Raw genomic sequence first — 55,194 nt, 5'->3', positions numbered from 1 at the left:
GCTCGCGCCCCGCGTGGCCGCGGCCCTTGGCGCCGGCCACATCGCCGACGTCACCGCCATCGAGGCTTCCTTCGATGGCGGCGACGTCGGCTTCATCCGCCCGCTCTACGCCGGCAAGGCGTTCGAGCGGCGCAGCTTCGTGCCGGGCAGACCGTGGGTCATCACGGTCCGCCCGAACAACCTGCCTGCGGCCGAGCCGCTGGAATCGGCCGCTGGCCATACGGCTGCCGTGAAGGAACTCCCCTTCACGGTGCCGCCGCTTTATACCGCCGTGCGCGGACTCGTCCGCCGCACGAGCGGCCAGCTCGATCTCGCCGAAGCCGACGTCGTCGTTTCCGGCGGGCGAGGCGTGCGCAGCACGGCGGGCTTCGAGCCGCTGCATGCGCTCGCGTCCGTGCTCGGCGGCGCGGTCGGTGCCTCCCGCGGCGCCTGCGACGCAGGCTATTGCGACTATGCCCAGCAAATTGGGCAGACCGGCAAAGTCGTCACGCCGCAGCTCTATATCGCCTGCGGCATCAGCGGCGCCATCCAGCACCTGGCCGGCATGAGCCAGTCGCGCGTCATCGTCGCCATCAACAAAGACCCCGACGCGCCCATCTTCGGCGTCGCCGACTACGGCATCGTAGGCGACCTCTTCGAGGTCGTCCCGCTGCTAACCGCCGAGCTCCAACGCGCTCGCGCATAAACATCAACACCTTTTAATCCCTTTAGCACACTCTCCCCTCTACTCAGGAAATATCAATTTTCTTGAGCTGGAAGGGAGAGTGTCCCCTCTTTCTCTCGTACTTCCCTCTTAACCTCACCTTTCACACGACTCCCCCCTGCTCCCTATGCTTGGCCAACTATATGTTTTCATCCGTTTATCACACTCTCCCCTTTACTCAGAAACCATCCGCCAGCCTGCTCCGCATCTCATCTTCATCTCCCCTTCTAATGTTCGTCCTGATCTAAAGGGAGAGTGTGCTAATGCCGATTTATAGCTTTACCTTCTTCCTGACCTGACGGGAGAATGCGATAAAGCCGATTTTTAAAGCTTCCTTCAATTTCGCTCTACAGAACAAAAAAACGGCAAAGCTAGGTATTCCCTTGAGATGCCGGCTCGGATTGAGCTCTGGCTTTCATACAAGGAACAGCTAGATTGCCGTTTCATATTTCTTATCGTTCGCTCGTTTGTTTATGCGTAATCGATTCGGATTTCCCGGATGCAGTCGGGTGACTCGAACCATTCGTCGTGGACCGCGTTAGTGACGGGGTAGGCGCGCATCAGATAGGTATCCATTGCTTCCAAATGCTTGCGTAAGCCGGCGAATTCCGTCAGCTTCGGATCGAGCCAATCTTCGATCCCTTCTTCATCTAAAATAACGGGAACGCGGGGCTGCCATACCGACATTGCGCCCGAAGAAGCCGCGGTAATGATGGTGAAGGCGCGAACCTCTTGTCCTCTCGCATCCTTCCACGAATCATATATAGCAGCGACGCCGAATACCGGTTGATTCGGGAGGACAACATGCATCGCCCGGGGGTCTCGCTCCTGCCCGATTTGCTTGCGGCCGAAGAAGCCGCTGCATGGCAGGACGCAGCGCTGCTTGCGAAGCATCCGGTCCAAAAACGGCTTTTGAGACAACGTCGTATGATCGGCATTCACCGAATCCTTCGCCCAGAACGGAAATAGCCCCCATCTCGACTCCTGCATCGTACGTTTCCCAAAGCGATCATTCATCACAATCGACACATTCTGTGTCGGCGACACGTTGAACCGATTCGTATACCCCCGAACTACTTTACTTACTTGAAACATCTCCACCATATCGCCAATTTCTCCCGTTAACGAAAACCGTTCAATCATCGCGCACTCTCCTTCAGCGTTGTTGAAACCAGTTTTTGTTAGCTGAAGGAAAATTATTCATGAACGTCGTTAACTTCTACATCGTGAATCGCTTGCGGAACTTGAGCGGCGGCATGCCTGTATTGGAAGCGAAGAGCCGCGAGAAATGCGGCGTCTGTCGGAAGCCCGTTTCCTCCGCTACGCGAGCGATCGTCCAGTCCGTCTTAATGAGCAGCAGCTTAGCCTGATCCAATCGGTAATAGAGCAAATATTGCTGCGGGGTACAGCCGAACACCTCAGTCATCGAGCGTGTAATGTAATTCGTATGAAGCTGCAGCACCTCGCTCAGCATCGTATTGCTGATCGGATTGCGATAATTAAGTTTCAAATATGCGGCAGCCCTCTCCGCGACGGATACAGCAGCCTTCGCCGCATCCGAGCGCCAGCCCTCGTCAAGCATTTGCAGCAAATGCAGAAACCGTTGCTGACGATCCCAGAATGCGCCATGCGACGAACTCTTGGCCGCCTCATGCAACTGAGAGAATATAACCTTGGCCTCATCCGGATACGTAAGCTTCATATGCTTCGGCAGCCTAATCGCATATGTATAATAGTCGCCTCGGAGCGAGCCCGACTGACTGCCCTCCGTCTCTTCCCATGCGCCGACTGTCTGAAAATGAACCCAGTCAAACACCGTATTTTCCGAGCAAGGCTTCGTTGAATAATGCCAACGATCGGGACGCAAAATGAGCACGTCTCCCGGACCTAGCGTCCATCTGCGATTTTCTTCGGCTACATGAAGCGACCCCTCATTTACAAATAACAAATCAAATACGCCTAAGTTGGAACGATTCGGATGCTCCTCGCCAACTCGATAGGTTAATCGATTCGATTCTATAAAAAATGGCAGCGGCGGCGAACGAAATGTTAGCAATAATTCCTCTGTCAACCTGATCTCTCCCATTAGCTTCTTATATGACCCTAGCAACTACTGCCATGTTACTTGAAATCGGATTCAATTGTCTATAACAAACAACAAATAAGCAGGTTAAGAGTTTTCCCGTCGGGATTGTTCTCAACCTGCTCTTCTTCTCGTATCCTCAATTGACTTGTGCCGTATCTATCAGAGGCAACAAACTTTTGGCCAGGCTCATATAGTCTAGCGATTGCAAGAGAGTTGCCTCATCGGGATGATACGCGTGTCTTTTGCCATTATGCAAGGACAAGATCTCAATTGAAGCTGGAAGCGACTCGAACGCATGCGCACATAACACCGTTGTCATGTGGAAGAACGTGGAGACCGTTGCTTCATTTGCTTCGAAAACGAATTTTTGAACCTTGTAGCCGTTCGCGGCCGAATCACGACTGTTGTCCTCGATAATAAGCTGAATAATTTGCGAGAGCTCCATGTCTATAGACGGTACATAGACGCTAAACTGCTCGAAGCAAACGATCGGTTCGCATGCTTGGTTCTCTCCTGTGAGAAACGCTGCTAGTTGCGAAATCACTTGCTGCTTCGTTTGCAAAAAATGCTCATTGGAATGAAATTTATAATTTCGATTACTCCACCGCCGCTCAATAATAGCCGCTATTGACTGCTCTGTTCGAGCTTCTATTGGCAGTGTGTAGAACTCGTTCACGCAATGGCTAGCCGCATATTGGGCCAACTGCTGCCAGTTCACATCCCGCTCCCGCTCGCTGTTGCGGCGAGGATTGCGAAGCAGCTCTTCCAGCTTGTAATCCTCTAACCGTAATACCTCATGTGTCTGACTCATCGGAACGGCCGCCCTTCTGCCCTAGTTAACCAGCAACTGCAACGAGGCCTGCGATCTGGCGTCCGACGCTCTTGCCCGCTTCTAATTCTTCGTTCGAAGGGTTATATTCGAACTTGATGCTTTCAGCGACGATGACCGCTCCTAGCTCCTTAAGCTTCTCTTCGATCGTATCGACTGCTCCGCAGTAGATCGGATATGACGTGTCGCCTGAGCCGAATACGGCAGCCTTCTTGCCTGACAGATCAAGTCCCTCCATTCCATCATAGAAATCGATGAACTCGTCGGGCAGTTCTCCGTCTCCCCACGTATATGCGCCGATAATAATACCGTCATACTCAAGCAGCTCTGCAGCGGAAGCATCGAATGCCTCCTTCGACACGACCTCTGCTCCTGCCTCGGCAGCCCCGGCGGCTATCGCTTCCGCCATTTCTTCCGTGTTGCCTGTCATGCTTGCATATACTACTAATACTTTTGGCACCTTATCAGCCTCCGTCTTTTACTATCCTCTATTCAACGTTTGAATCCCTTGGAACAACGTCGCCATATAAATACTGTCACCCTGCAGATCAATATCCGTAACCGGGCAACCCAGCTTCACCGAGAGCAGCGTCACCTGCTGTCTCATATAAGCAAGTCGGAATAATCCCTTATCGGTACATACAAAAATGTCATTTCCTTTGGCTTGCACAGAGAATATAAACGGCTTACCGAAGCGAATCCGATTGAAACGCCCCTTTTTATCTCCGATTAACAACTCGCCTTTATCGCTCGTTCCGATTAGATGACCTCTATATACGGCCAAGCTTGTAACGCTCGCCTCCAGCTCGAAATGCGTCCAATCGTCCATAAAGCGATCATATAGCGAAATACCGCTCTCATGGGCAATAACAAGATATTGAGGTAAGTTGATGAAATCATACACTCGCTTATCCGAACAAGCTGCTTTCTCCCAGCCCCCGGCGCCTTTCGCCCACAACCCGTACTCCGTTGCCGCATAGGAAGTTCCGCCGATCAGACGGTATTGATAGCAGGGGATTGTCAGACCATCGTTCACCCACTCGCTGCCATCCCATTCATACAAGCCGTCGCTTGTGCAAGCATGAAGCAGGTCGAGCTGCAATTGCAGTCGATTAACCGATGTCCCTTCCGGCATTCCGTTCCCTAACTTCACCCATTTCTCTGAAGCATCAATCGCATAGATCCCATGACCAACCGAAGCCGCGTACAAGAAGTCAGGACCTGCCTTGATCGATGAAAAGGGGAACAGCAGCCAATTCCATGGCCTGCTCGTTTCCGTTTGCATAAGTTTCTCTCCTTTATTCTCAGTTGCTCGCTTGTTGTGCTGTTGCTGCTTCACATTATTTATTCAACCGCGAATACGCTCCGCGTCAATGGATTATTGTTATCTGCACGTTTATGCTCTAGGGATACTTCTCCCTTTGGCGTCCGTGCAATTGTTGCTTCGTCTCCGGCAATTCGGTTCTCCTCATGCAGCAAAACGCTTATTTCCCGTTTATTCGTTACCATCTCGTAAAGCAAGCCCACTCATGAAACCTCCTGCCTGGTTAACGCAACAAACTTTCGTTGTGTTGATAATGATTATCACTTTCGTATTTATGATAACTATTCTCAGTTCCGATGTCAATACATCCACCGCATCTTCTCCCTGAAACTACCATGTATTTTAAACCAAATAGAAACCGCCCACAGATGTGGGCGGTTTCTATTTATTCCTTTGAATCATTATTATAAATTCAACTTCAACTGCAGCTTAAATAGAATACTTATATGGTCGTCCGTGAACTGGACATCCTGTAAGGTCACAACGTCTTGCTGCGGCAAATCTAGCGGAATGACTTGCGTCTCTAGCATCCGCAGCGGCAAATGGATATCCTTGACGGTCAACGCCCTAGGCCGAAGCACGATGTTCGGCGATTGCCACTCCAGTTTGTATTCGGCCTGCAATTGCACGGGCACACGATCCTTGTAAGTAACGTTAAGCTTCGCAACCAGACGATCGCCTTCCAAATCGAAAGCGGCGCCGTCCAGCGTTGTATCCGGAGCAAGCGGCTCGGCGGATGCGGACATATGCATTTTGACCAAGTTATTGATATCCGCTTCGGTCAGTACAAGCTCAGGCTTCAGCTTCTTGATCATGTCGAGCGCCTTGTCCTTCACACTGATTGGCTCATACGACATCGTGAGCGCCTCATCCGGCTCGACGTAGGATACGAGCCACCAGCCTCCGCAGGCGAGCAGCAGGATAAGGATACCGATTAGGATAGCTAATCTTTTGAGTGCTTTGCGCATGGTTTGCCTCCTATTCGTCAATTTCTTAGGGCAGAGAATGCGGTCATTCGGTAATGAAGGTGCTATAATAGACCGATAATTATGGATATTCATACAGATCGAGAGGATGGACGCCATGAGTCAACACGTTGAACCTTCACCCCGCATCGGACTTGAAGAAATTGTACATGCCCAGATGCATTTGAAAGATGTCATTACACGCACGCCGCTGCAATACAATCGTGTGCTCTCCGAGCGTTACGGCTGCAACCTACTGCTTAAACGCGAGGATTTGCAGATCGTCCGATCGTTCAAAATACGCGGTGCTTACCATCTTATCCGCTCCCTGTCTCCTGAGACACTGGAGAAAGGCGTTATCTGTGCAAGCGCAGGCAATCACGCTCAGGGTGTGGCTTATTCCTGTCAGGCACTCGGTATTCCCGGCAAAATCTATATGCCAAGCACTACGCCGCGCCAGAAAGTGAGCCAAGTGTCCTTCTTCGGCGGTTCACAGGTCGAGGTCATATTGACCGGCGATACGTTCGATGACGCTTACGCAGAAGCGGTCGCCGAAAGCGAGCGCAGCGGTATGTCCTTCGTTCATCCGTTCGACGATGCCAAGATAATCGCAGGCAACGGTACGATCGGCCAAGAGATTATGGAAGCTGCCGATTCGGTTCCCGATTACGTCTTCTTAACGGTCGGCGGCGGCGGCTTGGCGGCGGGTGTCGCTTCTTATATTAAGATAGTATCGCCTACGACGAAGATCATCGGCATCGAGCCCGAAGGCGCCCCTTCTCTTCGCGTCTCGCTTGACCATGGCGAAGTTACGCCGCTCGATCAAATCGACAAGTTCGTAGACGGCGCTGCCGTCAAACGGGTAGGCGATCTCACATTTGCGATATGCAAGGAACTTCTTGATGACGTCGTTGCTGTTCCCGAAGGCAAAGTATGTACGACGATGCTCGACCTCTACAACGAGAATGCAATCGTTGCCGAGCCTGCCGGCGCACTGCCGATTGCCGCGCTTGAAGCGTTCCGCGATCAGATCGCGGGTAAGACGGTTGTATGCATTGTAAGCGGCGGCAATAACGATATCGATAGGATGCAAGAAATTAAGGAGCGTTCGCTCATCTATGAAGGCTTGAAGCATTATTTCATGTTGAGCTTCCCTCAGCGCGCCGGCGCGTTGCGCGAGTTTCTCGACCAAGTGCTTGGGCCAAATGACGATATTACTAGGTTCGAGTACACGAAGAAGCATAATAAGGACAATGGTCCCGCTCTCGTCGGTATTGAACTGAAGCATCGCGACGACTATATCCCGCTCGTGGAGCGTATGTCGCGCAAAGGCTTCCAGTTCGTCGAGTTGAACAAGGACCCTGTCTTGTTTAATCTGTTGATTTGATTGGTAGTTTAGCGCCCCTGCCGGCTTGCGGCGGGGGCGCTTTGTTAATAGCGCAAAGTTGTTGCGCTATTCGACGTTTCGGGGCTGCTTGAAGAGGAATAGCGTAATATTTTTATGCTATTCCTTCACTATGCAGCACCGCCAGTCCGCTCTCCTACCAGGCGTAGGCGCGAGGCGCGTCGCCGCCCGGGCCAGGGAAGATCTCGTCGATGCGCTTCAGCGCCGACTCGTCGAGCTTAATCTCAACCGCGCGCAACGAGCGCTTGAACTGGTCGAGCGTGCGTACCCCGATGATCGGAGCCGTCACGGCTGGGTTCGCGAGCAGCCACGCCAGCGACACAAGATCCTCCGGCTCGCCGAGCTCGTCGCAGAACTTGGCATACGCGTCAAGCTTCTCGCGATGTTGGTCCAGGCGCTTCGAGTCGCCGCTGCGGCGCCCTCCGTCCTTGCGGCGATGGTTGCCGGCGAGCAAGCCGCCGTCAAGCGGACTCCACGGGATTACGCCGAGGCCAAGCGCCTGCGATGCCGGGAGCACTTCAAGCTCAGGCAATCTGCATAGCAGATTGTACTTGTGCTGCTCGGATACAAGACCGATATGACCTCTCGCTTTCGCTTCTCCTTGGGCTACTGCAATATCCCAGCCTGCGAAGTTACTTGAGCCTACGTAGCCAATCTTTCCTTGCGCTTCCGCGTTCTCGAACGCTCTCCACAGCTCGTTCCAATCCACGCTGCGATCAACGTGATGCATTTGATAAAGCTCAATATGATCGGTCTGGAGACGCTTCAGAGAGCTCTCCAAATGTCTGCGAATCTTGTATGCGGACAATCCCGCCTCGCGGTTAGGTCCGTCATGGGCGTCATGCATATCGCCATATACTTTCGTTGCAAGCACGGTGCGCTCGCGTCTGCCGTCGCCTTGTTTGAACCAGCGTCCGATGATTTCTTCCGTACGCCCGGAGTTTTCGCCCCAGCCATAAATGTTAGCGGTGTCAAAAAAGTTAATGCCCGCCTCCAAAGCGGCATCCATAATCCGGAATGATTCCTTCTCGTCCGTATCTACTCCAAAGTTCATCGTACCGAGACATAAGCGGCTTACGTTTAGACCTGAACGACCTAGCTTCGTATACTCCATCTTCGTTATCGCTCCTTCAAATTTTAGATAGGCGGATATTAAATCCATTATACAAAAATAATATAAAGGAAACCAACCGTAGTTCACGCTGAGATGACAAATGCCCGCTACACTATCGGCAGGAGGTGTGCCTATGCTTCGTTTCGACTATAATCGGCATCCTAAATTGTTGATTCTATACGCTTCTTACGGTGATGGACATTTGCAGGTGTCCCGCGCCATCCAAGGCGCGCTCGAGGAAAGGGGCAATTATCGCTCCTCTATGATTGACCTGATGGCCGAATCACACCCTTGGCTCAACGAGGTAACACGGCGCTTCTATCAACAAAGCTATACCCGCATGCCTTCTCTTTATGGCTGGATGTACGACGTTACGAAGCCGATTAAGCACGACTCTCTGCTTGGCGGACTGCTCCATTCTTTCGGCAGTGAGAAAATAAGACGGATCATCGCCGCCGAGCGGCCCGACGCGGTTATCCATACGTTCCCGCTGCTGGCCGTTCCGCCCATTACGCGCAGGCGTCGGGCGGTGTTTCACCCGCCCTCTTACGCCGTCATAACCGACTTCGATCTGCATCGCCGCTGGGTGCATCCTAGCATTGACCGCTATTATGTCGCGACGGATGACTTGAAGCGCGAGCTTGGTCATATCGGCATTCCAGGCAGCCGTGTGCAAGTGAGCGGCATTCCGCTGCGACGCAGCTTCCGCATGCTGGACGCATCGGATATGCTGTATGCCCGTTACGGCCTCTCCCCTGATCGCCCGGTCATCCTAATGATGCCCGGTGCGCAAGGCACGCTTGCCGATACCGGGGACATCTGCAGCCTGCTGCTGCGGCATCCAAGGTTGCAGATCGCGCTCGTCTGCGGACGCAACGAGCAGCTCAGGGCCGCTGCGCTGGAACAGTTCGCCTTCCACCCCGAGGCGGACCGGCTGCAGGTGTTCGGCTTCATCGATACGATTCACGAGCTGATGTCCCTTGCTTCCTGCATCGTCACGAAACCCGGCGGCGTCACGCTGTCCGAGGCGATTGCCGCCAGGCTGCCTATATTCGTTTATCGTCCGGTTCCCGGACAAGAGAAACAGAATGCGAAGTACCTATCGTCGAAGGGCGCTGCCACTATAACACGCAACCCAGCCGAGCTTTGCGCGCAAATTATGAAACTGATTGACGATCCGATACGTTTAACTAACAGCAGGATATTAATCGAACAGCTTCAGACGGCGCAAACGGCAGCGGACAGCATTGTTTCGGACATTTTGGCGAGACATACTATGGTGGGCAGAGCTTCTATCTTGTAATATAAGGAGCTTATCCGTGCCTACAAAACAAAGCCGCTGGTTTGGAGCGGAGATGACTCTCATCTCCATCATTATGTTCTTCGTCGAATTCGTCCGCGGCGCTGTGCTTGTCAGCCTGCTGCCGATCTACGGAGCGAAGACGCTTGGGCTCTCCCCTGACGTGATCGGCGTCGCCATATCCGCTCACTACATTACCGACACGCTGCTCAAGATTGCAATCGGCTATTTGCTGGACCGATTCTCCATGCGTCTCATCGTTCAGGTCGGACTCTTCATATCGCTTATTGGCGTCTACCTGCTGCAATTCGCCGATCTGCCTTGGATGTTCATTGGCGCGGCCGCCATCTACGGTATCGGCATGTCGCCGATCTGGATCGTCTGCCTCACCAAAGTGACCGAAGGAAATCGCGGCACGCAGATGGGCTTCCTGTATACGATTTGGTTCGTCGGCCTTGGAAGCGGACCGATTGTTTGTAATATTTTGCTCGATTACAGCTCTTCGTTCACGTACACGCTGCTTGTCAGTCTCTCGGTGCTCGCCTGCCTGCTTTCCTTGTTCATGAGCAAGCAGCGCGCGCAGAAACGCGAATTTCTGCCGATGCGCGAGCAGCTTGGCGTGCTTAAGGGCAGAATGAGCCAAATGAAACTGCTGCTGCCGGGCATGATCCTGCAGACGATGGGGGCAAGCATGCTCGTTCCGATATTGCCGGCTTTCGCGGAAAGCCGGCTCGGCATATCGGGTGCGCAATATTCCGTCCTGCTGACAGTCGGCGGCGCTTGCGCCGCCATCGGCCTTATTCCAATGGGCAAGCTGTCGGACAAGCTGGGCGGAAGGAAATGGTTTCTCGTGTGCGGCTTCGGTTTCTTCGCATTCGCATTGTACATGCTGGCATGGGGACTATCCTTTTGGTATTGTTTACTTATAGCAATGGCGCTCGGATTGTCCTATGCCACCGTGCTCCCTTCCTGGAATGCGCTGCTTGCGGCTTATGTGCCGCCGAAGCAAGAGGGGCTTGGTTGGGGAATACTGTCCACCGTTGAAGGAATCGGCGTCATGATTGGCCCAGTAGCCGGAGGACTGATTGCCACTTGGAATGGCGAGACGTCAGTCGTTTGGTTCAGCGCCGTTCTGTTCGGCCTTATCGGCCTCTTTTACCTATGGTTTCCGTTCCATGGTCTTCGGGCGGGCGGGACTGCTACAAACAAGTAGATCGGAGTTAACTTATGAATGAATGGCAGGAATGGCTGCATTATTTGAAACATATGGATTTGGATCAAATTCAACGAACGCTGGAGAGCTACTCTCAGCTGGGGCCCTTACCCGGATTGCTCTTGCCGTTGCTCGAGTCCTTCCTGCCCTTCTTGCCGCTGATCGTCATCGTAGCCGCCAATGCCAATATTTACGGTCTTGGCTTCGGCTTCTTATTCTCCTGGATCGGCGCGGCGGCAGGTGCTTTATGCGTATTCTGGATTAGCCGCAAGCTCGGAAGACGATTCAAAGGCTGGGTCATGCGCCGCTTCCCGAAGTCGGAGCGCTTCTTCACTTGGGTCGAACATCGCGGTTTCACACCGCTGTTCCTGCTAGCTTGCTTCCCATTCACGCCCTCCATTATCATTACCGTCGTATCCGGTATAAGCAATGTGCCGTTCAAGACGTTCATGCTCGCAACGCTGCTCGGCAAAGCGGTCATGATCTTCAGCATATCGCTAATTAGCTTCGATATCGGCAATCTAATCGATGAGCCTTGGCGCATATTCGTTACGATTACGGCCGTTCTCGTTATGTGGTTCGGCGGCAAAAAGTTGGAGTCGCGTTATCAAGTTAACTGATGAGTTGAGGTGAACGAAAATGACAACCTTGGCAGCAGCGGTACTGCATACGCAGCTTCTGTTCTCCTGGTTCGGCTTCGGCGCCACGGCAATCGTCCTGCTGGTGGCGTTCCTGTTGCTTGCGGGGATGATCTTCTTCATACGCATCGCTTCCAGCGGCGAGGACAAGCATGCCGAAATACGCGAGATGGTCGAGACGTTATTCGGCACGCCCGCTCATCTTCGAGCTGCCCCGCCGAGCGACGCCTCGCCTTCCGCATCTTCATCACTGTCACCTCTCGCGAAACCCGCGGCTTCCTTCTCGGAGCCTTGCCCAGCTTGCGGTGAGACCGTCACTCAGAACGACGTCCACTGTCCCTCCTGCGATCTCCGCTTGCTCTAAGCCTTCCTTACTGCACTCATACAATTCCTCCTTTTGTGGCAAACTGTTGATGATCTTCTGTCGAAGGGAGGATACCGCCATGTCCGGTACACAACCGTCCAATCAGCAACTGGCTGCAAGCAAAGCGCAATCGAAAGCGGATCGCCATCTCGCCAGCAAGCAAGCTGCAAGTGAACAGCAATCGACCGCCGACCGCGCCGCAGTGCCGAAGCACGGACTTTGATCATAGGAAGGTAGGTATGAGGCAATGAGCGACAATGAGAAGCATAATGCAATGGATCCGCTCTCTGGCGAACCGGTCGAAGTAGACGGCGTCTATAAGAACGAATGGGGCCGCGAAGAGAAGATGAAGCGCGGCGACGTATTTCCCGCCGACGAGATGCTTGGAACGACCGAGTGGGAGCTGGTTGAGCTTGACTTTAGCAATCATCATCAAGGCAAGACCGATCCTAGGCTGGTACCGCATGATGATGACGACGACATAGAAGCTCATATGCAGCATCCGCGTCGTCATGAAGGCAGCAATAAGACGGATGAAGAATAACTAGAAGAAGCAGGCTTTAGCACGTCATTAAGACGCCTGAAGCCTGCTTCGTTTTTTCTGAGCTTTAGCCTTCCTTCTCCTCCGCTGAAACCGTACGCTGCTGCACCTGATCGATCAGCTTCTCCAATCGGCGAAGGTGATAAGCGTATTCGAACAACGCGGAAGCGACAAAAACGAGGCGCTTGTTCTCATCCGGATCATCCATTATATATGCGGTCAGGTCCTTCACTAGGCGTCCTTCGCGCTCCTCTTCCGGTTCAATCTGCGCATTCGGCTTTATCTTCTCCTCATGCTTCAATAAGATGTGCTCATGGTATTTGGTCATATCCTCTATCTGACGATCGAACCGGGCAGCCCATTCATTCGCGCTCGGCGAAGCAAAATAGTGCTCCTCGACCACATCAAGCAGATCCGCGCCCTTCTGCAGCGTCTTAATCATCTGTTTGGATACGAGCAGCTTGCGGGCGTGGCTGGTTTTCGTGCGAGCTAATATTTTGCGCTCCTCTTCGAAGACAAGATAGCGCTCTTCCAGCTTGCGCAGCGTCCCATGCAGCTTGTCCTTCTCTTGGCGGAACACCTGCTCCTTCATCTCGTTCGATATGGCCGTGCGCAGCAGCAACGATAACTGCGTATAGGCCTGACTTACCTGCTCATTGAACTGGCGCTTCGGTCGCGGCGGGAAGACGAGCACGTTCACCGCAAAGGAGGCTCCGATGCCGGTAAGTACCATAAGGAAACGATCGATCGCCACATCCCAGCCTTGTCCGGTCGCCTCCATGATCGCCACGACGGTGACAAGCGTCAGGCTGATCGTACTTTCCATTTTGAGCCTAATACTGATGAGGATGACGACGATGCTGACAAGCCCAACCGCAATCGGCGTATGGCCGAACAATCTGACGGCCGCAAGCGCGATTAGCGCGCCAAGCAGGTTCGTCTGCAATTGATCCGCCACTCGCTGCCAGGAGCGATAGATCGACGGTTGAATCGTGAAGATCGCTGCCACGGCGGCAATAAGCGGCGTCACAAAGCCAAAGAGGCTGCTTAAGTAGATCGAGAGCGCGACGGCCATGCCCGTCTTAAGCACTCTTCCTCCAATAGTCACCACTATATTTCCCCTTTCACGAGCAGCTCGCCGCTCGCTGCCTGAACGCCGTTCACCCATAAGGTTAACCGATGAACGCCCTCATAATGCTTTCGCGTCGTCAGATCGGCGAATCGATGCGTCCTCGTCCCTGAAGCGACAGCTCCGCCAGCGTATTCCTTGTCCGACAACAGAAACCTTTTCTGAGACGTCTTTCCGCCCGACTTCACGAAGTCGATTCCGTACTCTATCCGCACCTTCGTCCGCGCGGTATCGCGAAGCTGCACCTTGTAGCTCAGCTCCACTTCCCCGCCGATCGCCACTTCGGACGGCTCTACGCTAAGCGTCGCCGATGTGAAAAGCGCCTCTTCGTCTGCGGCAGCCGAGTAGCCGAACAGATGCATGACGCGCGGCTCTGCTCGCTTGATCAACGTGCGGCAGCCATGTCTGACGATCCAGTCCGTCCATTCATGCTCTCCATGCCATCTCTCCGCCAGCTCTATAACTAGCTCCGGATGGTCCTTGGCGATATCGTTCAGGTTATTGGCCACGCTTTTGCGCACATACAGCGACGGATCCTGCTTCAGCTTCTCCAGAATCGGCAGGATCGGCGATGGATCGCGCTTGAACAGCGGAAGCGCCTGCGCCCATGGCAGACGCGGTCTTATACCTTCGCTTGCCAGCCTTCTTAGGTGCTCATTCGAATCGTCAGCCCACGCGTGCATTTGGGCAAGCGTGCGCTCTTGATCGGTCAGAATGAATGTCCGTATGGCGAACTCCGCGGTCGAACGCTGCGTGAATCTTGCGAGCGCCGCGAACGACAGCTCCCAATCCGGCAGCTGGAGTCCATACACCTCTACGAAATCAGGGAAGAAAATATACGGCAAGCCCGAGCATTGCTCATCGATTTGGAACAATACGGCTATCGCTTCTTCATACTTGCTCGGCAGCTCTTCGCCAAGCGCCAGCGTGATCGCTCTTGCCCGCGCCTTCAGCTCGAGACGCTCCCACTCTCCGCCCCGCACCCGTTCCGCGAAGGAGCGCTCATCGAAAGGCTGCCACGCCTCCTTCACCTTAGCGGCGAATTGTTCAATAAATAATCCGTCGTATAACGCTTTTAACGGTTCGGCCAATTGGTTCTCCTCCCTTATTGCTCTACTATGATGAATTATACCGTTTGTCCGCAGCAAATGACACAAGCCTAATCCGCAAACGAGGCGAATATGAAAATAGCCCGGAAGGCGCTCCAAGCGGAACGTCTTCCAGGCTGCGGCTGCGGTCTCTGATCGCTATTAACGGGCGAAACGAGCAATAATGTCAGCGAGCTGATGCGACACGCTCGCTGCTCCTTGATTCAACTGCTCATTCGTATATTTGACTCGCACGAATGATTCGTCCAGATTCATCGCTTCCGCGAACATGCTTGCAAGCCCGCGCGCGCGGCGGTCGATCTGGAGCACGATCTCGAGCTCGCGATCCGACGGGAAGAACATCACTTCAACCTCATCCAGCTGTCCGCGGAATTGGGTCGTAGGCACGAATTCGATCTCCTGAACGAACGGCATCTTGCCGCCGAGACGGGATGCGTATTCACAGTCCGCTTTGCGCAACTGGAAGCCGAGGCGGTTCATCGCTTCAAGCACGGTATTCATCTGCGGCGTCGGCACAACCTCGATCTTGTCGTTGTCGCCAGGATCAACGCCTCCGCGCACATCAAGCTCCGTTTTCACCCATACCGGCGTACGCGCGAATGTAAGCGGGGTTTGATGCGGAAGGTTGAACGAGAAAGGAACCTCGCGATTCTCTCCTGCCTTCAGCAAGAAAGGCGCGCTAACATGATAACGGCCGACTTCGGCATTCTGATTGTACTTCTGGTCATTGCTCTCGCGAACATATTGTGTCATCACGGACAGATGAATCGTCTCGATCTGTTGCTCCACATTGCCTCCGCGTATACGGACGACACCGCGAACCTCCTCGCCCGGCATATAGCGCGGCTTCTCCAGTACCGTATCGATCGTTGCGTTCCCAATCCCGATGCTGGCTAGAAAACGATTGAACATGTGAACATCCTCCTATAAATTAGCTTTCCAATTTTCATTCAAGGTGCTTCTAATGTGTATGGTGAGGATTTATACGCGCGTCCTCAGGAACAGGTTTCAGTTCCTTCACCCCGTTGATGTAAATTATATTATAAAAACATCCATGTGAGCACTTCGAAGATCAGCGGCCGCCATATTTAGTGATACGGTCCTCCCGACACTTTTCACTTTCGGACATTTTCGCTAGAATGATAGAATACATTTGCTAGATTCAGGGCAAACTATAGTTAAATAAGAGCAGGAGGAAGCTTACGTGAAAATCGTCAAAGAGTTCAAAGAGTTCGCCATGCGCGGCAACGTTATCGACCTAGCTGTCGGTGTTATCATAGGGGGAGCGTTCGGCAAAATCGTTACGTCGCTTGTCAACGACGTCATTATGCCGCCGATTGGGAGAATACTTGGCGGAGTTGACTTCAAGGATTTGACAATCCCGCTTTACACGCAGACACAGATCAAACATCTTAAAGATGCCGATGACACTTTCGTGGCCCCTGTCATCGCCTACGGGCAATTCATCAACGTACTTATCGACTTCCTAATCGTTGCATTCTGTATTTTCATGCTGGTTAAGGTCATTAATGTTCTACGGCGTACGGAGAAGAAAAAGGATGAAGCGCCTGCTGCGCCAACGGAGAAGGAGTGCCCGTACTGCTTGTCCATGGTTCCGATTAAGGCTACCCGCTGCAAGCATTGCACTTCGCAGCTGGAGGCTGTACAGCATGGCTGATGAGCTGTTCGACATCTATGACGAAGAGATGAATCCGCTCGGCACCGCAACGCGGTCCGAAACGCATGCGAAAGGTTATTGGCATCGCTCGATCCATTGCTGGCTAACGCGCCGCGAAGGCGACAGCCGCTTCGTCCGCTTCCAGCTTCGGCAAGCGACGAAGGATACGAATCCAAGCTGCTACGATATAACGGCAGCCGGTCATTTGTCGGCAGGAGAGACGCTCGCGGAAGCGGTGCGCGAGCTGGATGAGGAGCTTGGCGTTCAAGCTCCTCTAGAGCAGCTCATCCCGCTCGGTCAGGTGCGCGAGCAATGCGAGGGCATCGTGAACGGTGTCCCATTCATCGACCGTGAGGTCAGCGATGTATTCGGGCTCGTGTGCGTGACGCCTCTGAGCGAACTTCGGCTGCAGCCCGAAGAAGTGGCCGGGGTGTATGAGGCCGACCTGGAGATGCTGCTTGCTTTGTTCGAGGGCTCGCTGACAGAGCTGCCGGTGACTGGCGTGGCGCTGCCACCGAACGGCGGTCCGCTGCTGGCTTCCCATGTTGTAGTGAAAGCAGATCAGTTCGTTCCGCGCGAGCTTTCTTATTATACGAACGTCCTCCGCTCGCTCCGCAGTTGCACGTAGAGCGAGCTTTTTTCTCTTCTGCGCGATTCGAGTCCGAATCGCGCATTCCCCATGCCCGCTCCCAGTTCTGAAACCATCCGTCAATCAAATAATGAATATTATAAAACTCTGTATTGCGCGGAGCCAGATCGAAGTCGTTCAGCTCCGGATTGTTCCACAGCTGCGCTGCCATCGGATGCAGGCAACCGTGCAGGTTCATCTCGATAAAGCTGCCCAGCTCATCGGCCGATCGAAACGATTGCGGCTGATTGGTAACGCGCTGCTCAGCTGCCGCATCGTAGCATGGGGCACGCCTAATGGCGTCAGGAACCCCGTTCCATCCGGCAATCGCTCTCGAATCGTAGCCCTGGCTGGCATACCAGCCGGCAACCCGATTAATATAGTCGCGGTGAAATCGCAGAAATCGTTCCCCGTAACCTGGCGGCGGCATGGAACCGGGCGCCAAATGGTTCGTATGATGCCATATGCGATGCTCCTCCAACAATGCCGGAGGGAAATTCGGTATGCGCGGCATATTGTCACTCCTCGCTGCTCAGGAAATCGTTTATCCCAGCTCATTTTTGCTGTAATAGGGTATGCGCCCGAAGCGGCGGCCGTGACTGTCGTCATTAGAAAAACTATATATAGAAGGAGGATACATATGGCAAGAAGAGCAAGAAGAAGGCGCGGGAACTGGCTTGGATCGTTTTTCAATTTCATGACCGAACTTCTCGGATTCCTTGGCGATCTGATCAAAAAATAGTCTAATCGAACGGCATCCGCCGGAAAATAAAAAAAGCCCCCTGCGTTAATCGCAGAAGACTCCTTCGCACTAAGAGGTATGCTGATGAAGGGAATTGAACCCCCGGCCTACGCATTACGAGTGCGTTGCTCTACCCCTGAGCTACATCAGCAAATCATTTGTTTTTCAATTTCAAGAAAGACTTTTATTAGAATAATAATTTTTTTTAAAAAAGTCAATAGATTTACGGCTGGATTTTGCTTCCTATATTGTGTCGATTTTTCGTCCGAGCCTTCGCCTCCTGTCTGCATGACATGCCGGTCTGCCGCATACTTATATGACAAATCCATTCGAATGGAGGTATTTCCTTGTCCGACAAAAAACAGCAAGCGGCGGCAAGCAATACAATCGTCTATAAAGCCGATAAGGCGCATACCGCGACGGTTAGCGACATTCGAGACAAGGTGATGCGCCTGTGCGGCAGTCATATGCATAAATACGTCTGTGTCAAAATGTCCGATGGCCGCTGCTACGAGGGCGTCATTGTACATGTTGACTCGTGCTTCGTCCATTTGCAGTGCACGATGCGCGATCCTCGCGTGTTCCACGATCCGTACAATGCCGTCCTTCCGCTGCTCCTATTCGACCTGCTCGTCATCGCTTTGAAATAGCTAGACTGCACACCCTCACTCGCTGCCATTCGACAATGCGTGTCCTATTTTGTCAGATTGCAGGTCTACGACGACGACTGCGGTCATACACATGACAAAGAAGGAATACGCAACGGAAAGAGGTGTGCGCTGCCTTGTTCGAGAGGATCAATAAGCTTCAAATCGAGCTGCCTCCCTCCCCCTACGCAGACGCCAATGCGGCGGCAGCCGTACAAGAGCTGCTCGGGGGCAAATTCGGCGAAATGTCGACGCTGAACAACTACATGTATCAATCATTCAACTTCCGTGACCGCAAACGGCTTAAACCGTTCTACGATCTCGTCTCCAGTATAACGGCGGAAGAGTTCGGACACGTCGAGCTTGTATCAACGGCTATTAATATGGTGCTGACCGGCTCCACCCAGCCCGGTCCGCCGGACTCTACGCCGCTGAGAGAAGGCGTGAATAAGCGCAATACGTATCACTTCATTGCTACGGCGCAGACATCCCTAGCCGGGGACTCCATGGGCAGAGCATGGACTGGCGACAATGTGTTCAGCAGCGGCAATCTTGTGCTGGACCTGCTGCATAACTTCTTCCTGGAATGCGGTGCCAGGACGCATAAGATGCGTGTATACGAAATGACCGATCACCCGACAGCAAGGGAAATGATCGGATATTTGCTCGTACGAGGCGGGGTCCATGTGCTTGCCTATGCGAAGGCGCTGGAGATTGCGACAGGCGTGGATGTGAAGAAGCTCATTCCGATCCCCGATCTCAGCAATAACGCCTTCGATGCGGCACGGAAGTTCGAGGCGATGGGGCTTGGCAACAAACTGTATACGTTCAGCCCGAACGATTACAAAGATATTGTGCTTATATGGAACGGACAGAACCCGCAAACCGGTGCCCAGCTCGAAGTCATACAAGGAGCCCCGCAAGGTGCGCCTATGCCTGATCTAGCACCCATCCCGGAAGAATTCGCGCCAGGTATCTCAGCCGAGGACTTTCGTGAAATTGCTAGACGGCTGCAGAAAAACGCCGGGCTGTGAGCCTTGTCCGCTCGTTGATCAGATTCCATAGGATTCGCAGCCTCCCGCTTCCAACTGCCGAAGCTGGGGGCTTTTCTAACCCCTCTATTCCGATCAAGGTTATGCTATACTGGGAAAAACCTTATGTTTAAAGGTGGTTCCCATGCAATTTTTAGCTATGCTGACCATGTTAATCGATCATATCGGCATCGTCTGGTTTCCGGATGACTCCAAGTGGCGGATGTTAGGCAGACTTGCGTTGCCCTTCTATGCCTATGCGCTTGTGCTTGGCTACTTCCGCACCCGCAGCGTTAATCGTTATTTGCAGCGTACCGGACTTATCGCTCTACTCTCTCAAATTCCGTATATGATGCTGTTTAAGCAAGCGGAAGTCAATACGGTCGGCACGTTATTCATCGGCCTGCTGCTGCTCATGCTCATGGATCGATGGAAGGGAAAGCTGCCTGCGCAGATTGCCGTCATTGCTGCAGCCGTCCTGCTCGTTGAGCTATTACCCTTCAGCTATGGCGCTTATTGCCTATTACTAGTGCTCCTATATCGCTACTCGTCTCCATATTGGATGATAGCTTGGCATTTTGCGCTAAATGCGATATTCGTATTTTATAAGGGCTGGTACATTCAACTATTCAGTCTCGCTTCGACGATGCTGCTCGTCTACTTGCCCGACTTCGTTCGAGCCGCGGATCGGATCAATATACCGCGTATCGTTTGGCGGAGCTTCTACCCGCTCCACCTTCTGCTGCTTACCGCCGCCTACTACTTGTTAACTTCCGGATGACGTTGCTTGGCCCTCTGAGCGCTGCAATGAGCTGCTCAAGTTCCTGTTCACACTGCTCCGCGGATAGATAGCCGTCCTCTCCTGCCGTAAGCAGCTTGCGAATGAAGGCTATGACTTGCCAAGGAAGCGCCAGCTCCTCCTCCCAGCCGCGGTCCTCGAGATCGTCCGCCGCCTCGAAGCCGGCGTACATCAAGAAGAGGAACAGGTGACCGAGACCGTACAGGTCGCTCGTCGGGTTCGGCTCACGCATTCGCCGCTTCATCGCCGCCCAACTGCCAGACGCCGCCTTATCTCCCGCCGGTATCTCCTTAAGCTGTTCTCGCAGCTCCAAGGGAAGCTCTTCTCCGATACGGCAGGCTAAGCCGTAGTCGATCAAATACATGACGCTTTGCATATACAGCACATTCGGTACACGGACGTCGCGATGCACGAATCCCATTCGATGCAGCTCTTTAAGCGGCTGAAGCAGATTTTGCAATACGAACAACGCCTCAAGCGCAGTATAGGTGCGGCCGTGCTCCTGCAACTCATCCTCCAAGCAACTGCCGTCAATGAGCTCCATAATGAGGCCGTCTTCACCCGCCATTCTCTCGTAGCCGTACCAACGCGGAATTTGGGGATGCAGCAGCTCCTGCAAAATAAAACTTTCCCGCTCCAGCAGCCTTCTGCCCAGCTCACCTTTGCTCGGCTTGCTGCGCTTCAGCAGTACGGACTGACCGCTCTGCAAATCAAGGCAGGCGTACGCCTGACCGTAGCTTCCCATTCCGAGGAACCGTTCGATTCTATAGCGTCCATTCCACTTCTTCCCTTCGCGGAGCGGATAATCTCGCCAATGATTCAGTATCTCCCTCCATTTGTGAGCGATTGAATGCAGCATGGTGACTCCCTCCTCAAAAGTTTGCGTAGCAAACTTACTTCGTAAGCGTGTGCTTAAGTTTGCGTAGCAAACTTACTTCGTAAGCGTATGCTAAGGTTTGCGAATGCAAACCTACTTCGCAAGCAAGTGCGTTAGCCTATATATATGCCGTAAGCTCAGCTTACATCGCCTATTTTTTGTTGTCGAGGAGAAAACCTCCATTCGCAAGAAACTTCGGAGCAGCCCCGCCGTACTACTTTTCAAATGCATGAACAGGAGGTCATAACGATGATTAGACATTTACTAAAGCGTTTGTTTTACTCCCTCATCGGCCGAAAAAACCATAGGCATCGCCACTACAGCAGCAGTGACTATAGAAGAGGGCACAACCGTCCGCCGCACTATCCGCCGCCAAGTCAGCGCCATTACGGGCATGGCTATTATAAGAAAAAATATAGCAGCTTTTCCAGCTCGTAAATGTATTAGGAAAGTATGAGCAAAGTAAACAAAATCCTCACGGCAGATTCATAAGGCGCTAAAAATTGTACGTTAGAATGGGAAAAAATGATCGGAGGTGTTCGAGGTTATGATGCGAATCATTAACTTCAAAAAACGTTCTGTTCCCGTCTATTACCCTAACGAACAATCAGCATTGGTAGAACTTCTCAACCATAAATTACACCAGATGGAGCTCGATTTCGACTTCCGCAAAAAGTGGAGAAGAATCAAATCCGTCGAAATGGTACGCGATGTCGCGATCTTCCAATACACGGACGGCACAAAGCTTTATTTGGAAGTATCTTAACTTTTACGCAATCCTTTATACCGTTTATAATTAAACGCATTTCATGTCATCATTTCTCTTTCATATAATGCCGAATCCGCGAAAGCCGCCGACGCCAAGGCGGTTTCTTTGCGTTCAGCCCAGCACGACGATCCCCGTAAGCTCATATGGGGCTGCCGCGTATTTGCCCAGGAACGCAAAGAGCCGTCCAAGCAGGCAAGCAAGCGCCCGCTGGACAGCTCTATTGAAACTACACTTGGAATCGATTGATTTGGAGCTGCAAATCCTCGGCCATTCTCGCCAGCATCGTTGAGGCAGCCGCGATCTCTTCCATCGAAGCCGTCTGCTCCTGCGCTGCCGCTGCTACCGACTGGGAACCGGATGCGCCTTCTACTGCGACTCTTGCAACCTCTTTAATGGATTGCATCACCTGCTCCGTCCCGGCCGCAATACTTCCAGCCGCTACAGAAACCTCATCAATCTGCTGAGCTACCTGAAGTACCTCTACGCGGATTGAATCGAACATCTCGCCGGCATTTTCGACAACGACGATACCGTGCGTTACTACTTCGCCAGCCTCATCCATCGCTTTGACAACTTGCTCCGTTTCAATGCCAATCGCATGAATAACAGTCGCGATTTGACCGCTGGACACTTTCGTCTGTTCAGCCAGCTTCCTTACCTCGCCCGCCACAACGGCAAAGCCTTTGCCATGCTCGCCCGCTCTAGCCGCCTCAATGGAAGCATTAAGCGCCAGAAGATTCGTCTGAGCGGATATATCGGTTATTACCTGAACCATTCTGCCTATTTCATGCGACCTCGCACCTAATCCGCGCACCGCCACAGCAAGGCTGTTGAAGGACTGTTGAATCGACTCCATCTGTGTAACCGCCTGCTCCAGCGTATCGTTGCCCGCAGTCGCACGCTCCGACGTGTATTTGGCTGCATGGGAAGCTTGTTCTGTACTGGATGCGATCTGCTGAATGCTAGCCGACATATCGTGAATGACTTGATAGCTTTCCTCGGCGCTTGCCGACTGCTTCTCAGCGCCCTCGGCAACTACCTGAACCGTATGAGCAATATGTTCGCTTGCTTGACTCGTCTGCTCACCGCTTGCCATCAGCTCTTCCGACGACGCCGCAACCTGATCGACGCTTCGGCCAACCTCGAATACTAGGCCCTTCAGCTGTACGACCATTTCATTAAAGCTGCCCGCGAGAGCTTCAAGCTCATCTCCGCTCTTGCAAACGATAGGCTCTAATTTCAAGTTGCCCTTCGCGACTTCAGACGCGCGCTGTGACACTTGCTTGATCGGCTTCGTCAACCTAATCGTAAACAAGCTGGCCGCCACTACCCCTAGAAGGCTCGTAATGATGAGCGTAATAATCGTTACCTTAATGATCTTGCTTGCACCGCTGTTGAAATCTTGCATATAGGTGCCGGCCGCGATATTCCAGCCCCAGTTCGGATCTTTCTCTATGTATGTAACCTTGGATGCGTACTTATCCGTCTGTCCCGGCAATTGCCAATCGTAATATACGAAACCACCGCCGGATTTCGCCGTCGTAACGAAGGCGTCGGTAACCGGCAGATGGTTCACGGTATCAAGGACGAGCTCGCCTTTGTTGTTCTCAAGTCCGTCAAGACTCGTGCCTTCCATCGAAGGATGCGCCAGCGTCAGGCCATTGTCATCGATAATGAACGGGTAGCCGCTTTCGCCTAGATCAATCGCTTTATTAATTGGCCGTTTGCCATCCTCGCCCTTTGGCCCCAGCATCGTCATGCGGACGAATTCTTCGGCGCCCGCCTTCTCGACTACGCCAGCCTTGACTTGCGCGTCCAGCATGGCGATCAACTGTATCGTGCTTTTGACATTATTTTTAAGAATGACCTCGCCATTGTCGTTCAAGGCCGAGGTGGCCGACTGATAGCTTAATACCGATACGATAACGCTTGGAACGAGAAGCAAAGACAAGCATAACATCATGAGCTTGCCCCTAATTGGAAATCTCCCCCTCATAAAACCTTTTGTCTTATCTGACAACCCCTGTTTCAACATGAACATCTCCCTCGTCAAATGATAGATCCTTTTTGTCATTTGTCTTGATCATCGATAGATCGAGCTGCTCAGGCTCCATAGGCTTGCCGAACAGGAATCCCTGAACGTAGTCGCAGCCCCAAGACTTAAGCAAATCGTATTGCTCTCTGTATTCGACGCCTTCGGCTATAACCTCAAGGCCAAGCTTATGAACAAGCTCAATCAGAGACTCTACGATCAATTTCTCCGCGCTTGGCAGATCGATCGCTTTAATGAACGATTTATCGATTTTCAAGCAGTGAATCGGAAGCTGTTTGAGATTGCTGAGGGAGGAATAACCCGTTCCGAAGTCATCAAGCGAGATACGCACGCCTGCGCCGCGCAGCTTGCTTAAGGAGGACAGCACTGTATCGGAATGCTTCAGCGTCACGTTCTCCGTAATTTCCAGCTCAATCGAGCTGCATTGGATCTTGTATTCGTCAAGAATATGAAGCACAGTCCGCGGAAACGTTGGATCTTGAAGCTGCACCGGCGATATATTCACAGACATGATAAGCGGCCCCAATCCGTATTTGTGCATACCGGCGAGTCTCTTGCACGCTTCACGCAGCACCCATTCGCCAATCGGCACAATAAGTCCGTTATGTTCGGCAATCGGGATAAACTCCGCCGGGCTAATCGCACCAAGCTCGGGATGCTTCCAGCGAATAAGCGTCTCGAAGCCTCTCATCTTGCCGTCCTCTAGACGGAAGATAGGCTGATAGGCCATGTAAAACTGTCTCATATACAATGCCGGTCTGAGCGACGCCTCAATGTCAATTCTGCGTTGCAATCTATCTGTATTTTCCGAGTTGTAAAATTGCGTGCGATTGCCGCCTTCATTCTTCGACTGATGGAGTGCGGATTCTGCCCGGCATACGAGTTGTTCGCTCGTTAGCCCGTCCTCCGGAAATATGGAAGCGCCTATGCTGGAGGTCAAATATAATTCTGTCCCCTTTTCCTCGATCGGGAGTTCGACCGCGTGTTTTATTGCCTCCACTGCATGCAGACAAGTATCCGTACCTTGTTCAAGTTGCATGGCTACCATGTACGTATTACCTCCGATTCTGCATACGCTTGTAGGAGCAATTCCCGTTTCTAACAGCCGATTCCCGACGATCCCAAGCACATCGTCGCCAAATTCATGTCCTCTTGTTTCATTTAACCGATAAAACCGATCCAGATCGACAAGTGCAATAAGCAATCTATTGTCTGCCACGCGCGCAAGATGTACAGCTGATTCCAGTTGTGCAAATGCTTCCTTGCGTCCGGATAAGCCGGTTAATGCCTCCATCCTGTATCACCGCCTCAACATTTTTTTCGTTAAAGCAATCTTGCCATATAACTATTAGGGAAATTTATGGGAAGGGTTTAGAGTTTTGTTAGATATTTTAATAAACATCGCAGTAGGCCTAACGACTTATTCCAATAGGTCTATATAAAAAAAGAAACCACCCGCTTGAATCGCGAAATGGTTTCTTTGCTAGTTAAGTTTCGGTGATTAGTAGAAGATGGAACTTATTCCTTGCCTATGTTCGAGTGATCTGCCGTGTATTTGTAACCAAATCCCCATACGGTTCGAATGAGACGAGGCTCCTTCGGGTTCTGCTCAATCTTCTTCCGAAGATTGACAATGTGTACGTCTATAGCGCGATCGGTAACGAAGGAGTCAAAACCGCGAATCGTGTTAATCAGTTCTTCCCTGCTGAACACTTTGCCTGGATAAGCCAAAAACAGCTTCATCAGTTCATATTCGGAAAAAGTCGTCTCCACCAATTGCCCCCGCACGAGCAGCAGTCTTCTCTCAAAATCCAATTGAATGGGATCAAGCTCGTGGGCAATCTCCCTCGTCGCAGCTACCTGCATCACAGTCTCGGATATCGTCGTCTGTGAACGCCTGATTAACGCTTCCACCCTTGCCGTCATTTCGTGCATGCTGAAGGGCTTGCACATATAGTCGTCAGCCCCCGCCTTGAGCGCCTGTACACGCTCAGACACCTCGCTCTTCATCGATAGGATCATAATAGGCACATTTGACCGTTTGCGAATAACAGCGCACACTTCCATACCGTCTAGGTCGGGGAGCATAAGATCGAGCAGCACAAGATCAGGGTCGAACTCTGCTGCCAGCTTAATCCCATCGTCAGCGCGATACGCCTGCGCAACGGAGTAGCCTTCCTCCGACAAATACATAGACAGCATATCACTCATCATGACATCATCTTCAATAACTAGAACTTTATACATGTCGTCACCCTTTTTCAGGATTGAAGATTTCTGTCGAATATATTTTGTAACTCTACTATACAATACCAATTATATCTGGACAATAACTTGTTAGAAAAATGTTAGGCTTTACTGTCGAAGAGCGCCGGAACGTCTTGAAGCTCTCCCAAAAGTGTTGTAAGATGCCTATTTAGTATGGCAATGGAAGCATGTAATTCCCCCGGATCGGGCTGCCCTTCCTTCAGAATGCGATCAACCTCCGCTGCGGATGCTGACAGTTCCCCCGCCGACAAATAACCAGCCGCTCCCTTCAGCGTATGAACCATTCTCTTCGCGGTGGATAGATCGTCCTGCAATACCATTAATCGCAACTGGTCACAGAACGATAGGTAATCCCGTCTAAACTGCTCTAGCATATGAACAAAGATCGAAAGCTTCCCGTTCACCCGGGCCAAGGCACTCGGTACATCCATTCCTTTCACTTGCGGCAGCACCAGCTGGGTCTTCTCCTGCTTGCTCCTGCTGTTTTCTACTTCAATCAAATCCTCTTCCCATATGCCGGGAGGCAGCAGCTTGTCTTTGCCGGCCTGCGCCAGCCAATACGTAATCACATTTTGCAGACGCTCGGCATCAATCGGCTTCGTCACAACCCCGTTCATTCCCAGCTTTAAGTACTGCTCATGGTCTTGTCTAAGCGCATTGGCCGTTACCGCAATGATCGGAAGCTTATTGAATCTTGGCTGCTCGCGTATAATCCGCACCGCCTCGGAACCATCCATGATCGGCATATGAATATCGATCAGAACAAGATCCCAATGCTCTTCGTCCAGCTTATTCAGCGCCTCCTGCCCATTCTCGGCCAAGCCCGCTTCATAACCGCTGGCCTTCAATATTTCGAGGGCGACGAGCTGATTGATTTTGTTGTCCTCGGCCAGCAATATTTTGGCCCTGCCCACCCTTACGGACTCGCTTGCAGCAGCGACTTCCCTGCCATACGGCAATAGCTCCGTGCCTGAATCGCGCTTCTCATCAAGTCCGCTAAGCGCACGCTGCAAGCTTTCGCGCGTCAACGGCTTGATAAGCAAGGTAACGGGACGCTGCGAATCCGGTAATTGCAGCATTTCATCCCGCCCGTAAGAGGTCGTCATGGCAATGGTTCTTACACCTCTTTCTTCTGCGACACGGTGGAACTCCAGCCACGTCTCTACCCCATACATATCCGGCATTTCCATATCGAGAATGATGAGTTTAGGAACCGCGCCAGCCCCCGTCCGCAGAAGCCTTTCCTTCGTCGTTTTCCATGAATCGAAGGCTACCGGCGCCATTCCGAACGCCTCCATCATGCCGCTCCAATGCGCCAGCATCTCTGCGTCATCCTCAACAATCCATACCGGCTGCTCGACCATGTCGGCGCTAAGCTGCCATGAGCTCTGCGCATAATGATGAATGATAGGGAACGACAAAGTGAAGTAGAATCGGCTGCCAACTGCCGGCGTACTCTCTACCTTCAGCTTGCCGCCCATCAACTCGATGAAGGTCTTCGAAATGACCAGCCCCAGTCCCGTCCCCCCGAACTTCCGCGTTGTAGATCCGTCTGCTTGCGTGAAGGGCATGAATAGTTTATCGAGCTGCTCCCTCGACATCCCGATACCGGTATCCGATATCGCAAACCTGAGCTGCACGGTATCTCCCGTCGATTGCAACTGCTCGACCTCAAGCTTCACACGGCCTTTGCTTGTGAACTTAATCGCGTTAATGCATAAATTAAGCAGCGCTTGCTCAAGCCGCATCGCATCGCCAATAACCGTCTGCGGCATATGCTCTGACGACTCAATAATAAATTCGAACTGCTCCTTGCCGCCCATGAACACGCTAAGCTGATCCGCCAGTCGGCTAAACAGCTCATCCGGCTGGAAGGGCAGCCGCTCAACCTCGATTTTGCCGGCTTCAATTTTGGAGAAGTCTAAAATATCATTAATGATGCGCAGCAGCGTCTCCGACGACGTCTGCATCTTGTCCATATAATCCTTCTGCGAAGAAGACAGCCCTGTCTTCCTCATCAGATGGGTGAGCCCGACAATGCCGTTAAGCGGGGTTCGAATCTCATGGCTCATAAGCGCCAAAAACCGGCTTTTCGATTGATTCGCCTCTTCCGCTTCCTCCGTCGCCCGAATCAATTCCTCCTGCACGTGTATCTGCTCCGAAATATCACGGGCGATACAGGAGAAGAATTTCTCCCCTGTCGAAATATCCTGATGCGCGACAACGACCATCGATACATGAAGCGGCTCGCCGTCTTTCCCTATCAATTGCGTGCGGCCCTCCCAAAAGCCGTATTCAGCGGCAAGCGCGGCACCCCGCGTCAATACCTTGTATATGGCTGGCTTAACATGCTCTTCTACTAGTTCAGGTGTGTCGTCATCAAGGGCGATTCCGAGTACTTCCTTCCCTGCACGATTCAAGTAAATGACGTTGCCTTCCGTATCAACCGAAGCGATCAAGTCCTTAGCTGATTCAACGATTTCCAGCAGCCGATTGCGGGACTTCTCCACTTGCTTCCGCTCCGTAATATTAGATACCATCCCTACAACGCCAGAGAATCGGCCATTGCGGTCGCGCAAGCCGTTCGAGCTATGAACAGTCGGAATACGTTTGCCGTCCTTGCTGATGAATGTCCACTCTCTTTCATAAGAGAAGTTTTCATTCCGCAGCTCCTTGAATACTTCCATCCCCGGCTGTACCTCTCGTCCCAACCGTTCCGTCAGCTTGGCGGCTTCTCTCTCGATCTCCTCCATATCCATGAACAGCAACGGCGTAGCCCAGCCCATTAACTCCTCTGTCTTGTAACCGAGCATATCCTCTGCCGTCTTGTTGAGATAAGTGACGCGGTATTGATCGTCAAGCACGATAAACGAATACTGATTTTGATTAATAATCGCCTCAAGACGATCGAACATCTCCTGCAGATGCTCCATCATGCCATTAACCGAATGAGCTAACTGGCCGACCTCGTCGTTCGGCGTTGCAGCCAAATGATTCGATTCGAAATTGCCGCTCGCGGCTTGCTCCGTAACGACAAGAATGTGCTCCAGCCGCTTAATAATACGTTCGAAATACATGTAGAACGATATGGCAATAATAGCCTCCGATACAGCAATCGTCATGAAGATGCGCCAGAAGATAGGGCTGAGCATAGCCTCCAGCTTGGACGCCGGCTCCTTAAGCGCAAGCCGCCATGGCGTTTCCTCAACCTTGGTGTAAAATAGCGCATACTGTTCTGCCTGCTCGCTTATTTGCACATAACCTTGATTAGACGAGGTAAGCTCATCCGCAACAGACTCTAAGCTTCCGCCTTTATCATAGAGCGATACATTCTCGGTAACGCCAGAAATTGAATTATATATAAGGCTGCCATTGTCGTTATACAAATAGAGAACGGATTGGTCGCTTTTCTTCTCCAGAAAATGATCGATAGCCGAGAAGAGGATCGATGCGTAAACAACCCCTTGCACTTCGTTCTGCGTACCATACACCGGTACGACAATCATTAATTGCTTCAGGTCGGAGAAGGAAGGCGTATACGGATCGGTAATAACTACCTTGCCTCTGATCGCGTCCTGAAAGAAAGGTTCGTTATTAATATTCCGCCGCTCGCCATCTGTACGCAATACAAGACCATCCTTGTCCGCATAACCCATCGAGTAATAAACGAATCCACTCCTAATCAGCTCGCGTTCAAAATAGGGCAGACGCGTGTCGTCCTTGCCTAACCTTACGGCGTCGGTGCGACTCATCACCAGTACTTCGGCCTTGCGGATCGCCATCCACGAAGCCAAGTCATTCGCTTGAGAGCTCTGTTGGCTGCTCGCCTTCTCGAACGCTGATGCAATCATCGACTGCTTTACCGCGGAGTAGTTGCCTATCCCTGCCAACAACAGCGGAAATAATGAAATCAGAATGATTAAACATAGCCCTTTGGTCCGTAAAGACATTTTATTCAAGTGTCTTTCTCCTCTCAACCCGTCTGCTTATGTATAACGACCAGAAATGCATAAACTCATTATACCTTTAATTAGGATATTGAACTATATAAAGAGTTTTAGAAATGAAAGGATAATAGCTACGCCACAAAAAAAACCGAGAAGCTGTCCAATTGATCAGACAGGCCTCCCGGCTTCATATGTTTCTTTCTATTCGGCAGCCAATATGGATTCGATACGATCAAGCTCAGACTCGCTGAAATCGAGTCTATTAAGCGTCGCTACACAATCATCGATCTGCTCAGTACGGCTAGCGCCGATTAAGGCAGTCGTAACCCTTCCGCCTCTTAGCACCCATGCGAGCGACATTTGGGCCAACGTCTGACCGCGCTCTCCAGCAATCTCATTTAGCAGCTTAACCTTCTGCAGCTTGCTCTCCGTAATTTGATCGCTCTTCAGAAAGACGCTTGGTCCAGCTGCGCGCGAATCTGACGGAACACCGTTCAAATAACGATTCGTTAATACGCCGCCGGCAAGCGGCGAGAACACGATCGAGCCAATCCCTTCTTGATCAAGCACATCCTGCAGGCCGCTCTCAATCCAGCGATTAAACATGGAGTACGACGGCTGGTGGATGAGGCAAGGCGTTCCGAGTTCCTTCAATATGGCTGCAGCGCGGGCCGTCTGCTCAGCGCTGTAATTCGAGATGCCGACATACAACGCTTTGCCTTGACGTACCGCATGATCAAGCGCACCCATTGTTTCTTCGAGCGGCGTATTCGGGTCTGGACGGTGTGAATAGAAAATATCCACATAATCCAGCTTCATCCGCTTAAGACTTTGATCGAGACTCGACAGCATGTATTTGCGCGATCCCCAATCCCCGTATGGGCCTTCCCACATATGATAGCCGGCCTTCGTCGATATAATGAGCTCATCGCGATAAGCAGTCAGGTCATGCTTCAGAATTTGTCCGAAAGTCTCTTCCGCCGAGCCCGGCGGCGGTCCGTAGTTGTTCGCCAGGTCAAAGTGCGTTATGCCGAGGTCGAATGCGCGGCGAACCATCGCCCGTCCATTCTCGTAACGATCGCCTCCGCCGAAGTTATGCCATAGGCCCAGCGATATTGCAGGGAGCTTCAGACCGCTCCGCCCTACGCGGTTGTATTTCATACTTTCATATCGGTTACTTGCTGGCACATAAGTCATTTTCTGTATTCCTCCATCCGGATGATTGGAATATTGATCCTACATGAATAGCATATCTTCCACGTCCAAGCAGGTCAAATAGGCCTGCGGTATGTAATCTATTATTTCGCCAGCTTGCGATCAAGCTTCAGATGAGGCGTATTGCGAAGCGTTTCTTTGAAAAATTCAGGTTGCTCGGCAACGAGTCTAACCCATGCCTGCACGCATTTTGGATCAAACTGAATGCCGCTCTCCGCTTCAATGATTTTCATTGCCGCCTCATGGGACATTGCCTTCCGGTATGACCTGGAGGACGTCAACGCATCATATACATCTGCAACAGCAGTTACGCGAGCTAGCAGCGGTATGAGGTCGCCGGCCAATTGATCGGGATATCCGCTGCCGTCCCATTTCTCATGATGAGACCTAATAATACCCAGCTCCTCGGGCATAAAGCCAAGGCGCCTGCATAAGTCGTACCCTGTGACGGGATGCTGCTCGATAACGAGCCTTTCCTCAGGCGTCAGCTTACCCGGCTTATTCAAGATGCGATCTGATATACGAAGCTTGCCTACATCATGAACGAGTCCGCCCTGCGCGATAGCTCGCAGCTCAATTCTTGATAGGCCAAGCTCTTCCGCAAGCTTGAGCGCGTAGAGCGCAACGCGATAGTTATGACCTGCTGTATAGGAGTCCTTCGCTTCTGTTGTCATAATTAACTCTTTGACGCTGGGCGACATATGCGTATTGATCCAATCTCTCGGATTTGCCCGAAACAGCAGCTTCACCGACGACGTAATAGACTTGGAGCTCATATATTGTCTAACAATACCGCCTACCATTACGATGACGGATGCGAGCAGCATGAAGTGATAGAGCCACCAGCTTGCCTTCCATGTTTCACCGGTCACGATAATGAGCTGCGCAATGATCATCCAACCGGCGCTGTACACAATAGCAAGCTGTAAGGGAAAACGCGAGGATAAGTAGATTTGAAGATAGCGGTACATGGTCCATAGATTCATCCCCACAATGAATGCGCTGACAACCCATTTGATTGGGTTCTCCTTCAAGTGGGCAGCGTGGAGCAGATCAGGATAATTCCATATCGCAAAGCAGATTGCTCCCAGAACAACAACCCATACAGGAAGCAACCAGCGCTGCCACTTAGCAAACCATTTTATAATGAATAAATCTGCAGACAAAGAGGACAGCCATAGCCATATCACTGCGATTAGAACGCTCAGCTGTGCGGCATTGCCGGCGATGGTGGAATGATGCAAGAGAAAGCCTGGTGTAGACATGCCATGCAAGACGAATAACGCTGCAAGCGAGACATAGGATAAGGAAAGGAAGCTTATCTTGATGTTTCTCTGCCTGATCGCGACGATACCAACTGCAACCGCTAGGAGCAGCGCAAACAAGGACACGAGACTAACCATGTAAAAATGCTCATTCGGCGCCTGAAATAATTTGTCGAGAGCCGTTGATCTCAGCCATATATAGCCAAGCCAAGGTACAAGCATCGACAATAAGAGACCTGCGAATACCCCCGCATTTTTGCGCAAGCTGATACCTCCTACACTTCAATCGTCGTCCATTAAGTGGCAAGGCGCATTTCATTCCAAATCGATAGCTTTCAGCAAATTGCGAACATATTTTACCTAGATATGGTTATCATACCATCCCTGTCGTATTCGATAAACAAAAGATTACACAGCCTCTTGCTTCAAGCCAAGCAGCCAGTGATCAAGCTCCTCGCGGGGCATCGGCTTCTTGAAATAATAGCCCTGCATGACTGTGCATCCTGCCGCCCGCAAGAAATCGAGCTGCTGCTCCGTTTCGACTCCTTCCGCCACCAGCTCCAAATTCAGTTGATTCGCGAGCGTGATGATTGTATTGACGATCGCACGCTTAGACGGAGAGTCGCTCTCCTGCATATAATGCTTGTCAATCTTAAGCGTATGGAACGGAATCTGATCAATCGCCCCAAGGAACGAATAACCCGAACCGAAGTTATCCATCGAGATCGTCACGCCCATCTCCTGAAGCGGGAGCAACTGACGTATAACATCGGGCGCATCCTTCATTACGATCGATTCTGTAATTTCCAGCTCAAGCATTTCCGGCGCAAGTGTCGCACGCTGCAAGGCAGCCGTAATCATGTCCATTAAGTTCTTGCTTTCGAATACGTTGATTGACAGATTGACGGATACGCCCAGTTTATTGTCTGTTCGCATATTCCACTCTTTACAATCGATACAAGCCCGCTCCAGCACCCACCGTGTCATGCCGACAATAAGGCCCGTTTCCTCCGCAATCGGAATGAACTCGTTCGGCGCAATGAGACCATACTTCGGATGATTCCACCGCAGAAGCGCCTCAAAGCCAACCGGGCAATTGCGTTCAGAATTCCACTTCGGCTGGTAATGCAAGGCGAGCTGCTCGGAAGCAAGCGCGCTTCGCAATCCCTTCTCAATCTCCATTCTGCGGATCAGCTTCTGTTCCAAGTCGATATTGAAGGAGCAGAATTGATTTTTGCCAAGACGCTTAGCTTGGTACATCGCCGTGTCGGCTGCCTTCAGCAGGGTCGAACGGTCCTTGCCGTGCTGCGGCGCGTAGCTGATACCGATACTGCCTGTGATGTACAGTTCGTTGCCATCCAGAACATATACTTTTCGTATTTCTTCTAATATAAGCAGCGCCATCGTTTCTATCGCCTCTTGCTTCATCTCATTAACCAACAGCAGAAACTCATCGCCCCCAAGCCTGAACACATATCTGCCCTCTCCAAGAAACTTCTGCAGACGAGAAGCCACCTCTTGGATAAGAAGATCGCCTATGTCATGGCCAAGCGTATCATTAATGAGCTTGAACTGATCGAGATCGAGGAAGAGCACCGCACTCTGAGCTGAACCTCTGAGCTTTTGGTCAAAATGATGATTCATCGCATGCCGATTATGCAAACCCGTAAGCGGATCGCTGAACGCCATCCGCTCCAGCAGCGCCCGATCCACGTAAAGCGCAATCCAGGTAACCATCATAATCATCAGCATCACAAGGGTAATCGAAATAAGCAATACGAGGTCGACTCCAACATTCGAAGCCCTCATTAATAACTCATCGTCGCCGCACCAGAACTCAGCCGCGCTCATGCCTGTATAGTGCATCCCGCAAACCGCCAATCCCATAAATGCGGATGCCCCCCACTTCGGCCAGCCCCGGTTCGTGTCTCGGCGAAACTTTGTGAAAATATATAGCGCAGCGTACGAAGCAACGACGGCAAACAAAGCCGCCGCCGCCCATATAAGCGGCTTATAAGTAATTGTTGTGGCTGGCGCGCGCATAGCAGACATACCTATGAAATGCATCGCAACAATGCCCGCACCCATGATGAGACTGCCAAACGCTAGCCGCTGCTTCGTTGCGTGCCTTGTCATCGTCAAATAAAATGCGGCAAATGAGCCGATAATACTGGCAAAAACGGAAATACTAGTCTCGCGGACATCATAATGAACGGGAAGCTCCAAATGGAAGGCAAGCATGCCGACGAAATGCATCGCCCAAATGCCGCTGCCCATAACGAAAGAAGCCGCGGCAAGCCAACCCAATCGGGATTTCCCTGAGGTACTCGTTATTTTTAAAGTTAGATTAAGCGCGGAATAAGCTACGAATAGCGCTATCAAAAATGACAATGTTACAATCCAGCCGTCATAATACCCTCGCAGTATGAACAATTGATCCCCCCGTACAGCTGTTAATTCGACAACAGCATGTCATGCATACTATACAATTAATACGAAACGACAATTGTTGCAAGCAATATTTTTATTTTAGATTAAGGTATTTTGCTAAACGATTTGTTATAGTAGGTAAATGACAGGAAGATTGAAGGGAGTTTATCCAATGAATAACAATGAATCGCAGTCCAAAAAAGACGAAGAAAAAATAACGGCTGCGAAGGAAGAGCAAATCACGCAAGAGAACGAACAGCAGGACGAGCTGTTCGAGCAAGCCGAAGGTCAAGAGGACATCGACCTGGGGAAAGAAGCAGAGGAAGCGTATGAGGCTGATGCAGAACAACAAGCCGCAGCAGCTGCAGAAGTTGTACCTCTGAACGCAGCGGGCCAAGTATCGGAAGCGCCAAAAGCTGGCGGCGGCAAAGGATGGATGATCGTATCGGCCATATTGGTTGTTGCGCTCGTCATCGTTCTGATCAAGCCTCCATTCGGAAGCAGCGGCGGCGCTGTTGCAACCGTCAATGGACAAGATATCCCGCAGAGCAGGCTGTATGACGCGCTCGTAGCAGCAGGCGGCCCTTCCACGCTGGACAACCTGATCACAGAAGAGCTTATTCAGCAGGAAGCGGACGCAGCCGGCATAAGTGTGACGGACGCAGAGATTACTGCCGAAATCGAGAAAATCAAAGCCAACTTCGGCACGCCTGAGGAATTCCAATCCGTATTGTCGCAATACGGCATGACGGAAGAAAGCTTGACTCGCGATACGAAGTTCCAATTGACGATTTCGAAAATTTTGGAACCAAAAACAGACGTAACCGATGAAGAAGTATCGCAATACTTCGAAGCGAACAAAGATACGTTCACCGATACGCCGACAACGATTCGCGCATCGCATATCTTAGTTGCGACGCAAGAAGAAGCTGATGCTATCCTTGCTCAGTTGAAAGGCGGCGCGGATTTCGCTACCATTGCCAAGGAAAAATCGACGGATACGGCTTCGGCAGCTAACGGCGGCGACCTTGACTTCTTCAAGAAGGCTGACATGGACCCTGCCTTCGGCGAAGCAGCTTACGCACTAAAAGTCGGCGAGCTGAGCGGCGTTGTTCAATCGAGCTTCGGCTTCCATATTATTAAGAAAACCGACGAGAAATTGGGTACTTACCCTACACTCGACGAGAAGAAAGAAGAAATTCGCAAGACGCTTGTCGCTCAAGAAGCAAGCGGCCTGTCCCAAGCATGGTTGACTGAAATTCGCGAGAAAGCGAAGATCTCGAATACAATGCCGACGCCGACGCCTGCTCCAGCAGACGCAGGCACAGCTGCTCAATAAGGACAGCACGAAAGAAGCTGCAGAACCGCGCATCGGGCGCGTATCTGCAGCTTCTTTACTGTAGTTCTGCTTATCTGGGTTATTCGTAAATAACGGCTCTAACTTCCTCGCTATCGATATTCGTCTTGTCGAACCAGACGAAACCGCTGTCGATCTTCGCCGCCACTGCCTCGCCTTTGGACGCTGCCACGGCTGCTTTGACCGTTTCATAGCCGATTCCGACCGGATTCTGCGAAATTGCCCCAGCCATCAAACCGCTCTTGATTGCGTCGATTTGCGCTTTGCCGGAATCGTAGCCAATAACGGTAATTTTTCCTTCCGCTTTCATTTCCGTTACCGCATTGATGACACCGATTGCCGATCCCTCGTTAGCGCCGAAGAACCCTTTCAGATTCGGATGCGCCTGCATAATCGCTTTGGCAAGGTCGGTCGACTTCAGATGGTCGCCGCCGCCGTATTGAATATCGACAATCTTGATGTTCGGATATTTCTCCTTGATCCGGTTCACGAAGCCGTCGCGGCGGTCGATGCCTGTGCGGCTCGTTTGGTCGTGAACGATAACCGCTATTTCTCCTTCTCCGCCAATCAGCTCGGACATCTTGTCAGCAGCCATGCCCGCTGCGGCAACGTTGTCCGTCGTGACGAGACTGGAAGGAATGTCGCTGTCCACGCCCGAGTCGAAAGCGATGATCGGAATACCGGCATCCTTCGCTTTCTGCAGCAGCGGAATGGAAGCTTGGCTGTCGAGGGCAGCGAAGCCGATTGCGCTCGGTTTCTTATCCAGCGCGACCTGCAGCATTTCCAGCTGCTTATCGACCTGCGACTCTGTTTCCGGTCCTTCGAACGTAATTTCTACGCCCAGTTCAGCAGCAGCCTTCTCCGCCCCGTTCTTCACCGCTTGCCAGAATTGATGCTGAAAGCCTTTGGATACGATCGGGATGTACATTTTCTCCGCTTGCGCATCCTTGCCGCCGTTATCCGTCTTTGGCGCAGTCGTTGCCGCCGGCTCATTGCCGTTCGAACCGCATGCGCTAATGACCATTACAATCGCGAGTACCAACATAAACAAACCTTTTTTCATTGTTCACTACCCCTTTGTTTGAATGAATGGTTATTGAATGGTTGTTGCTGTTAAGCTTTGCGCCGGCGTAAATTATCCGCATAGACAGCGAGCAAGATTACGAAGCCGACAACGACCGTCTGCCACTCCTGCGGTACGGACAGAATGCGAAGGCCATTGGTCAGGACGCTCATAATTAATGCTCCGATGACTGTACCGATGATCGTGCCCTTCCCGCCGCTAAGCGATGTGCCGCCGATGACAACCGCCGCGATTGCTTCCAGCTCGTAGCCCATACCGAGCGACGGCTGCGCCGAATTGAGGCGCGAAGCCATTAGAATGCCGGCTATACCTGTGAATAGGCCGGTAATCGTATAGATGGCGATTTTCCAATTGCGCACATTGACGCCGGAGAGGCGCGTCGCCTCTTCGTTGCTGCCGATTGCGAAGTTGTAGCGGCCGACAATCGTTCTGGAGAGCAGAAGGCTCCCGATAATCGCGGCGAGGAAGAAAATAAGAACGGCATTCGGAATATCGAAGCCGGGAATGATGGCTCCCAGCAGTGAGCCCTGTGAGATCTTCATAAATACCGGCGTCTCCGTGAAGTACACCGGCTTCGTGCCCGAGATAACAAGCGCCAGCCCTTTGGCAATCATCATCATCGCCAGCGTGGCAATGAAAGGCGGTATGCCTAACCTCGCAATAACGAGCCCGGACATCATTCCGCATACGGCCCCGGTAAGCAATCCGCCGAGGATACCGACCCACACCGGCAGCCCCCACATCGTAATGAATACCCCTGTCATGACCGAACAGAGCGTCATTACCGTACCTACCGACAGATCGATGCCGCCTGTAACGATAACGAACGTTGATCCAAGCGCGAGTACACCGATTACCGCAGTCGATAGCAGAATGCCGACCAGATTAGAGAATACGAAGAAATTGCTCGACGCGATGGAGAAAAAAACAATTAATAGAATTAAGCTGCCGAATGCCAATAATTGCTGCAGTCCGGATTGAATGGCGAACTTTGGTTTGACTCCGCCGGCCATTGTAGCATTTCTCATTGCAAGATATCCCCCTTCTGCCTGGCGCTTAGCTGACTCGATCTGTCGCATGCGTCATAATCCTTTCTTGCGAGGCATGTTGATCATTCATAAGCTCTCCCGTAATTCTGCCTTCGCACATCACAACAATACGGTGACTCAGCCGCAGAATCTCAGGCAGCTCCGAGCTGATCATAATAATCGACTTGCCCTCTGCCGCTAGACCTTCCAGCAGTTTATAAATTTCGTTCTTGGCCCCAATATCGATTCCTCGTGTCGGCTCATCGAAGATGAGAATATCGCAATCCCGCGTCAGCCATTTGCCGATAATAACTTTCTGCTGGTTGCCGCCGGACAGGAACTTCATCTTCTGTGCGATTCCCGGCGTCTTCACGCGCAAATCGTCGATGACTTGATCCGAGATACGCGCCATCCGCCTGTCGCTCATGAAGCCGAGCGCATTCTTGAATCGGCCAAGCGCCGCAAGCGCTATATTCGTCTTCACATCCATATCAAGCAGGCAGCCGTAGTGCTTCCGATCCTCGGACAAATAACCGATGCCGTGCTTTACCGCTTGATGCGGTCCGGTTATGCGCACCTTGCGGCCGTGCACATAGATTTCGCCGGCATCAATCGGATCAGCACCGAATATCGCGCGAGCTGTCTCCGTTCGGCCTGCTCCGACCAGTCCCGCGACGCCGAGAATTTCTCCCTTAGCCAGCGAGAAGTTGACATCATGAAGTACGTTCTTTCGCGACAGTCCCCGAACCTCGAGCACGTTCTCGAGCTGCTCTGCGGCTTGCTTGTCTGGCCTCGAAGGTTGATAGATTTCTCTCCCGACCATCATCGCAATGATTCGGTCGATGCTGACAGCGGCTGTATCGACGGTGTCGATATACGTACCGTCACGCATGACCGTAATCCGATCCGTAATCCGCTTCAGCTCCGCCATCCGATGGGAGATGTAAACGATGCCGACACCCTTCTCCTTCAGCTGCGCAATCATACGGAACAGCTCATCGATCTCGGAGTCGCTCAGCGCGGCCGTCGGTTCGTCCATAATGAGCACCTGAGAATCGTAAGAGATCGCTTTGATGATCTCCACCATCTGCTGCTTGGCTACCGTCAGCTTCGAGACCGGCGTCGTCGGATCAATGTCCAGCTTCATCTGCTTCAGCAGCAAGGCGGTCTGCCTATTCATCTCCTTGTCATCCAGCCAGAAGCGAAGCTTCCCTCGCGGCTCCTTGCCGATAAAAATGTTCTGGGCTACCGTCAAATCTTGAGCCAGATTAAGCTCCTGATGAATCATTCCGATTCCCAGCTTCTGGGCAGCTCTCGTATCGGCAATTTGCACCTCCTGACCTTTGTAGACGATGCTCCCTTCATCCATCCGGTAGACGCCGGTCAGCACCTTCATCATCGTCGACTTGCCCGCTCCGTTCTCGCCGACAAGCGCGTGAACCTCGCCGGCACGAAGCTCGAATCGGCAGCCCTTCAAGGCATGAACGCCGGCGAAATGCTTCTCTACGCCTTCCATGCGCACAATCGTCTGCTCCATCCCTGCCCCCTCCTTATCGCTAATTGATTCCTGATGTGTCTCTATTTTTGCATATCTTCACCGTCCCCTTACATGTGATTTCTTCCTGTAAAAGTCGAATAATTTTGGGTGTTAAACACAAAAAAACAGAACCCCCAAAAAAGGTTCTGCTAGTTCGTAACGAAGGGAAACAGCAGCTTCTGATTTTCCTCCTCGTACATATTCTGTTTTGTAATAACCAATGAGCCTGTATCGATAGACTTCGGCACCGATTTATTTCTAACTGCGTCAATGGCCGTCTTCATACTCAAATATCCCATTTGAAAAGGCCGCTGGATAACCGTCGCCTTCATAACGCCTTCGTCCAGCAGCATAATTTCGTTAACCGAGCTGTCGAAGCCGACTAATGTAACCTTGTCCTTCCCTCCAATTTCCTGGATAGCCCTGCCCGCACCAACCGTCGTCGGCTCGTTCAACCCAATGATGCCGACAACATCCTGCTGCGACTGCAAGATTTCCTTGGCCATGAGGTAAGCGTTCTGCTCCGATCCCTCCACATAATACGTAGGAAGCAATTCAATATTCGGATTGTTTCCCAATATCGAACGGACACCTTTCTCCCGATCAATGTGCGAGGCGGCATTTTTGACATAGCTGATAATAGCGACCTTGGCTTGCCCGTTAATCTGGCTTTGCATCATCTCGCCAGCCTTCTGACCGGCATTCACATTGTCCGTCGCAACGTTGCTATGGGGCGCATCGGAATTAATTCCCGAATCGACAATGATGAGCTTGATTCCTTTGCTCCTTACCTTCTCGGCTATAGGGACAAGACGGTCAAAATCATTAGCGGCAAGCACGATCGCATCCGGCTTATCCCCAATCGCCTGCTCGACGAGCGCAATCTGCTCATCGACGTCCGTTTCCGTTTTGGAACCGGTCACCTTCACATTCGCCTCGAATTCCTGGGCGGCCTCCTGAACTCCGTCGATTAGCACCTCCCAGAACTCAATCGAAGCGTCCGTCGACTTTATAATGACCGTAATATCGACCGGATCCCTGCTCGACAATCCTTGCCCCCAGTAAGCCACGCCGGCTGCGGCTATCAGCAGCAGCAAAATAATCGCCAATGTTCGTTTATACTTCCAGATCATCTTATGCCGCCTCCTATAACGGGGGATGCTTAGGCAACCGTATCGTTACCGTCGTACCTTCGCCCGGTTTGCTCGTATACGAAAGCCCGTATTGCGCGCCGAAATAAAGCTTGAGCCGCCCGTGTACATTGCCAACGCCAACGCCTTTGCCCGCTTCTCCCTCGTATTGCTGGGTCAACAGCTTAGCAAGCTTTTCCTCTTCCATCCCGTTCCCGTTGTCCTCAACGATCAGAAGCACATCAGTAGCGGTCTCTTCCGAATATATAGTAATCAGTCCGGGACCTCGCTTCATCTTAATCCCGTGATAAATCGCGTTCTCGACAATCGGCTGCAGAATCAGCTTAATCGTCTTGTACTGGCTCACCGATTCATCGGTCTCGATACGATAGTCCAGCTTGTTCTTGTAACGCATCTTCTGGATCTTCAAGTAATTCGTAATATGCTCGAGCTCCGTCTCGATCGTGACGAGCTCTTCCCCCTTGCTGATCGAGGCCCGGAACAGCTTGGCAAGCGCAGAGGTCATGAGTACGACCTCCTGTGATTTTTTGCTCTCGGCCATCCAAATGATCGAATCCAGCGTGTTATAGAGAAAATGAGGATTGATCTGCGCTTGCAGCGCGTTAATCTCGCTTCTTCGCTTCAGCTCCTGATCCCTGACGACCTGGGACATCAGCTCCTTGATTCGACCAACCATCATGTTGAACGCCCGCGCCAGCCTGCCGATCTCGATTGTCGTCGGGACGGGGACTTGAATGTCGAAGTTGCCCTTCTCCACTTCTTTCATATAGCCCTGCAGCTGCTTGATCGGCTGGCTTACCCGCTGCGACACGAACAAGGAAATGATGATCGCAATAACGATGCAGACCAGCCCAAGCACAATAATGGACAGTCGCATCTTATTCTGATTGCCGACCAGCTCGCTGACATAGGAGACGCCAACGATTTTCCACCCGAAGTCGGATTCCTGCACCGTGTACATTTTGCGGTTGCCGCCTTCTCCGCTCATGAACGTGCCGTTCTCGATTTGAAGCACCTCTTGAATCTTCTCCGTCTTCAGCTTGCTGTAGATCAACTGCTGCTGCGGGTGATAGACGATCTGTCCCTCCGAATTAACGATGAACAAATATCCTCGCTGACCCAGTCGAATGTCCTGCAGCATATCGTTCATGACGCTGAAGTTCAGGTCGATCAAGAAGATGCCGAACTTCGTTCCGCTCTCTCTGCTTGTCAGCTCCATACTCAGAGAGACAACCCAAGGATATTTATCCTTGAATACCGGCTGAACGTGTGATGGAGAAATGACGTATTCGCCCCCCGCTTCCTGAGCGCTGCGGTACCAGGTAAGACTCGGAATATCTATGAACGGGTTGAGCTCCAAATCCTTGTTGCCAGGCACGAATTGTCCATTGTAGCCAAATAGACTCACCGACGAAATATCGGCGCGCGACACAGCCATCGATTCGAGAAAATCGGCAACAGCCTGCTTGTGCTCCCGCTCCTTCTCAGGGTCGTCCTCGGCCTGCCCCGACATATACTGCTGCACATACGGGTTGCCGTCGACCAGGTCGGAAATATACTTCATGCTGTTCACGTACGATTTAATATTGTTGTTTACTTGCTTCACAAGTTCCGTCGTATAGGTCTTCGCATTCGATTGTACGGCATCCTCCGACAGGAAATAAGAAACAACGCTCATAATAACAATGGTCATCAGAATAAGCAGCACAAACGCGAGCGCCATATTCGTCTGCATGCTTCGAAAACGCAAGAAGGACGCGAGCTTCATCCTTCGCCTCCTAACATCTTGCCGCGGAATTCCGTCGGCGTATCCCCCGTATGTTTCTTGAACGCGCTGCTGAAGTATTGCGGATCGCTGTAGCCTACCGCGTAAGCGATTTCATAGCTTCGCATGGCGGTAAGCTTGAGCAGCTCCTTCGCTTTCTCCATTCGCTCGTGAATGACGTATTCCACGAACGTCTTGCCCATATTTGTTTTGAAAAGGGTGCTGAAGTAGCTCGTGCTCATGGAAATATGAGTACATACCGTCGTAAGCGAAAGCTCCGGTTCCGTATAATGCTGCTTCACGTAAGCCATCGCCTTCTCGATCTGCAGCATGCTGTGATCCTCCCGCATACTGCGGATGACCGTTACCGACTTGCCGCATAGCTCCTTCATCCAGCTCTCGAGCTCATTTAATGAAGCAAGCTGCCCCATCTCGGCAATTGGATTTCCCGCTTCCCCGAATATCGTATTCGTATCGGTTCCCATCTCGTAGAGCGTATGCATAAGCGTAAGCACGAAACGCTGCAAATAAATATAACAAACATCGAGCGAGAAAATCTGGTTCCGGAACGTGCCGAACAGCCTGCTTATCCACTCGTCCATATCCTGGGGCGTCCCCGTCTTCAGCTTCGTAATCAGCTCATTCTCCCATGCGACGGCGGACAGCATCGCCGGCTTCTCCCGCCGTTCCATGTCCGAGATACGAATGATTTCGTTCGTCCCGATAACGAAGCGGTAGACGAGCGCGGACAACGCCGATCGATGCGCAAGCGCGATGTTGTCCTCTTGCTTGCATATATGGCCGATTCCGATTGACGCTTTAAGCGGCAAATAAGCGGTAATTGCGCCATGAATCTGTTCCGCTGCTGCGCCCGCTTCCACACAGAGTGCCTCGGAATCGAAACCCGACAACAAGACAAGCACACGATTTTCGCGGTCGCGAAACACTTCCGCCCCTGGATATCTCTCCATGACTTCCTTCGTAATATTATAGATGGCGAATCGGAACAGCTCATCGTCGGAAGGCGTAGCCGGCAGCTTCAATTCAAGCTCGTCGACGTCGATGGCCAGCTCGACCAAGAACGGTCCGCTCCAGGCGATCTGAAAATAGTCATAGCTCTCGCTTCTCTGCTTCGCCGTCATCGAGGAGGTGATAAGCCGCTCAAGGAACCGCTCCTTCAGCAGCGGCATGCTTTCATTTAATTGCTGCTCCAATCGTTCGTAATCTCTTTTTTGCTTATTCTCCATATCCATCTGTCCGGCAATCCTGACGAGTATTTCTTCCATTTCCATAGCGGTTACCGGCTTCATAATGTAGTCGGCAACCTTCATCTTAAGCGCCTGCTGGGCGTACTCGAATTCATCGTACCCGGTCAGAATAATGACCTTGATGTCCGGGTAACGAACGGAGAGCTCGCGCGTCAGCTCGATGCCGTTCATGAACGGCATTCCGATATCGGTCATGACGATATCCGGCTTCTCGCGCTCGATGAATTCCAGCGCTTCAATGCCGTCCTCGCAAGTGCCCGCACAGACGAGCCCCATGCCTTCCCAATCCATGCCCTCCTGAATCGCTTCGCGAACGAGCGCTTCGTCATCCACAATCAATAGCTTATACATGGAGCCGTCACCTCAATGTCTCAGGGGTATCTTCTGCTTATATAGCTCATTATAAGGCCGTCCCCTGCTTCTGCCCATTTGTAATTATCGCTTTTTAGTTGAATTATTTCCTGAGGTTGAAGTCGGGCATTGTAACAATGCGCATATGATGGACATCTGCATAAACTAAAACAATTGAATCATATGCGCATGCGAAATACTCTCACTTGTCTCGTATGCCGTCTTGGGAGGCTTTAAGGTGAGAATGTTGCAGTGGGTAAAGCTCGGTAGCACGATACGGGTCTATTTCGGCAAGACATCCGTAGAAGGAAAATACCAAGGCATCAGGGACGATACCGTCGTGATCGTAACGGATAAAAACGCGATATTCTATGTACGCTTGGCCTCGATTACAGCTATTAAGGTATGAACGGCAAACAACCGCGCCGTCGCTCGGAGGGGCGACGGCGGGTTGCCGTTTCATTACACAGATGCAGGGATCGATTGCTGCTGTTAAGGGATTGCTACGAACGTAATTTGACGAAGAGGGATAAAAACGAGAGTACCAGTTGTTGTTGTTAAAAGAACATTTCCGTTCTCGATACCGGCAAATCGGCCAGTAAAGCTAGTGCTGTCCGTTCCAACTGTGATCATTTGTCCTAAGCTTACATTGCGAAGAATACCTAAGATCGAGTTAACTCTGGAGTTGGATCCATAGTTGTTCGAGCCAGCGCCGGCGACGGAGTTCCCATATTGTCTGCAGTTTGACATAATCTTTCACCTGCCCTTCACTTGAAGCTAATAACATACTATTCTCGTAGCTCGGAATGGCGTAGATGAATGATTTGATAGAAATGCCCAATCTCAAACCCTTATTCCATGTGAGAGAACTATGCGGACTAATAGAGGGGAAGGTCTTCTGTCCATGAAGGCGAAGCCTCCATTCGCTGTATGAGTGATGTGGTGTTCACGAACAATGCTATGGTATGCTTTGTCTATACGTTTTTTATCCCATTAAGTATGTACATATGGAGGTTATGTTAGTGAGCAACTATGGAGTACGCAGCTACGTGGACACCTATACGATCTATGAGCTGACAGAGCAAAGCACGGTATCGCGTATCATTGTATGCCCGGAGCGAGGCGGCATCGTCATCGGCTGTCAATTGAACGGCCATGAATTGTTTTATTTGGACAAGGCAACCTTCGAGCATCCGACGGCTAACATTAGAGGCGGAAATCCGATTCTGTTCCCGGTCTGCGGGCAACTGGAGAATCAATCCTACGAGTGGGACGGACAGACTTACAGCATGGCCAATCACGGCGTAGCGCGCACGTCGGCATGGGATGTTGTCGGCACGAGCGAGGAAGACGAAGCTTCCATTACGATCAGGCTGCGCAGCAACGAGCAGACGCTTGTTTCCTTCCCGTTCGAATTCGAGCTGCTGTTCACCTATGCGCTCAAGGACGGCAAGCTACATACACGCCAGCAATACCGCAATCTAAGCACGGACAGAACGATGCCGTTCTATGCCGGCTTCCACCCCTACTTTGCAATCGAGGACGGCAAGTCTCTTGTATATGATACGGATGCTACACAATATCTCGACTATAATGACAACGTCACTAAGCCTTTCGAGGGCGAATTCGATCTAGAAGGCTTGGTTGAATCCGTCACGCTGCTGGGTGCGAAGCAACGCGAGATCGCCTTCCCGGTTGCCAGCGATGTTCGCGTGAGAATGACGTATGATGATATATTCAAGTACGTCGTTCTATGGTCGGTGAACGGCAAGCCGTTCATCTGCGTCGAGCCTTGGATGGCGATGACGGGTGAGCTTAACCGCCAAGAGGAGCTTGTGCTGCTGGAGGCCGGACAGGAGCTTCGCGCTAATCTGACGATCGCTTGCGAATCGTAATACAACGCAAAAAAGGCAAACCGCGCTCTCCCGAAGCAAGCTTCGAATAGAGACGGTTTGCCTTTTTTGATTTTTCGCTTATTAGAGTTTTAGTAACCCTCGCCCTTGCCTCCGGTTACAATGGCAATGCTCGAGCTGGCGCCGATTCTTGTTGCTCCTGCCGCGAACATTTGCAGTGCGGTTTCCAAGTCTCTTACGCCTCCCGACGCCTTAACGCCCATATCCGGACCGACCGTACGACGCATAAGCGCAATATCTTCCACAGTTGCTCCGCCCTTGCCGAAACCCGTCGACGTCTTCACGAAGTCAGCTCCCGCTTGCTTGCATAGTTCGCATGCAGTTTCCTTTTCTTCATCCGTTAACAGGCCTGTCTCCAGAATCACCTTCAGCTTCGCTTTCCCCTTACATGCGGAAGCGACGCCTTCAACGTCGCGTCTCACGCCCTCGTTGTCCCCGGACTTTAACAGCCCGATATTAAGAACCATATCGACCTCTGTTGCTCCGTCCCCAATTGCTTGTTTCGCTTCGAAAGCTTTGGACGCCGTGCTTGTCGCGCCTAACGGAAAGCCGACTACTGTCGTAATTCCAACACCAGACTCGGCTAGCTCGCTAGCGGCAAGCGACACCCAGCCCGCATTCACACATACGGTTGCGAATTGATATTGCTTGGCCTCCTTGCATAGCTGTATCACTTCATTACTAGTCGCGTCCGCCTTCAGCAGCGTATGGTCAATCATTGAAGCTACTTGCTCAGGTGTATAATTCGTTTGTGCGCTCATCGTCATTCCTCCGATTCATCTAGCCTGTCCCTATTGGCGGCGTTTCGATACGTCTGCTACATCTGCTACTTATCATAATACGAACAATTCAGCGAAACAACAACGCGGCTTGCCTGCATCGCTCTGCGGTTTACATTTACTCGCGCGTTACGCTATGATAATGGTGCTGTCAAAGCATTCCAAATTGAATGAGGAGGCGTTATAGCCCAATGGACAATATGTTAGTCAAAATAAAAGAAGCGGCTGCCTACATCCGCGGCAAGCTGCAAGCACCGCCTCAGATCGGCATGATTCTTGGTTCTGGCCTAGGCGTAATGGCCGATGAAGTGAAAGACGCCATCGTCATTCCTTATGGTGAAATTCCGCATTTCCCGGTCTCGACGGTTGAGGGGCATTCCGGCGAGCTTGTAGTCGGAGAGCTGGAAGGCAAAACCGTCCTCGTCATGAAAGGCCGTTTCCACTACTATGAAGGTTATTCGATGAAAGAGGTCGTCTTCCCCGTCTATGTCATGAAGCAGCTCGGAATCGAAACGCTGCTCGTTACGAATGCGGCCGGCGGCATGAACCGCGCCTTCTCTGCCGGTGATCTCATGTTAATTACCGACCACATTAACAATACAGGCAGTAATCCTTTAATGGGAGCAAATATCGGCGAGCTTGGTCCTCGTTTCCCCGATATGTCGCAAGCGTACAACCGGGAGCTCCGTTCCATCGTTGCTGCCCAAGCCGCTGAGTTGGACATTCCATTGCAGCAGGGTGTATACGTCAGCATATCCGGACCAACGTATTGCACCCCTGCTGAGCTCGCTATGATGGCGTCATGGGGAGCCGATGCTGTGGGCATGTCAACTGCTCCCGAGGTTATCGCAGCCAACTACTGCGGCATTCGCGCAGTAGGCATTACATGCATCACGGATATGGCGATAAGCGACGAGCTTGAACCTCTCACTCATGAGCAAGTCGTTCGCGTAGCCGAGCAAGCCCGCCCGCGCTTCATTTCATTGGTCAGAGCATCCGTTCGCGCGTTCCAAGTGTAGTTGAAAAGCGCCTTGACTGCTCATTCGAGCGGCCGAGGCGCTTCTTTTGGTGTCTGCTTGGAGAAATAGCGCAAAAGTTTGTCGCTATTTCTTACGCCCGATCACCCTCCCTGTAAATAACGTAAAGAAATTTCGTTATTTATAGTCCGATCTGCCAAAATGCCCCCGTCCACCCCTGCTTTTGAAAAATAACGTAATATGTTTTCGCTATTTCGCCCCAATACATCTGATCAGATCAAAATAGAGCAAATACTTTACATTATTGATTTGACGTGCAAATAAGTCAGAATTTTCAGATAATAATAAAGGGATTTGTGGAAAAATGTAGAATATTACTGGTGGGCTTTAACCAAATATATAGATAGGGAGGATTGAGCAAATCATGCGTAAAAAGTTTAAATGGTTGACGTCAGCACTGCTCGCCAGCGCCTTGGTGCTTGGACTTATGGGCAGCGCTGCGGCTGAGGATGTGACGGAACAGACAGGGAAGCATATCACGCTGCTGCACACGAACGACATGCACGCTCGTGCCGTCGAGGCTACGAGCGGCGAGATGGGTTTCGCCAAGGTGGCCGGGATAATCGATTATTACAAGAGCAAAAATCCGAATACATTGGCCATTGATGCCGGTGATGCCATTCACGGCACGACCTTCGCAACTTTGGTCAACGGCGAAAGTGTCGTAGCCGCGATGAACAAGATGGGCTATGACGCTATGGTGCCAGGCAACCATGAGTTCAATTACGGCTCGGCGAGATTGATCGAGCTTGCCGGCAAGCTGAAGTTTCCAATGTTGAGCGCCAATATCAAAGGATTAGGCGCCAAACGGGTCTTCGAGCCGTATATCATCAAAGAAATGGACGGCGTAAAGATCGGCATCTTCGGATTATCGACTTCAGAGACGGTGTACAAGACTCATCCGAAGAACGTGGCGGGACTTCACTTCACCGACTCCGCATCGGAAGCGCAAGCTATTGTAGATGAGCTGAAGGACAAGACTGACGTCATCATTGCAGTTGGCCACCTCGGTCAGGATAAGTCCAGCTATGACACGAGTCTTCGGGTCATCAAAGCCGTAGCGGGCATCGATATCTTTGTCGATGGACACAGTCATACCGTCCTTGAAGACGGTCTTGTTGGCGACAATGGCACACTGGTTGTCAGCGCGGGCGAGTATACGAAATACGTCGGCGTCGTTGACTTTTGGGTCGAGGATGGCGCAGTCGTTAAGAAGCAAGCGACGCTTATCAACCAAGCCGAAGCAGCAGATATCGCACCGAACGCCGAAGTCGCAGAGCTTGTTGCAGCCACGCTGAAGAGCCAAGAGACGATTCTCGCAGAGCAAGTTGGCGAAACTGCCGTTGCTCTTGAAGGCGCACGAGAGAAAGTACGCGCAGGCGAGACGAACCTTGGCAACCTGGTTGCTGACGCTTTGGCCGACATCTCGGGAGCCGATGTTGCGCTTACGAACGGCGGCGGCATTCGCGCTTCAATCGATGCAGGCTCGATTACGAAAGGCGAGGTCATTACTGTACTGCCATTCGGGAATCAGATTGTGACACTCAAGGTAACCGGCGCAGACATCAAAGCTGCCCTCGAGAACGGCGTCTCTGATTATCCGAATCCGAAGGGCGCTTTCCCGCAAGTGTCCGGCGTCACTTTCAAAATCGACAAGGAAGCAGTCAAAGGAGAGCGCGTTCATTCCGTCACAATAGGCGGCAAACCATTGGCTGAAGCCGCGATATACACCCTTGCTACGAACGACTTCATAGCTGCGGGCGGCGATGAATACACCATGTTCGGCAAGTATCCGCAAGCCGGCATGTACGGCGCGCTGGATGAAGCGCTCATCGCTTATATTCAGAAGCTCGGCAAAGCAAATCCAACCATTGAGGGACGCATTACGGAAGGTGTGAAACCCGCCACTCCTTCCCCTGAGCCCGAGCCAAACCCAGAACCCAAACCTGATCCTGAACCTAAGCCAGAACCTAAGCCAGAACCGAAACCCGAGTCTGCAGTTGCATCATACATCGTTCTAAAGGGAGATACCTTATGGGAGATAGCTAGGAAATACGGAACGACATGGCAGGTGCTTCGCGATCTTAATAAGTTGACGAACGCAGACCTCATCTTCCCGGGCCAGAATATCATATTGCCTTCATAATGTAGCTTATACAAATGCAAAGAGCTGTTCCGCGAGCGGATATTAACCGCTTAGGGAACAGCTCTTTGCTTGTTAGTCGTTACATGAACACGTTGTAACTGCCTGACGTACCTTCACGAATCAAAGCGCATGTAAAATATACCCATGTATGTACATGGAAATCAGCTTCAATTCCGCACTCATTTTGCCGATTGATAATATAGGTAATAGGAACTACATCATGAAGCTGTGAAAAGAGGAATGATCCAATTGAAGCAACTAGATCCGCATCAACAAACTCCCGCAAGCGTATATCGCGCTTTCCTCCTCCAGCTCGTCTACAACTATATATTTGGCTCGGCCGTTGCCGTGCTTGGGGTCGGAGGCGTTATCATCTTCTCCACGATTAAGCTACCTGAGGGCGAGAGCTTCGTGCTAGGCCTCATCTTGATCGCCTCATTGCTTATCATGATTGCCTGCGAGCTATTCGTATTCTATCGCCACGCGAAGCCGATCCAAGCGGCATTTCTATCCGATCATCCCTCGGCGGAGCAGCTTCGCAAAGCTTACATCCAAACGCACCGTTTTCCGGTGCTCTCTCTGAAGCGGACATTCGGGCCGCATCTGCTCGGCATATCGGTTCCGGCTATTGTCATGAGCTATCTTTTCATCCGTATGGATTGGCTTTCGTTGCCCTATTATTATATCGGGCTTGCTACCGTCGGCGCGCTGCTTGTTGCCAGCATGCATGCCATGATCGAGTTTTTCCTGACGGCACGAGCGATAAGACCTGTCGTCACTTATATGCGCAACAAACATGTAGAGCTCTATGGGCAGGACCTGACGCTCGGCGGCCAAGTGTTCGCTTCGATTCGCAAGAAATTTCTGCTAAGCGCTTTTTTGATCGGTACATTGCCCTTGCTCTTGCACAGTCTTGCCGCTCAGATCAGGCTTGAAGAGCTGGACGGCAGCGGCACGTCCGCTTATTGGCAGTGGGCCGGTATCATTCTCGTCATCGGCGTCTTCTTCTCCTTGTTCGGCGCCACGCTCCTATCGCGCAATATTGAGGACCCCATCCATACGCTACAAGCTGCGATAATTGCCGTGCAGGACGGCCATTACGACATTCGGGCGGAAGATATTCATTCCGATGAATTTTCGAAGCTGACAGCTGGCTTTAACCATATGATCGACGGTCTGCGGGAGAGGGATGAACGCAATAAGCAGCTTCACCAAAGCTACTTCTTCACGCTTGCCGCCGCGCTTGACGCACGCGATACCTATACAGCGGGTCATTCGGAGCGCGTCGCCGAATATTCCGTTGCGATCGGCGAGCAGGCTGGCTGGTCGCAAGCCGAGCTTGATCTGCTGCGCAAGTCGGCTCTCCTTCATGACATCGGCAAAATCGGCATTCGTGACTCGGTGCTGCTGAAGGACGGCAAGCTAACGGACGAGGAGTTCGATCAAATTAAGGCGCACCCGGGCTTGGGCGAAAATATTTTGAAGCAAATTGAGCCTGCCGACGCAATGGCCGATCTGCTTCCGGGCGTACGCTCCCATCACGAGCGCTATGACGGATGCGGTTATCCCGACGGTATCGCAGGAGAACACATTCCGCTGCTTGGCCGCGTCATCGCCATAGCCGACGCATTCGATGCGATGACGTCGGATCGGCCGTACCGCAAAGGAATGACCCGCGAGCATGCCCTCGCGATACTGGAGGAAGGCAAAGGGACGCAGTGGGATCCCGCTTTAATCGAGCTGTTCATCCAGTCGCTGCGACAAAGCGAATAACGTAATAAAAGCTTCGCCGCCGGGCACAAGTCCATGCGTGAAGCTTTTATTTATTGGAGAAAGCCTATTTTTTGATCAGTCGGAAATCATCATAGTGGAAGCCTGGCGCAACGACGCAGGATACGAGTACCGGCTCGTCGCCGAGCGCTCTCGCCATTTGCCATTCGTTAGCCGGCACAAGCGCCTGCGGCTGGTGTCCTGCGGCAATGTCAGGTCCCACAACAATTTCCTTGCGGGTATGCGGATCAGCTTCTGTCCCTCCAAGCGTGAGCAGCAACGGGCTTCCCGAATGCCAGAACCATACTTCGTCGGAATAAACCGTGTGCCAGTCCGAGAACTCCTCAGGGTGAAGCAAGAAATAAATCGACGATGCGGCAAAACGCGGTCCGGAATACGGAGCGCCGAGCACCTGCTGCGGAATTTCAAAATTAGCTTTCCAAATTTCCTTGTACCATCCGCCTTCAACATGCGGCTTAAGATCAAGCGCCTGCACGAGCGGCGACAGCTCCTTCACTGTTGCTCCCATCCCAATCAACCTTCTCTCTACTTTGCTCTATTCTATTTGAAAACTTTCATTTATTCTATCATATCGGAATTGCCGGTTCGCTAATTAATAGCAAAAAAATCGTTGCTAATTGATCCCACAGTTATAAGCCTTGAATTGTTCACCTATTCGACCAACAAAAAAATGGAATTGTCTATGCTTTTGGTCATTTATAAGATATACTTATAAATATAGCCGCAGGAGGTGAGCAGATGAGATTGACGACAAGCATGAAGCACAACCAAGGACCCGCGTTTCGCAAACGGTTCTTTAACCTGCTTATTATTTTGCCACTGCTGCTCACTGCACTGTTTGCTTACCAAGCAGGCAACAACTTCGAGTTGACGGCCGGCTCCAGCCGGTTCAATCCTGTTGCCCGCGCAACGACCTGCGCTGCTCTGAACGGGCGCTCCCCAAGCAAGCTGCTTCAGCCTATTCGCCGCAAGCCCGCGGCTTATAAGGCATCACTTGCCGTCTTATTTGGACGGCCCGCTTATTTATCCCCCTTAAGTCTGACCATCCTGCAGCGCTTGAAGCGTTTACTGCTTAAGCCTATTAAATATACATCGGTCTACATTGGTTAGAACCCATTTTTTTGGTACAAACTACAAAAAAATGAGGAGGCAAACCCAATGAATATTAGAGAATCTGATTTGCCTGGAATCGGACGCAAATACCAGATTATTACGCGCGGAGGCGATAAGTTCGTCATTATCATTCATGATGACGGCCGACGTGAAATGTACCATTTTGACTATGAGGATCCGGATGACAGCATCTCCATGGTAACGCTCGAGGATGAAGAGGCTCGTCAGATTGCCGCTATTATCGGCGGTATGACTTACAAGCCGAAGGCGCTCGAGACGATTGAAGTAGCGCTGGATGATCTAACGATCGAATGGTACAAAATCGAGCCAAACGCCGCTTGCATCGGCAAGACGATCGGCGAAGCGAATATTCGCCAAACGACCGGCGCGACTATAATTGCTGCTGTCGAGAAGGAAGCTAAGCATATTAACCCAGGTCCCGACTATATTTTCAAAGCAGACTCGACCCTTATTGTGGCTGGTGAACGGCAGAACCTTAAGCAGCTTAAGCTCATGCTCCAAAACGGGAGTCGTTAATTATGGACCACATGGTGCTGGAGATCGGTCTCGCCGTTATACTCATCGCCTTGGTCGGGCTGTTAGCTTCAAAAATTCGTTTTTCGGTTATTCCTTTTTATATATTGATCGGTATGGCTGTAGGGCCTCATGCGCCTCACTTCGGCATACTAGACTTCAGATTCATTCACAGCGCTGAATTAATTGAATTCATGGGACGCCTCGGCGTGCTCTTCCTGTTATTCTATCTAGGTCTCGAGTTCTCGGTTGGCCGATTGATGAAGTCGGGCAAAGCAATCGCCGTTGGCGGAACGATCTATATTTTAATCAACTTTTCACTCGGCTTATTGTTCGGATGGGTGAACGACTTTCCTATCGAGGAAACGATGGTCATTGCAGGTATTACAACCATCTCATCCAGCGCGATAGTAGCCAAAGTTCTCGTCGACTTGAAGAGGACGGCGAACCCGGAGACAGAGATGATTCTCGGGATCATTATGTTCGAGGATATTTTCCTCGCGGTGTATATATCCGTATTGTCAGGTCTTGTGCTCAGCGACTCCTCGTCGCTCGGCGGTGTGCTGCTCTCAGCCTCCTATGCGCTCGGATTCATGCTGTTATTCCTCATTATCGGCAGGAAAGCTGCCCCGCTGCTTAACAAGCTGTTCAATATTCGCTCCAACGAATTGTTTCTGCTGATGGTCTTCGGCTTCTTGTTTCTTGTTGCCGGTTTCTCCGAGACGATCCATGTCGCAGAAGCGATCGGCGCATTGCTAGTCGGCCTCGTATTAGCGGAGACGACGCATATGAAACGGATCGAGCATATGATTCTGCCGTTCCGCGACTTCTTCGGCGCATTGTTCTTCTTCAGCTTCGGTCTTACGATCGACCCGCTCGCACTCGGCGGCGCGGTATGGCTGTCGCTCGGCGCTGTCGGCATTACGCTGCTCGGCAACTTCGTTGCAGGCATGTTCGCGGGCAAGAGCGCCGGACTGTCGCCTAAGGCATCGTCCAACATCGGACTTACGATCGTGTCGCGCGGCGAATTCTCGATCATTATGGCTAATCTGGGCAAAGCCGGCGGCTTGATGGAGCTGCTGCAGCCGTTCGCTGCGTTGTACGTGCTGATCCTCGCCATATTAGGTCCGCTGCTCACCAAGGAGTCTAAGCTGATCTATAGAGGGCTGAACATGATATTCCGCTGGGAGAAGCGGAAGCTCGTGAAAGAGCCCGATCCCCCTGCCCCGCAAGGCGGCAAAGGGTAAGTATAGAGGCGGGCGCGGCAGGTC

Annotated in this window: 52 protein-coding genes and 1 tRNA gene; 25 read left to right on the top strand and 28 right to left on the bottom strand. The window is 51.7% G+C overall.

What is annotated here, in order from left to right:
- Positions 1-685 (top strand): electron transfer flavoprotein subunit alpha/FixB family protein (locus tag V8F51_RS29415; RefSeq protein WP_337104077.1); only part of this gene is annotated, 685 nt, incomplete at its 5' end.
- 489 nt (positions 686-1,174) lie between these two features.
- Here V8F51_RS29415 and V8F51_RS29410 read toward each other — a convergent pair.
- The 7 genes from V8F51_RS29410 to V8F51_RS29380 form a co-directional block, all read right to left on the bottom strand.
- Positions 1,175-1,846 (bottom strand): SOS response-associated peptidase, encoded by a 672-nt coding sequence (locus V8F51_RS29410; protein ID WP_337104076.1) that lies wholly within the window; start codon positions 1,844-1,846, stop codon positions 1,175-1,177.
- Between the two features lie 76 nt (positions 1,847-1,922).
- Positions 1,923-2,774 (bottom strand): AraC family transcriptional regulator, encoded by an 852-nt coding sequence (locus V8F51_RS29405; protein WP_337104075.1) that lies wholly within the window; start codon positions 2,772-2,774, stop codon positions 1,923-1,925.
- Positions 2,775-2,925: 151 nt separating this feature from the next.
- Positions 2,926-3,600, bottom strand: a complete 675-nt coding sequence (locus V8F51_RS29400; RefSeq protein ID WP_337104074.1) for a hypothetical protein — start codon at positions 3,598-3,600, stop codon at positions 2,926-2,928.
- A gap of 25 nt (positions 3,601-3,625) precedes the next feature.
- Positions 3,626-4,078 (bottom strand): flavodoxin, encoded by a 453-nt coding sequence (locus tag V8F51_RS29395; RefSeq protein ID WP_337104073.1) that lies wholly within the window; start codon positions 4,076-4,078, stop codon positions 3,626-3,628.
- Between the two features lie 21 nt (positions 4,079-4,099).
- Complete coding sequence (locus V8F51_RS29390) at positions 4,100-4,903, bottom strand: hypothetical protein (RefSeq protein WP_337104072.1); 804 nt, start codon at positions 4,901-4,903, stop codon at positions 4,100-4,102.
- A 59-nt stretch (positions 4,904-4,962) separates the two neighbouring features.
- Positions 4,963-5,145 (bottom strand): hypothetical protein, encoded by a 183-nt coding sequence (locus tag V8F51_RS29385; protein WP_337104071.1) that lies wholly within the window; start codon positions 5,143-5,145, stop codon positions 4,963-4,965.
- A gap of 201 nt (positions 5,146-5,346) precedes the next feature.
- Positions 5,347-5,910, bottom strand: coding sequence for a hypothetical protein (locus tag V8F51_RS29380; RefSeq protein WP_337104070.1), 564 nt, complete (start codon positions 5,908-5,910; stop codon positions 5,347-5,349).
- A gap of 115 nt (positions 5,911-6,025) precedes the next feature.
- Between V8F51_RS29380 and ilvA the strand changes: the two genes are divergently transcribed.
- Positions 6,026-7,294, top strand: coding sequence for a threonine ammonia-lyase IlvA (gene ilvA / locus V8F51_RS29375; RefSeq protein WP_337104069.1), 1,269 nt, complete (start codon positions 6,026-6,028; stop codon positions 7,292-7,294).
- A gap of 154 nt (positions 7,295-7,448) precedes the next feature.
- On the opposite strand, the gene V8F51_RS29370 is transcribed toward ilvA, so the two are convergent.
- The gene (locus V8F51_RS29370; RefSeq protein WP_337104068.1) at positions 7,449-8,426 is read right to left on the bottom strand and encodes an aldo/keto reductase; all 978 of its coding nucleotides are present in this window, start codon (positions 8,424-8,426) and stop codon (positions 7,449-7,451) included.
- A 133-nt stretch (positions 8,427-8,559) separates the two neighbouring features.
- On the opposite strand from V8F51_RS29370, the gene V8F51_RS29365 reads away from it, so the two are divergent.
- The 6 genes from V8F51_RS29365 to V8F51_RS29340 all read left to right on the top strand — a co-directional run bounded on the left by V8F51_RS29365 (position 8,560) and on the right by V8F51_RS29340 (position 12,485).
- Entirely contained in the window at positions 8,560-9,729 is a 1,170-nt protein-coding gene (locus V8F51_RS29365) for an MGDG synthase family glycosyltransferase (protein ID WP_337104067.1), read from the top strand.
- 16 nt (positions 9,730-9,745) lie between these two features.
- Entirely contained in the window at positions 9,746-10,939 is a 1,194-nt protein-coding gene (locus V8F51_RS29360; RefSeq protein ID WP_337104066.1) for an MFS transporter, read from the top strand.
- A gap of 14 nt (positions 10,940-10,953) precedes the next feature.
- The gene (locus tag V8F51_RS29355) at positions 10,954-11,559 is read left to right on the top strand and encodes a TVP38/TMEM64 family protein (protein WP_337104065.1); all 606 of its coding nucleotides are present in this window, start codon (positions 10,954-10,956) and stop codon (positions 11,557-11,559) included.
- A 19-nt stretch (positions 11,560-11,578) separates the two neighbouring features.
- Positions 11,579-11,941 (top strand): hypothetical protein, encoded by a 363-nt coding sequence (locus tag V8F51_RS29350; protein ID WP_337104064.1) that lies wholly within the window; start codon positions 11,579-11,581, stop codon positions 11,939-11,941.
- A 79-nt stretch (positions 11,942-12,020) separates the two neighbouring features.
- On the top strand, positions 12,021-12,164 hold the full coding sequence (locus V8F51_RS29345) for a hypothetical protein (protein WP_337104063.1): 144 nt from the start codon (positions 12,021-12,023) through the stop codon (positions 12,162-12,164).
- A 24-nt stretch (positions 12,165-12,188) separates the two neighbouring features.
- A complete protein-coding gene (locus tag V8F51_RS29340; protein ID WP_337104062.1) occupies positions 12,189-12,485 on the top strand; it encodes a transposase in 297 nt (98 codons plus the stop codon).
- 64 nt (positions 12,486-12,549) lie between these two features.
- Here the strand turns inward: V8F51_RS29340 and V8F51_RS29335 are convergent, their stop codons facing one another.
- The 3 genes from V8F51_RS29335 to V8F51_RS29325 all read right to left on the bottom strand — a co-directional run bounded on the left by V8F51_RS29335 (position 12,550) and on the right by V8F51_RS29325 (position 15,632).
- Entirely contained in the window at positions 12,550-13,590 is a 1,041-nt protein-coding gene (locus V8F51_RS29335; RefSeq protein WP_337104061.1) for an FUSC family protein, read from the bottom strand.
- A gap of 2 nt (positions 13,591-13,592) precedes the next feature.
- Positions 13,593-14,702, bottom strand: coding sequence for a DNA alkylation repair protein (locus tag V8F51_RS29330; RefSeq protein WP_337104060.1), 1,110 nt, complete (start codon positions 14,700-14,702; stop codon positions 13,593-13,595).
- Positions 14,703-14,861: 159 nt separating this feature from the next.
- Positions 14,862-15,632 carry a sporulation protein gene (locus V8F51_RS29325; protein ID WP_337104059.1) on the bottom strand — a complete coding sequence of 257 codons (771 nt, stop codon included), beginning with the start codon at positions 15,630-15,632 and terminating at the stop codon, positions 14,862-14,864.
- Between the two features lie 325 nt (positions 15,633-15,957).
- Here V8F51_RS29325 and mscL point away from each other — a divergent pair, with 325 nt between their 5' ends.
- The 3 genes from mscL to V8F51_RS29310 all read left to right on the top strand — a co-directional run bounded on the left by mscL (position 15,958) and on the right by V8F51_RS29310 (position 17,768).
- On the top strand, positions 15,958-16,398 hold the full coding sequence (mscL, locus tag V8F51_RS29320; protein WP_442956509.1) for a large-conductance mechanosensitive channel protein MscL: 441 nt from the start codon (positions 15,958-15,960) through the stop codon (positions 16,396-16,398).
- Entirely contained in the window at positions 16,391-17,026 is a 636-nt protein-coding gene (locus V8F51_RS29315) for an NUDIX hydrolase (protein WP_337104057.1), read from the top strand. Before mscL ends, V8F51_RS29315 begins: the two co-directional genes overlap by 8 nt.
- 91 nt (positions 17,027-17,117) lie before the next feature.
- Complete coding sequence (locus V8F51_RS29310) at positions 17,118-17,768, top strand: hypothetical protein (RefSeq protein ID WP_337104056.1); 651 nt, start codon at positions 17,118-17,120, stop codon at positions 17,766-17,768.
- Between the two features lie 79 nt (positions 17,769-17,847).
- Here V8F51_RS29310 and V8F51_RS29305 read toward each other — a convergent pair.
- Positions 17,848-17,919 (bottom strand) — tRNA-Thr (locus tag V8F51_RS29305).
- A gap of 196 nt (positions 17,920-18,115) precedes the next feature.
- Here V8F51_RS29305 and V8F51_RS29300 point away from each other — a divergent pair.
- The 3 genes from V8F51_RS29300 (at position 18,116) to V8F51_RS29290 (ending at position 20,227) form a co-directional block, all read left to right on the top strand.
- Positions 18,116-18,418, top strand: coding sequence for a hypothetical protein (locus V8F51_RS29300; RefSeq protein ID WP_337104055.1), 303 nt, complete (start codon positions 18,116-18,118; stop codon positions 18,416-18,418).
- A gap of 134 nt (positions 18,419-18,552) precedes the next feature.
- Positions 18,553-19,449 (top strand): manganese catalase family protein, encoded by an 897-nt coding sequence (locus V8F51_RS29295; RefSeq protein ID WP_337104054.1) that lies wholly within the window; start codon positions 18,553-18,555, stop codon positions 19,447-19,449.
- A 157-nt stretch (positions 19,450-19,606) separates the two neighbouring features.
- Entirely contained in the window at positions 19,607-20,227 is a 621-nt protein-coding gene (locus V8F51_RS29290; protein WP_337104053.1) for a TraX family protein, read from the top strand.
- Here V8F51_RS29290 and V8F51_RS29285 read toward each other — a convergent pair.
- A complete protein-coding gene (locus tag V8F51_RS29285) occupies positions 20,193-21,104 on the bottom strand; it encodes a serine/threonine protein kinase (RefSeq protein ID WP_337104052.1) in 912 nt (303 codons plus the stop codon). The genes V8F51_RS29290 and V8F51_RS29285 overlap by 35 nt on opposite strands.
- A gap of 267 nt (positions 21,105-21,371) precedes the next feature.
- On the opposite strand from V8F51_RS29285, the gene V8F51_RS29280 reads away from it, so the two are divergent.
- Positions 21,372-21,560 carry a hypothetical protein gene (locus V8F51_RS29280; protein WP_337104051.1) on the top strand — a complete coding sequence of 63 codons (189 nt, stop codon included), beginning with the start codon at positions 21,372-21,374 and terminating at the stop codon, positions 21,558-21,560.
- A 109-nt stretch (positions 21,561-21,669) separates the two neighbouring features.
- Positions 21,670-21,888 (top strand): hypothetical protein, encoded by a 219-nt coding sequence (locus tag V8F51_RS29275; protein WP_337104050.1) that lies wholly within the window; start codon positions 21,670-21,672, stop codon positions 21,886-21,888.
- Positions 21,889-22,117: 229 nt separating this feature from the next.
- Here V8F51_RS29275 and V8F51_RS29270 read toward each other — a convergent pair whose 3' ends face one another.
- From V8F51_RS29270 to V8F51_RS29240, 7 genes are all read right to left on the bottom strand, one after another.
- Positions 22,118-23,851, bottom strand: a complete 1,734-nt coding sequence (locus V8F51_RS29270; protein ID WP_337104049.1) for a methyl-accepting chemotaxis protein — start codon at positions 23,849-23,851, stop codon at positions 22,118-22,120.
- A 49-nt stretch (positions 23,852-23,900) separates the two neighbouring features.
- Positions 23,901-25,238 carry a putative bifunctional diguanylate cyclase/phosphodiesterase gene (locus V8F51_RS29265; RefSeq protein ID WP_337104048.1) on the bottom strand — a complete coding sequence of 446 codons (1,338 nt, stop codon included), beginning with the start codon at positions 25,236-25,238 and terminating at the stop codon, positions 23,901-23,903.
- A gap of 224 nt (positions 25,239-25,462) precedes the next feature.
- Entirely contained in the window at positions 25,463-26,191 is a 729-nt protein-coding gene (locus V8F51_RS29260) for a response regulator transcription factor (protein WP_337104047.1), read from the bottom strand.
- A gap of 101 nt (positions 26,192-26,292) precedes the next feature.
- Complete coding sequence (locus tag V8F51_RS29255; protein WP_337104079.1) at positions 26,293-30,162, bottom strand: response regulator; 3,870 nt, start codon at positions 30,160-30,162, stop codon at positions 26,293-26,295.
- A gap of 198 nt (positions 30,163-30,360) precedes the next feature.
- A complete protein-coding gene (gene mgrA / locus V8F51_RS29250; protein WP_337104046.1) occupies positions 30,361-31,356 on the bottom strand; it encodes an L-glyceraldehyde 3-phosphate reductase in 996 nt (331 codons plus the stop codon).
- Positions 31,357-31,457: 101 nt separating this feature from the next.
- The gene (locus tag V8F51_RS29245) at positions 31,458-32,903 is read right to left on the bottom strand and encodes an HD-GYP domain-containing protein (protein ID WP_337104045.1); all 1,446 of its coding nucleotides are present in this window, start codon (positions 32,901-32,903) and stop codon (positions 31,458-31,460) included.
- Positions 32,904-33,047: 144 nt separating this feature from the next.
- Positions 33,048-35,030 (bottom strand): putative bifunctional diguanylate cyclase/phosphodiesterase, encoded by a 1,983-nt coding sequence (locus V8F51_RS29240; RefSeq protein WP_337104044.1) that lies wholly within the window; start codon positions 35,028-35,030, stop codon positions 33,048-33,050.
- A 211-nt stretch (positions 35,031-35,241) separates the two neighbouring features.
- Between V8F51_RS29240 and V8F51_RS29235 the strand changes: the two genes are divergently transcribed.
- Complete coding sequence (locus V8F51_RS29235; protein ID WP_337104043.1) at positions 35,242-36,408, top strand: peptidylprolyl isomerase; 1,167 nt, start codon at positions 35,242-35,244, stop codon at positions 36,406-36,408.
- Between the two features lie 79 nt (positions 36,409-36,487).
- Here V8F51_RS29235 and V8F51_RS29230 read toward each other — a convergent pair whose 3' ends face one another.
- From V8F51_RS29230 to V8F51_RS29205, 6 genes are all read right to left on the bottom strand, one after another.
- A complete protein-coding gene (locus V8F51_RS29230) occupies positions 36,488-37,489 on the bottom strand; it encodes an ABC transporter substrate-binding protein (RefSeq protein ID WP_337104042.1) in 1,002 nt (333 codons plus the stop codon).
- 50 nt (positions 37,490-37,539) lie between these two features.
- Positions 37,540-38,538 (bottom strand): ABC transporter permease, encoded by a 999-nt coding sequence (locus V8F51_RS29225; RefSeq protein ID WP_337104041.1) that lies wholly within the window; start codon positions 38,536-38,538, stop codon positions 37,540-37,542.
- A gap of 28 nt (positions 38,539-38,566) precedes the next feature.
- Positions 38,567-40,075: a sugar ABC transporter ATP-binding protein gene (locus V8F51_RS29220; protein ID WP_337104040.1), complete on the bottom strand. Its 1,509-nt coding sequence runs from the start codon at positions 40,073-40,075 to the stop codon at positions 38,567-38,569.
- Between the two features lie 149 nt (positions 40,076-40,224).
- A complete protein-coding gene (locus tag V8F51_RS29215) occupies positions 40,225-41,208 on the bottom strand; it encodes a substrate-binding domain-containing protein (RefSeq protein WP_337104039.1) in 984 nt (327 codons plus the stop codon).
- Positions 41,209-41,221: 13 nt separating this feature from the next.
- Entirely contained in the window at positions 41,222-42,994 is a 1,773-nt protein-coding gene (locus V8F51_RS29210; RefSeq protein WP_337104038.1) for a cache domain-containing sensor histidine kinase, read from the bottom strand.
- Positions 42,991-44,610 (bottom strand): response regulator, encoded by a 1,620-nt coding sequence (locus tag V8F51_RS29205; protein WP_337104037.1) that lies wholly within the window; start codon positions 44,608-44,610, stop codon positions 42,991-42,993. The genes V8F51_RS29210 and V8F51_RS29205 overlap by 4 nt, the downstream gene beginning before the upstream one ends.
- A 238-nt stretch (positions 44,611-44,848) precedes the next feature.
- On the opposite strand from V8F51_RS29205, the gene V8F51_RS29200 reads away from it, so the two are divergent.
- Positions 44,849-45,019 (top strand): hypothetical protein, encoded by a 171-nt coding sequence (locus V8F51_RS29200; protein ID WP_442956508.1) that lies wholly within the window; start codon positions 44,849-44,851, stop codon positions 45,017-45,019.
- Positions 45,020-45,632: 613 nt separating this feature from the next.
- Entirely contained in the window at positions 45,633-46,505 is an 873-nt protein-coding gene (locus tag V8F51_RS29195; RefSeq protein WP_442956507.1) for an aldose epimerase family protein, read from the top strand.
- Positions 46,506-46,594: 89 nt separating this feature from the next.
- On the opposite strand, the gene deoC is transcribed toward V8F51_RS29195, so the two are convergent.
- Positions 46,595-47,284 carry a deoxyribose-phosphate aldolase gene (deoC, locus tag V8F51_RS29190; protein ID WP_337104035.1) on the bottom strand — a complete coding sequence of 230 codons (690 nt, stop codon included), beginning with the start codon at positions 47,282-47,284 and terminating at the stop codon, positions 46,595-46,597.
- Between the two features lie 209 nt (positions 47,285-47,493).
- Here deoC and V8F51_RS29185 point away from each other — a divergent pair, with 209 nt between their 5' ends.
- The 3 genes from V8F51_RS29185 (at position 47,494) to V8F51_RS29175 (ending at position 52,258) form a co-directional block, all read left to right on the top strand.
- Entirely contained in the window at positions 47,494-48,321 is an 828-nt protein-coding gene (locus V8F51_RS29185) for a purine-nucleoside phosphorylase (RefSeq protein ID WP_337104034.1), read from the top strand.
- Positions 48,322-48,703: 382 nt separating this feature from the next.
- Entirely contained in the window at positions 48,704-50,485 is a 1,782-nt protein-coding gene (locus V8F51_RS29180) for a 5'-nucleotidase C-terminal domain-containing protein (RefSeq protein ID WP_337104033.1), read from the top strand.
- A 249-nt stretch (positions 50,486-50,734) separates the two neighbouring features.
- Positions 50,735-52,258, top strand: a complete 1,524-nt coding sequence (locus tag V8F51_RS29175) for an HD-GYP domain-containing protein (RefSeq protein WP_337104032.1) — start codon at positions 50,735-50,737, stop codon at positions 52,256-52,258.
- Positions 52,259-52,322: 64 nt separating this feature from the next.
- Here V8F51_RS29175 and V8F51_RS29170 read toward each other — a convergent pair whose 3' ends face one another.
- Positions 52,323-52,784: a cupin domain-containing protein gene (locus tag V8F51_RS29170; protein ID WP_337104031.1), complete on the bottom strand. Its 462-nt coding sequence runs from the start codon at positions 52,782-52,784 to the stop codon at positions 52,323-52,325.
- A gap of 230 nt (positions 52,785-53,014) precedes the next feature.
- Between V8F51_RS29170 and V8F51_RS29165 the strand changes: the two genes are divergently transcribed.
- Genes V8F51_RS29165 through V8F51_RS29155 form a run of 3 tightly spaced genes read left to right on the top strand, consistent with a single transcriptional unit; the run spans position 53,015 to position 55,170 of the window.
- Positions 53,015-53,386 (top strand): hypothetical protein, encoded by a 372-nt coding sequence (locus tag V8F51_RS29165; protein WP_337104030.1) that lies wholly within the window; start codon positions 53,015-53,017, stop codon positions 53,384-53,386.
- A 48-nt stretch (positions 53,387-53,434) separates the two neighbouring features.
- The gene (locus V8F51_RS29160) at positions 53,435-53,926 is read left to right on the top strand and encodes a cation:proton antiporter regulatory subunit (RefSeq protein ID WP_337104029.1); all 492 of its coding nucleotides are present in this window, start codon (positions 53,435-53,437) and stop codon (positions 53,924-53,926) included.
- Between the two features lie 2 nt (positions 53,927-53,928).
- On the top strand, positions 53,929-55,170 hold the full coding sequence (locus V8F51_RS29155) for a cation:proton antiporter (RefSeq protein ID WP_337104028.1): 1,242 nt from the start codon (positions 53,929-53,931) through the stop codon (positions 55,168-55,170).
- Positions 55,171-55,194 lie beyond the last annotated feature (24 nt).

Source organism: Paenibacillus sp. YIM B09110 (genome assembly GCF_037167145.1).
Classification (GTDB): domain Bacteria; phylum Bacillota; class Bacilli; order Paenibacillales; family Paenibacillaceae; genus Pristimantibacillus.
The sequence above is the reverse complement of the archived record's forward strand: the minus strand, read 5'-3'. Positions and strand labels throughout refer to the sequence as shown.

Coding starts and splice junctions, on each gene's coding strand:
- V8F51_RS29410 (WP_337104076.1), bottom strand. CDS start 1,846: ATGATTGAACGGTTTTCGTTAACGGGAGAAATTGGCGATATGGTGGAG.
- V8F51_RS29400 (WP_337104074.1), bottom strand. CDS start 3,600: ATGAGTCAGACACATGAGGTATTACGGTTAGAGGATTACAAGCTGGAA.
- V8F51_RS29390 (WP_337104072.1), bottom strand. CDS start 4,903: ATGCAAACGGAAACGAGCAGGCCATGGAATTGGCTGCTGTTCCCCTTT.
- V8F51_RS29380 (WP_337104070.1), bottom strand. CDS start 5,910: ATGCGCAAAGCACTCAAAAGATTAGCTATCCTAATCGGTATCCTTATC.
- ilvA (WP_337104069.1), top strand. CDS start 6,026: ATGAGTCAACACGTTGAACCTTCACCCCGCATCGGACTTGAAGAAATT.
- V8F51_RS29370 (WP_337104068.1), bottom strand. CDS start 8,426: ATGGAGTATACGAAGCTAGGTCGTTCAGGTCTAAACGTAAGCCGCTTA.
- V8F51_RS29365 (WP_337104067.1), top strand. CDS start 8,560: ATGCTTCGTTTCGACTATAATCGGCATCCTAAATTGTTGATTCTATAC.
- V8F51_RS29355 (WP_337104065.1), top strand. CDS start 10,954: ATGAATGAATGGCAGGAATGGCTGCATTATTTGAAACATATGGATTTG.
- V8F51_RS29350 (WP_337104064.1), top strand. CDS start 11,579: ATGACAACCTTGGCAGCAGCGGTACTGCATACGCAGCTTCTGTTCTCC.
- V8F51_RS29345 (WP_337104063.1), top strand. CDS start 12,021: ATGTCCGGTACACAACCGTCCAATCAGCAACTGGCTGCAAGCAAAGCG.
- V8F51_RS29340 (WP_337104062.1), top strand. CDS start 12,189: ATGAGCGACAATGAGAAGCATAATGCAATGGATCCGCTCTCTGGCGAA.
- V8F51_RS29325 (WP_337104059.1), bottom strand. CDS start 15,632: ATGTTCAATCGTTTTCTAGCCAGCATCGGGATTGGGAACGCAACGATC.
- mscL (WP_442956509.1), top strand. CDS start 15,958: ATGCGCGGCAACGTTATCGACCTAGCTGTCGGTGTTATCATAGGGGGA.
- V8F51_RS29315 (WP_337104057.1), top strand. CDS start 16,391: ATGGCTGATGAGCTGTTCGACATCTATGACGAAGAGATGAATCCGCTC.
- V8F51_RS29310 (WP_337104056.1), top strand. CDS start 17,118: ATGAATATTATAAAACTCTGTATTGCGCGGAGCCAGATCGAAGTCGTT.
- V8F51_RS29290 (WP_337104053.1), top strand. CDS start 19,607: ATGCTGACCATGTTAATCGATCATATCGGCATCGTCTGGTTTCCGGAT.
- V8F51_RS29285 (WP_337104052.1), bottom strand. CDS start 21,104: ATGCTGCATTCAATCGCTCACAAATGGAGGGAGATACTGAATCATTGG.
- V8F51_RS29280 (WP_337104051.1), top strand. CDS start 21,372: ATGATTAGACATTTACTAAAGCGTTTGTTTTACTCCCTCATCGGCCGA.
- V8F51_RS29275 (WP_337104050.1), top strand. CDS start 21,670: ATGATGCGAATCATTAACTTCAAAAAACGTTCTGTTCCCGTCTATTAC.
- V8F51_RS29270 (WP_337104049.1), bottom strand. CDS start 23,851: ATGTTATGCTTGTCTTTGCTTCTCGTTCCAAGCGTTATCGTATCGGTA.
- V8F51_RS29265 (WP_337104048.1), bottom strand. CDS start 25,238: ATGGAGGCATTAACCGGCTTATCCGGACGCAAGGAAGCATTTGCACAA.
- V8F51_RS29260 (WP_337104047.1), bottom strand. CDS start 26,191: ATGTATAAAGTTCTAGTTATTGAAGATGATGTCATGATGAGTGATATG.
- V8F51_RS29255 (WP_337104079.1), bottom strand. CDS start 30,162: ATGTCTTTACGGACCAAAGGGCTATGTTTAATCATTCTGATTTCATTA.
- mgrA (WP_337104046.1), bottom strand. CDS start 31,356: ATGACTTATGTGCCAGCAAGTAACCGATATGAAAGTATGAAATACAAC.
- V8F51_RS29235 (WP_337104043.1), top strand. CDS start 35,242: ATGAATAACAATGAATCGCAGTCCAAAAAAGACGAAGAAAAAATAACG.
- V8F51_RS29230 (WP_337104042.1), bottom strand. CDS start 37,489: ATGAAAAAAGGTTTGTTTATGTTGGTACTCGCGATTGTAATGGTCATT.
- V8F51_RS29225 (WP_337104041.1), bottom strand. CDS start 38,538: ATGAGAAATGCTACAATGGCCGGCGGAGTCAAACCAAAGTTCGCCATT.
- V8F51_RS29220 (WP_337104040.1), bottom strand. CDS start 40,075: ATGGAGCAGACGATTGTGCGCATGGAAGGCGTAGAGAAGCATTTCGCC.
- V8F51_RS29215 (WP_337104039.1), bottom strand. CDS start 41,208: ATGATCTGGAAGTATAAACGAACATTGGCGATTATTTTGCTGCTGCTG.
- V8F51_RS29210 (WP_337104038.1), bottom strand. CDS start 42,994: ATGAAGCTCGCGTCCTTCTTGCGTTTTCGAAGCATGCAGACGAATATG.
- V8F51_RS29205 (WP_337104037.1), bottom strand. CDS start 44,610: ATGTATAAGCTATTGATTGTGGATGACGAAGCGCTCGTTCGCGAAGCG.
- deoC (WP_337104035.1), bottom strand. CDS start 47,284: ATGAGCGCACAAACGAATTATACACCTGAGCAAGTAGCTTCAATGATT.
- V8F51_RS29185 (WP_337104034.1), top strand. CDS start 47,494: ATGGACAATATGTTAGTCAAAATAAAAGAAGCGGCTGCCTACATCCGC.
- V8F51_RS29180 (WP_337104033.1), top strand. CDS start 48,704: ATGCGTAAAAAGTTTAAATGGTTGACGTCAGCACTGCTCGCCAGCGCC.
- V8F51_RS29170 (WP_337104031.1), bottom strand. CDS start 52,784: ATGGGAGCAACAGTGAAGGAGCTGTCGCCGCTCGTGCAGGCGCTTGAT.
- V8F51_RS29165 (WP_337104030.1), top strand. CDS start 53,015: ATGAGATTGACGACAAGCATGAAGCACAACCAAGGACCCGCGTTTCGC.
- V8F51_RS29160 (WP_337104029.1), top strand. CDS start 53,435: ATGAATATTAGAGAATCTGATTTGCCTGGAATCGGACGCAAATACCAG.
- V8F51_RS29155 (WP_337104028.1), top strand. CDS start 53,929: ATGGACCACATGGTGCTGGAGATCGGTCTCGCCGTTATACTCATCGCC.